Origin of the sequence: Pseudomonas sp. Rh2 (assembly GCF_040762985.1) — a bacterium.
GTDB lineage: Bacteria > Pseudomonadota > Gammaproteobacteria > Pseudomonadales > Pseudomonadaceae > Aquipseudomonas > Aquipseudomonas taiwanensis.
In genome coordinates, this window is record NZ_CP142890.1 from 2214453 (window position 1) to 2272123 (window position 57671).

49 protein-coding genes and 1 pseudogene (1 of these 50 only partly in view) are annotated in these 57671 nt (G+C 61.8%); 27 read left to right on the top strand and 23 right to left on the bottom strand.

All coding sequences use genetic code 11. The annotated features are described in order from the left end of the window. Positions 1–852, top strand: the 3' portion of a protein-coding gene (glp, locus tag VXM67_RS09990; protein ID WP_023379559.1) for a gephyrin-like molybdotransferase Glp. 375 nt of this gene lie to the left of the window's left edge; only the last 852 of its 1227 coding nucleotides appear in the window; its start codon lies off the left edge, out of view; its stop codon occupies positions 850–852. On the opposite strand, the gene VXM67_RS09995 is transcribed toward glp, so the two are convergent. Together VXM67_RS09995 and VXM67_RS10000 are read right to left on the bottom strand one after the other, a co-directional pair. Continuing rightward, entirely contained in the window at positions 841–2088 is a 1248-nt protein-coding gene (locus tag VXM67_RS09995) for a glycosyltransferase family 4 protein (RefSeq protein ID WP_023379560.1), read from the bottom strand. The genes glp and VXM67_RS09995 overlap by 12 nt on opposite strands. Before the next feature lie 52 nt (positions 2089–2140). Continuing rightward, a complete protein-coding gene (locus VXM67_RS10000; protein WP_027906764.1) occupies positions 2141–3595 on the bottom strand; it encodes a mannose-1-phosphate guanylyltransferase/mannose-6-phosphate isomerase in 1455 nt (484 codons plus the stop codon). Between the two features lie 305 nt (positions 3596–3900). On the opposite strand from VXM67_RS10000, the gene yegS reads away from it, so the two are divergent. Then, entirely contained in the window at positions 3901–4788 is an 888-nt protein-coding gene (gene yegS, locus VXM67_RS10005) for a lipid kinase YegS (protein WP_023379562.1), read from the top strand. On the opposite strand, the gene VXM67_RS10010 is transcribed toward yegS, so the two are convergent. The 3 genes from VXM67_RS10010 to VXM67_RS10020 all read right to left on the bottom strand — a co-directional run bounded on the left by VXM67_RS10010 (position 4772) and on the right by VXM67_RS10020 (position 7215). Then, on the bottom strand, positions 4772–5431 hold the full coding sequence (locus tag VXM67_RS10010) for a response regulator transcription factor (protein ID WP_023379563.1): 660 nt from the start codon (positions 5429–5431) through the stop codon (positions 4772–4774). The two genes, yegS and VXM67_RS10010, sit on opposite strands and share 17 nt — an antisense overlap. Continuing rightward, a complete protein-coding gene (locus VXM67_RS10015) occupies positions 5421–6317 on the bottom strand; it encodes a sensor histidine kinase (protein WP_027906765.1) in 897 nt (298 codons plus the stop codon). The genes VXM67_RS10010 and VXM67_RS10015 overlap by 11 nt, the downstream gene beginning before the upstream one ends. 400 nt (positions 6318–6717) lie before the next feature. Beyond that, entirely contained in the window at positions 6718–7215 is a 498-nt protein-coding gene (locus tag VXM67_RS10020; protein WP_148299906.1) for a histidine kinase, read from the bottom strand. 337 nt (positions 7216–7552) lie between these two features. Here VXM67_RS10020 and VXM67_RS10025 point away from each other — a divergent pair, with 337 nt between their 5' ends. Next, complete coding sequence (locus tag VXM67_RS10025; RefSeq protein WP_023379566.1) at positions 7553–8488, top strand: chemotaxis protein CheV; 936 nt, start codon at positions 7553–7555, stop codon at positions 8486–8488. 64 nt (positions 8489–8552) lie between these two features. Continuing rightward, on the top strand, positions 8553–9353 hold the full coding sequence (locus tag VXM67_RS10030) for an MOSC domain-containing protein (RefSeq protein ID WP_023379567.1): 801 nt from the start codon (positions 8553–8555) through the stop codon (positions 9351–9353). 91 nt (positions 9354–9444) lie between these two features. Here VXM67_RS10030 and VXM67_RS10035 read toward each other — a convergent pair whose 3' ends face one another. After that, on the bottom strand, positions 9445–11370 hold the full coding sequence (locus VXM67_RS10035) for a transglycosylase SLT domain-containing protein (RefSeq protein ID WP_023379568.1): 1926 nt from the start codon (positions 11368–11370) through the stop codon (positions 9445–9447). Between the two features lie 220 nt (positions 11371–11590). Between VXM67_RS10035 and VXM67_RS10040 the strand changes: the two genes are divergently transcribed. Beyond that, positions 11591–13519, top strand: a complete 1929-nt coding sequence (locus VXM67_RS10040; RefSeq protein ID WP_023379569.1) for an ATP-binding cassette domain-containing protein — start codon at positions 11591–11593, stop codon at positions 13517–13519. Positions 13520–13571: 52 nt separating this feature from the next. Here the strand turns inward: VXM67_RS10040 and VXM67_RS10045 are convergent, their stop codons facing one another. Next, positions 13572–14012, bottom strand: a complete 441-nt coding sequence (locus tag VXM67_RS10045) for a universal stress protein (protein ID WP_023379570.1) — start codon at positions 14010–14012, stop codon at positions 13572–13574. A 108-nt stretch (positions 14013–14120) separates the two neighbouring features. Between VXM67_RS10045 and VXM67_RS10050 the strand changes: the two genes are divergently transcribed. From VXM67_RS10050 to VXM67_RS10080, 7 genes are all read left to right on the top strand, one after another. After that, positions 14121–14558 (top strand): hypothetical protein, encoded by a 438-nt coding sequence (locus VXM67_RS10050; protein ID WP_023379571.1) that lies wholly within the window; start codon positions 14121–14123, stop codon positions 14556–14558. 692 nt (positions 14559–15250) lie between these two features. After that, complete coding sequence (fadB, locus tag VXM67_RS10055) at positions 15251–17398, top strand: fatty acid oxidation complex subunit alpha FadB (protein ID WP_023379572.1); 2148 nt, start codon at positions 15251–15253, stop codon at positions 17396–17398. 46 nt (positions 17399–17444) lie between these two features. Further along, complete coding sequence (gene fadA / locus VXM67_RS10060) at positions 17445–18620, top strand: acetyl-CoA C-acyltransferase FadA (protein ID WP_023379573.1); 1176 nt, start codon at positions 17445–17447, stop codon at positions 18618–18620. An 80-nt stretch (positions 18621–18700) separates the two neighbouring features. After that, a complete protein-coding gene (locus VXM67_RS10065) occupies positions 18701–18952 on the top strand; it encodes a DUF1653 domain-containing protein (RefSeq protein ID WP_023379574.1) in 252 nt (83 codons plus the stop codon). A gap of 100 nt (positions 18953–19052) precedes the next feature. After that, positions 19053–21662, top strand: coding sequence for a type I DNA topoisomerase (gene topA, locus VXM67_RS10070; RefSeq protein WP_027906767.1), 2610 nt, complete (start codon positions 19053–19055; stop codon positions 21660–21662). A gap of 89 nt (positions 21663–21751) precedes the next feature. Continuing rightward, positions 21752–22267, top strand: coding sequence for a DUF6586 family protein (locus VXM67_RS10075; protein WP_023379576.1), 516 nt, complete (start codon positions 21752–21754; stop codon positions 22265–22267). Positions 22268–22317: 50 nt separating this feature from the next. Then, positions 22318–22551, top strand: a complete 234-nt coding sequence (locus tag VXM67_RS10080) for a hypothetical protein (protein WP_004376430.1) — start codon at positions 22318–22320, stop codon at positions 22549–22551. A 40-nt stretch (positions 22552–22591) separates the two neighbouring features. On the opposite strand, the gene sulA is transcribed toward VXM67_RS10080, so the two are convergent. Next, positions 22592–23068, bottom strand: coding sequence for an SOS-induced cell division inhibitor SulA (sulA, locus tag VXM67_RS10085; protein ID WP_023379577.1), 477 nt, complete (start codon positions 23066–23068; stop codon positions 22592–22594). Between the two features lie 13 nt (positions 23069–23081). Beyond that, positions 23082–23690, bottom strand: coding sequence for a transcriptional repressor LexA (gene lexA / locus VXM67_RS10090; RefSeq protein ID WP_023379578.1), 609 nt, complete (start codon positions 23688–23690; stop codon positions 23082–23084). 243 nt (positions 23691–23933) lie between these two features. On the opposite strand from lexA, the gene VXM67_RS10095 reads away from it, so the two are divergent. The 3 genes from VXM67_RS10095 to nagZ are packed head-to-tail and all read left to right on the top strand — an operon-like array spanning position 23934 to position 26221. Beyond that, positions 23934–24635: a TetR/AcrR family transcriptional regulator gene (locus VXM67_RS10095; RefSeq protein WP_023379579.1), complete on the top strand. Its 702-nt coding sequence runs from the start codon at positions 23934–23936 to the stop codon at positions 24633–24635. Between the two features lie 40 nt (positions 24636–24675). Then, entirely contained in the window at positions 24676–25200 is a 525-nt protein-coding gene (locus tag VXM67_RS10100; protein WP_023379580.1) for a L,D-transpeptidase, read from the top strand. Positions 25201–25222: 22 nt separating this feature from the next. Beyond that, positions 25223–26221 carry a beta-N-acetylhexosaminidase gene (gene nagZ, locus VXM67_RS10105; RefSeq protein WP_177325262.1) on the top strand — a complete coding sequence of 333 codons (999 nt, stop codon included), beginning with the start codon at positions 25223–25225 and terminating at the stop codon, positions 26219–26221. Positions 26222–26308: 87 nt separating this feature from the next. Here nagZ and VXM67_RS10110 read toward each other — a convergent pair whose 3' ends face one another. The 3 genes from VXM67_RS10110 to mfd are packed head-to-tail and all read right to left on the bottom strand — an operon-like array spanning position 26309 to position 33668. After that, the gene (locus VXM67_RS10110) at positions 26309–29635 is read right to left on the bottom strand and encodes an SNF2-related protein (protein ID WP_367237648.1); all 3327 of its coding nucleotides are present in this window, start codon (positions 29633–29635) and stop codon (positions 26309–26311) included. Position 29636: 1 nt separating this feature from the next. After that, complete coding sequence (locus VXM67_RS10115; RefSeq protein ID WP_367237649.1) at positions 29637–30209, bottom strand: peptidoglycan binding protein CsiV; 573 nt, start codon at positions 30207–30209, stop codon at positions 29637–29639. A 9-nt stretch (positions 30210–30218) separates the two neighbouring features. Beyond that, positions 30219–33668, bottom strand: a complete 3450-nt coding sequence (mfd, locus tag VXM67_RS10120) for a transcription-repair coupling factor (protein ID WP_104881991.1) — start codon at positions 33666–33668, stop codon at positions 30219–30221. 167 nt (positions 33669–33835) lie between these two features. On the opposite strand from mfd, the gene VXM67_RS10125 reads away from it, so the two are divergent. From VXM67_RS10125 to sthA, 3 genes and pseudogenes are all read left to right on the top strand, one after another. Next, entirely contained in the window at positions 33836–35299 is a 1464-nt protein-coding gene (locus VXM67_RS10125) for a glyceraldehyde-3-phosphate dehydrogenase (protein WP_041925454.1), read from the top strand. A 137-nt stretch (positions 35300–35436) separates the two neighbouring features. After that, positions 35437–36435, top strand: coding sequence for an FAD:protein FMN transferase (locus tag VXM67_RS10130; RefSeq protein ID WP_027906771.1), 999 nt, complete (start codon positions 35437–35439; stop codon positions 36433–36435). 204 nt (positions 36436–36639) lie between these two features. Further along, a pseudogene (sthA, locus tag VXM67_RS10135) lies at positions 36640–38031 on the top strand (Si-specific NAD(P)(+) transhydrogenase); the annotation flags it as partial. A gap of 51 nt (positions 38032–38082) precedes the next feature. Here sthA and VXM67_RS10140 read toward each other — a convergent pair. After that, positions 38083–38799: a glycerophosphodiester phosphodiesterase family protein gene (locus tag VXM67_RS10140; protein ID WP_023379588.1), complete on the bottom strand. Its 717-nt coding sequence runs from the start codon at positions 38797–38799 to the stop codon at positions 38083–38085. 32 nt (positions 38800–38831) lie between these two features. Continuing rightward, a complete protein-coding gene (locus tag VXM67_RS10145) occupies positions 38832–39416 on the bottom strand; it encodes a PilZ domain-containing protein (RefSeq protein ID WP_023379589.1) in 585 nt (194 codons plus the stop codon). A 93-nt stretch (positions 39417–39509) separates the two neighbouring features. Here VXM67_RS10145 and VXM67_RS10150 point away from each other — a divergent pair, with 93 nt between their 5' ends. From VXM67_RS10150 to VXM67_RS10160, 3 genes are read left to right on the top strand one after another with little or no spacing between them, the layout of a single operon-like run. Then, a complete protein-coding gene (locus tag VXM67_RS10150) occupies positions 39510–40760 on the top strand; it encodes a lipoprotein-releasing ABC transporter permease subunit (RefSeq protein ID WP_023379590.1) in 1251 nt (416 codons plus the stop codon). Between the two features lie 7 nt (positions 40761–40767). Continuing rightward, positions 40768–41451, top strand: coding sequence for a lipoprotein-releasing ABC transporter ATP-binding protein LolD (gene lolD / locus VXM67_RS10155; protein WP_177325244.1), 684 nt, complete (start codon positions 40768–40770; stop codon positions 41449–41451). Positions 41452–41510: 59 nt separating this feature from the next. Continuing rightward, entirely contained in the window at positions 41511–42752 is a 1242-nt protein-coding gene (locus tag VXM67_RS10160; RefSeq protein WP_023379592.1) for a lipoprotein-releasing ABC transporter permease subunit, read from the top strand. Between the two features lie 62 nt (positions 42753–42814). On the opposite strand, the gene VXM67_RS10165 is transcribed toward VXM67_RS10160, so the two are convergent. Then, the gene (locus tag VXM67_RS10165) at positions 42815–44167 is read right to left on the bottom strand and encodes a heavy metal sensor histidine kinase (RefSeq protein WP_367237706.1); all 1353 of its coding nucleotides are present in this window, start codon (positions 44165–44167) and stop codon (positions 42815–42817) included. After that, positions 44164–44844 carry a heavy metal response regulator transcription factor gene (locus VXM67_RS10170; RefSeq protein WP_023379594.1) on the bottom strand — a complete coding sequence of 227 codons (681 nt, stop codon included), beginning with the start codon at positions 44842–44844 and terminating at the stop codon, positions 44164–44166. The genes VXM67_RS10165 and VXM67_RS10170 overlap by 4 nt, the downstream gene beginning before the upstream one ends. A 212-nt stretch (positions 44845–45056) precedes the next feature. Between VXM67_RS10170 and queF the strand changes: the two genes are divergently transcribed. Beyond that, positions 45057–45887 (top strand): NADPH-dependent 7-cyano-7-deazaguanine reductase QueF, encoded by an 831-nt coding sequence (queF, locus tag VXM67_RS10175; RefSeq protein ID WP_023379595.1) that lies wholly within the window; start codon positions 45057–45059, stop codon positions 45885–45887. A gap of 70 nt (positions 45888–45957) precedes the next feature. Here queF and VXM67_RS10180 read toward each other — a convergent pair whose 3' ends face one another. Together VXM67_RS10180 and VXM67_RS10185 are read right to left on the bottom strand one after the other, a co-directional pair. Then, complete coding sequence (locus VXM67_RS10180; protein ID WP_015269548.1) at positions 45958–46221, bottom strand: DUF4404 family protein; 264 nt, start codon at positions 46219–46221, stop codon at positions 45958–45960. A 123-nt stretch (positions 46222–46344) separates the two neighbouring features. Further along, positions 46345–46908 (bottom strand): hypothetical protein, encoded by a 564-nt coding sequence (locus tag VXM67_RS10185; protein WP_023379596.1) that lies wholly within the window; start codon positions 46906–46908, stop codon positions 46345–46347. Between the two features lie 190 nt (positions 46909–47098). On the opposite strand from VXM67_RS10185, the gene VXM67_RS10190 reads away from it, so the two are divergent. Continuing rightward, positions 47099–47806 carry a VacJ family lipoprotein gene (locus tag VXM67_RS10190; RefSeq protein WP_027906774.1) on the top strand — a complete coding sequence of 236 codons (708 nt, stop codon included), beginning with the start codon at positions 47099–47101 and terminating at the stop codon, positions 47804–47806. Between the two features lie 58 nt (positions 47807–47864). Here the strand turns inward: VXM67_RS10190 and VXM67_RS10195 are convergent, their stop codons facing one another. Then, entirely contained in the window at positions 47865–48164 is a 300-nt protein-coding gene (locus VXM67_RS10195; RefSeq protein WP_023379598.1) for a PilZ domain-containing protein, read from the bottom strand. Between the two features lie 270 nt (positions 48165–48434). Between VXM67_RS10195 and rssB the strand changes: the two genes are divergently transcribed. After that, complete coding sequence (gene rssB, locus VXM67_RS10200; RefSeq protein ID WP_023379599.1) at positions 48435–49616, top strand: two-component system response regulator RssB; 1182 nt, start codon at positions 48435–48437, stop codon at positions 49614–49616. Then, complete coding sequence (gene rssC, locus VXM67_RS10205; protein ID WP_023379600.1) at positions 49613–50095, top strand: anti-sigma factor antagonist RssC; 483 nt, start codon at positions 49613–49615, stop codon at positions 50093–50095. The genes rssB and rssC overlap by 4 nt, the downstream gene beginning before the upstream one ends. A 66-nt stretch (positions 50096–50161) precedes the next feature. Here the strand turns inward: rssC and VXM67_RS10210 are convergent, their stop codons facing one another. The 4 genes from VXM67_RS10210 to VXM67_RS10225 form a co-directional block, all read right to left on the bottom strand. After that, on the bottom strand, positions 50162–52033 hold the full coding sequence (locus tag VXM67_RS10210) for an alkaline phosphatase D family protein (protein WP_367237650.1): 1872 nt from the start codon (positions 52031–52033) through the stop codon (positions 50162–50164). Between the two features lie 118 nt (positions 52034–52151). Continuing rightward, positions 52152–53078 carry a transaldolase gene (tal, locus tag VXM67_RS10215; protein WP_027906776.1) on the bottom strand — a complete coding sequence of 309 codons (927 nt, stop codon included), beginning with the start codon at positions 53076–53078 and terminating at the stop codon, positions 52152–52154. 219 nt (positions 53079–53297) lie between these two features. After that, complete coding sequence (dusA, locus tag VXM67_RS10220; protein ID WP_367237651.1) at positions 53298–54308, bottom strand: tRNA dihydrouridine(20/20a) synthase DusA; 1011 nt, start codon at positions 54306–54308, stop codon at positions 53298–53300. Positions 54309–54634: 326 nt separating this feature from the next. Next, positions 54635–55570: a LysR family transcriptional regulator gene (locus VXM67_RS10225; protein ID WP_186598784.1), complete on the bottom strand. Its 936-nt coding sequence runs from the start codon at positions 55568–55570 to the stop codon at positions 54635–54637. 129 nt (positions 55571–55699) lie between these two features. Here VXM67_RS10225 and VXM67_RS10230 point away from each other — a divergent pair, with 129 nt between their 5' ends. Next, a complete protein-coding gene (locus tag VXM67_RS10230) occupies positions 55700–56242 on the top strand; it encodes a hypothetical protein (RefSeq protein ID WP_158664649.1) in 543 nt (180 codons plus the stop codon). A gap of 5 nt (positions 56243–56247) precedes the next feature. Further along, positions 56248–57642, top strand: coding sequence for an MFS transporter (locus VXM67_RS10235; protein ID WP_367237707.1), 1395 nt, complete (start codon positions 56248–56250; stop codon positions 57640–57642). The last annotated feature ends 29 nt before the right edge of the window (positions 57643–57671 follow it).

Here is a 57671-nt window from a genome sequence, read left to right on the forward strand (position 1 = left end):
CTGGACGATGGCCGGGTGCGTTTCCTCGAGCCCATGAAGCTCGAGCAGAATGTGCGACCACAGGGCCAGGAGACCCGCCAGGGCGAACAGGTGATGGCTGCCGGTACGCGTCTCGGGCCGATTCAGTTGGGCTTGGCGGCGACACTTGGCTTCGCCACCTTGGAGGTGGTGCGAAAGATTCGAGTGGCAGTGCTCAGCACCGGCGATGAATTGGTGGAGCCTGGCCTGCCGCTAGGGCCTGGGCAGATCTACAACAGCAATCGCCGTCTGCTGGTGAGCTGGTTGCAGCGCCTGGGTTGCGAGGTTCGCGATGTGGGCATCCTGGCTGATGACCTGGCCCGCACGCGCGAATGCCTGGCCGGGTTGGGCGATGTCGACCTGATCCTTTCCACGGGCGGTGTTTCCGTCGGTGAAGCTGACTACCTTGGTGCAGTCCTGCGCGAGGCCGGTGAGCTGGCGTTGTGGAAACTTGCGATCAAGCCGGGCAAGCCCCTCACGTTCGGACATTTCCGTGGTGTGCCGGTGATCGGCTTGCCAGGCAACCCAGCGTCCACGCTCGTCACCTTCGGGTTGCTGACCCGCCCCTACCTGTTACGCCGTCAAGGCGTGACCGAGGTGACGCCCTTGCGTTTCGATATGCCTGCCGGTTTCGAATGGACCAAGGCAGGAACCCGCCGCGAATACCTGCGTGCGCGTATCGAGCAAGGCCAGGTGCGGATCTACAAGAACCAGAGTTCTGGTGTGCTGCGCAGCGCGGCATGGGCCGAAGGTCTGGTGGAGGTACGCGAAGGCACCCTGCCCAAGCCGGGCGACAGCGTGCCGTTCATTCCCTTCAGCGAGCTACTTGACTGAACGCCCGAGCCAGGCAGCATCGTTTTGCCTGGCGTCGGCCGGCGTGGCTTGAGTCAGGCGCATATGCACATTCTCCAACTGCTGGGCGCTGACGCTCCAGTCGTGGCGTTGTCGGGCAAACTGGCGGCCGGCCTCGCTGAGCTGGCACATGCGCCATGGTTGGTTGAGTAGTTGCGTGATGAACAGCGCCAACTGGTCGCCGTCGTCACTGCCCAAGTAGTGCTCGCCGTTGTTCACGGCCAAGCCTGAAACGCCCTTGGCAGTGGTGATGACGGGCAAGCCTGCGGCCATTGCCTCAAGAATTTTCACTTTGGAGCCGCCGGCATAGCGCAGGGGCGCGAAAAACAGCGCGGAACGTTGTTGCAGTTCGCGCAGGTCAGGGCGGTAGCCGAGCCATTCGATGCGCGGATCGTTCCAGTGCAGTTTCCAGCTGGCGGGCATGGCGTGCCCGGCGATAGCCAGGCGCACGGCGGGGTTGCTCATCCAGACTTGGGGCAGGATCTCCTCCAGCGCCCATTCGATGGCTTCGAGGTTGGCGCCATACTCGAAATTGCCCACGAACAGCAGACGCTGGCTATGAAATGCCGGGCGCACGTTCTGGTAGTGATCGCAGTCGACACCGTTGACCACCACGTTTACCGGACGCCCGCTGACCTGGCTGATGAGGTCGGCGTCATGGGTACTCACCGCCACCACTTCGGTGGGTTGGCGCAACACGCGTTGCTCCCAGCGCCGGTAGCGCCAGCGGTCGAAGGCATTGAGCGGTCGCAGCCACAGGGGCAGTTGGTCATGGCAGGCGGCGCCCATCACCGATTCGACCGTGTGCTCGGTCAGCATGTACGGTAAGCCGCGGGCCTGCAGGGCTTTTTCGAAAGGCTGGAAGCTGTAGCTGTGCTCGATCTGGATCACATCCCAGGGTTCATCCAGCAATTGTTCGAAGCGGTGTCGAAGGCAGGGGGCCAGGCCGTTGATGATGGCCCGCATCGGGTAGTCGATGATGGGGGATGCCAACAGGTTCAGTGGGCTGTGAAGCGGGCGCCTGGGCAGCACTATCAGGCGCTCGACCAATGGTTCCAGAGCATCGCGGGCGGCATCGCTGAGCGGTATCTTCGACTGCACCAGCAAGGTGATCCGGTGACCGTGCTGCGCGAGGGCGCGCAGCAGGTGGTATTGCCGGGTCTTGCTGCCGCTGGTGGTGGGCCAGGGCAGGTAGGGCAGTGTCCAGAGAATGCGCATGACCCGGAATCCTCGCTAAAGGTCGCGGATAACAAGACGCGCCCGCTGACAATCAGCCAGCAGCTGCTGTCGGGGCGCGTCCATAGATATCAGTAAAGCGTACGATGTCGTCTTCGCCCAGGTATTCGCCGCTCTGTACTTCGATCATCACCAGGTCGATGACGCCAGGGTTGGTCAGGCGGTGGGTGCGGCCTGGTTTGATGAAGGTGGACTCGTTGGTATCGAGCAGGAATTCTTCTTCACCATTGGTCACGCAGGCCATGCCGCTGACCACGATCCAATGTTCGCTGCGGTGATGGTGCATCTGCAGTGACAGGGACTCGCCAGGGCGCACCATGATGCGCTTGATCTTGAACCGCGGGCCTTCCTCCAGCACCGTGTACATCCCCCAGGGACGAGTGACGGTGCGGTGCAGGCGATAGGTTTCGTGGCCCTGGTGCTTGAGCTGCTGGGCGATGACCTTGACCTCCTGGCTGCGCGAGGCATCGGCGATCAGCAGGGCGTCGGGGGTGTCGATGACGATCAGGTTGTCCAGGCCCACGGCGCCAACCAGGCGCTTGGGTGAGTCGATGTAGCAGTTGCGTACATCGTGCAGCACCGCTTCACCGTTGCAGTGGTTGCCGGCGTCGTCGGTCTGGCGCAGCTCACGCACCGCTTCCCAGCTACCGATGTCGCTCCAGCCCAGCTCGCAGGGCACCACGGCGACCTTATCGGAGCGCTCCATCAGGGCGTAGTCGATGGAGATGTCCTCGGCCAGGGCGAAGCTGTCCGCGTCCAACTCCACCTGTAGCGCCTTGTCGCCTTGCTTGATGGCACTGCGCTGCAGGCAGGTGGCGACGCTGCCGAGCACTTCGGGGGCGTGAGCCTGCAGTTCCTCAAGCACACTGCTGGCGCGCAGGCAGAACATGCCGGCGTTCCACAGGTGGCGTCCACCGTCGAGGTATTCCTGGGCGGTAGGCGTGTCGGGCTTTTCAACGAAACGAGCCACCTGATAGGCGTGCTCGTTCAGCGCTTTGCCACGTTCGATGTAGCCGAACCCGGTCTCGGCGCGGTCGGGCACCAGGCCAAAGGTGGTCAGCCAGCCGTTTTCGGCCAGCTGGCGTGCATGAGCGACCGCTTGGGCGAAGGCTTCGAAATCTTGTATCAGGTGGTCGGCGGGCAGGATCAGCAGCAGGCTGTCCTCACCATATTGCGTGGCACAGTGGAGTGCGGCGGCGGCTATCGCCGGAGCCGTATTGCGTCCACTTGGCTCCAGAATGAAGTCCAAGGGCAGCTTGCCTGGATTGACCTGGCCATACTCATCCTGGGTGCGAAAGAATACTTCTCGGTTGGTCACGGTCAGCAAGCGCTCGACCCCCGGTAGGGCGCTGGCACGCGCGAAGGTTTTCTGCAGCAGGCTCTCGCCATCCGGTAAGCGCATGAAGGGCTTGGGCATGGCTTCCCTGGAAACCGGCCAAAGACGGGTACCGGCACCGCCAGCAATGATACAGGGGATCAGAACGCTCATTTCACGACCTCGACTCAGGGCGCCGTCAGTGGCGCCATTGAAGGGGAACGATGCGACCTGTCAGGGTTATGGCGGCAAAAAGTCAAAAAACCGACTTTTCTAGGCATCATCTTCCATGAAGGCCAAATATTTGTCGATCATGCTCCCTGTGAGCGAAGCTTTCAATGATGAATGTGTGAACTTGGTTGTTTTTCGTACGATGGCTTGCGCAGGAGGCCCTCGTCAGTCGAGCAGGGCCATGCAGCATTCTGCGAGAGGCGATGGTCGACATCTGGAGAAGACTGTCTTCACTGGGGAGAAAAACGATGCAAGGGCGCAAGGCGGTGTTGATCCTGCACGGCAAGCAGGCGATGAATGACGAAGTGCGTGAAGCCGTGCGCGGTATGCGCGAGCGTGGTTGGACGTTGGATGTGCGCGTCACCTGGGAAGCCGGGGATGCCCAACGCTTTGTCGATGAGGCGGTGGCGGCCGGTTACACCCATGTGGTCGCAGGTGGCGGCGATGGCACTTTGCGCGATGTAGCCGAAGCCGTGGGGCTGGCGGCCACGGACGCCAGCCTGGCGCTGCTACCGCTGGGCACCGCCAATGATTTCGCCAAGGCTGCTGGAATACCGCTGGAACCTGCGGCGGCGTTGGCGCTGCTGGAGCAGCCCGCAAAACCGATCGACCTGGGGCAGGTGGGCGAGCAACTGTTTCTCAATATGGCCACTGGTGGTTTCGGTAGCCAGGTGACGGCCAACACCTCGGAGGATCTGAAAAAAGTGCTGGGGGCGGCGGCTTACCTGTTCACTGGGCTGTCGCGTTTCAGTGAGCTGCAAGCCGCCAAGGTGGCGTTGCAAGGGCCGGGGTTCGATTGGCAGGGCGAGTTGCTGGCCCTGGGGATCGGCAATGGACGCCAGGCTGGCGGCGGTCAGGTGCTGTGCCCGGAGGCGGTGGCCGACGATGGCCTGCTGGACATCGCCATCCTCCCTGCGCCTCAGGAAATGTTAGGGGCGCTGCGTGACCTCTTCGCCGGCGAGGGCTTGTTCGTCCGCGCCAGGTTGCCGTGGGTGGAGGTCAAGTGCTCCCAGGGGCTGGACATCAACCTTGACGGCGAACCGTTGCAAGCCGAAAGCCTGCGCTTCGAGGCGAAACCTGCGGCCCTGCGCTTGCACCTGCCGGAGGGCTCGCCGCTGCTCAGTCGTCCAGGCTGATGATTTTTTCGCGTACGGCGAACAGCACCAGGCCGGCCACGTCATAGATCTGCAGACGTTTCATGATCTGCGAGCGGTGGGTTTCAACGGTCTTGATCGACAGGCCAAGGCCGGCGGCGATCTCGCGGGTCGATTTGCCGCGCACGATCAGACGCAGGATCTCCAGCTGGCGGGCGGTCAGGTTGTGACGCTCACTGACGGCGTGCTTGCCATGCTGTGCATGCATGAGTGCCTGATTGATCACGGTGTGGGCGATGGCCGGGCTGAGATAGCGCTCGCCATTGCGCAGGGCGGCCAGGGCCTGTTCCAGCTCGGTAGCGGTGGTGTCCTTGAGCAGGTAGCCATGGGCGCCGCTTTCCAGGGCGCGCATGATCAGCTCCGGGTCGGTGTGCATCGACAGGATCAGCACCTTGCTGGTATTGCCGCTGGCGCGCAGTTGGGTGAGCGCATCCAGCCCGCTGGTGGAACGCATGGAAATGTCCAGCAGGATGATGTCCGGCGCCAACGCATGCACCTGTTCGAGCAGCTGGTTGCCGTCGTCGGCTTCGCCGATCACGGTGTAGCCAGGAATGTCGGAAACCAGGGCTCGGACCCCGGCACGGATCAGCGAGTGGTCGTCCACCAACAGCAATCTACAGGTCATGGGAAGCGGGGGTCCTGGCACGTTCATGGGTGCGTGGCGGCCATGGGAAAATGACATCGATCCGGGTGCCCAGGCCAAGCTGACTGGTGATGGTCAGGTTGCCCTTCAGGGCCACCACCCGTTCCTGCATACCGGCCATGCCGCGTTGGCCGGCCTCGGCCGGGTTGCTCGTGGGAGTGAAGCCGCGACCGTCGTCCTGGATGGTCAGGGCCAGGCCTTCGGGGCTGCGTTGCAGCTTGATGGTCAGGTTGCGTGCCTGGGCATGGCGCAGCATGTTGGTAACGGCTTCCTGGGTGATGCGAAAGACGGCCATGGACACTTCCTCGCCAATCCCCCCCAGGCGTTGGTGGCATTCCAGGCTCCAGTGCACGTCGCTGCTTGCCAGTGTGCGAACCAGGTGAGCACGCAGGCTGGCTTCCAGGCCCAGGCTGGCCAGTTGCCTTGGGTTGAGAATGGCCGAGACATCGCGCACGTTGCTCAAGGTGTCTTCCAGGGTGTCGCGCAGGGTGCTGCACTGTGGCTGCAGGTCGGCTGGCATCCGCCGTTGCAGCCAGTCCAGTTGCAGCTTGGCAGCGGTCAGCAGTTGGCCGATGTCATCATGCAGTTCGCGGCTCAGGCGTTGGCGCTCGCTCTCCTGGACCTTGAGCATGCGGTCGGCCAGTTCCGCCGGCTGCAGGTTGATCGACCTAGCGCCGCGGCTCAAGTGCCAGGCCACACCCAGCGTGGCGATCAGTTGCAATACCAGCAGGCCACCCGGCAGGGGTTGGTTGGCCATGAACAGCACGAGATTGGCGACCAGCGAAGCCACGCACAGCAACGCCGTCATCCAGCGCAGCAGGGCAGTGCGAGAACAGCAACGCAGAGGGATCTTCAAGCGTGGGAGCATAAATAGGGAAGCCACTGAAGTATTGCTGATGGAGGGCCTTGCACAGGTATTACCAGAGGCTTTGGCGTAGTGCTTTCAATCAATCGTCCAGCGCACGTCGAAAGGATCTGCAGGGGTGCCGAGAGCGTTTTCGTGTGCGCATATTAACACTTTGGGATGATTTGGTCGCGGGCAGCCAGAGCATCGAATCCTTAGGATTTGCGGGGGTATCCGGAGGTTTTTTCATCTCCGGACGAGGCAAAATGCCATTGTTTGACCAAGTTGTGTGCTTTTCCGGCGCAACTCGCTTGAATCGTACTCAAGTGCAAACGCCAAACTTTGGCCAAACTTCACTAGTTCGACCATGGTGGGCCTTGAACAATACGCTTAGTTGCTCTTCGGAAGGGGCGTTCGCGCCGCTCTAAAGGGGGGATGAGCGCTGCGCTGGCGCGGCCGAATGAGGATGGGCGCCCGACTGTTCGCGCTCATTGCAGGAGGCACACGTTTGCGGAGCAGGTTGGCCCAATATCCGGGCCAGCTCACCCAGCAGCGTGGTCTGTTCGCAGGTGTCCAGGCTCAGGCGGCCGGTGCGCGGGTCGACCAGCTCCAGTTGCCAGGCCAGCAGTGTCAGGCAGGCATCCACGGCCGGTAGGGCTTCACCCTTTAGGTGTCGTTCGTGGCAAGCAGGGGCCAGCATCCGTTGCAAGGCTTCGGCGTAGAGGGCGACTTCGATCAGGCCCAGGTCGTTGGCGCGACGGGCAAGAGTATCGAGGGTGTTGTTCAGGCAATTGCAGGCATCCGGGTCGTTGTCGATCAGTTCCAGGTGCTGTAGGCATTCCTGGGACTGGGTTAACAAGATCTGCGCATCCAGCAGAAATTCCTGCAGGGCGATGCTGTTCGAGGAGGCGTGGTCCATCATGTCACTCCGGCGGCTTTAGCTGGAGCGGGGGTTGGCAACGCCAAGACGATTGCTAGCAAAAGCCTGACTCCATTCATGCAATGAGAATGGCGTCACATTAATGGCTAAAGGATATTGCGAACATCAGGTTGCACCCGATTGCTGCTAAGGGTTTCCCTGATACTGGGTAGGGGTGGCGACGAAGAAGGTGGGGTTGCGATGATCGCAGTAAAGCATGATGGTAAAGTGATATCAATCGCTGGCAAGGCTTTTTCCTGCGGGGGTCAAGCTGCGCATAAAAATGCCGATACAGGATGGATCAACTCACTTTTCCCACACGAGCCTGGGGGCTTTTCCAATGGCTGGCATTCTCGACACGGTAGACCAACGAACGCAATTGGTGGGTGAAAACCGCCTGGAAATTCTGATGTTCCGCCTGGCAGGTCGCCAGCTGTTCGCGATCAACGTGTTCAAGGTGCAGGAAGTGCTGCAGCTGCCCAAGCTGACCTTGATGCCGCAGCGTCATGCATTCGTCTGCGGCGTGGTGAACCTGCGCGGGCAGACCCTGCCAGTGATCGACCTGTCCCAGGCGATCGGCATGCGCCCGCTGCAGCCGGGCCCGGACAGCACCATCATCGTCACCGAGTACAATCGCTCGGTGCAAGCCTTCCTGGTGGGCGGAGTCGATCGCATCGTCAACATGAACTGGGAAGCCATCATGCCGCCGCCTTCCAGCGCTGGCCGTCAGCATTACCTGACCGCCATTACCAAGGTCGATGACAAGTTGGTGGAAGTGATCGACGTGGAAAAGGTCCTGGCCGAGATCGTTCCCTACAACGCCAGGGTTTCCGGCGACAAGCTCGCCGACCCGGTGCTGTCGCGTGCTCGCGGGCGAGAAGTGTTGCTGGTGGATGACTCCAGCGTAGCCCTGGCGCAGTTGCGCGACACCCTGTCCCAGCTTGGCGTCAAGCTGCATGTGGCCAGCGACGGCCTCAAAGCACTGCGCATGCTCAAGGGGTGGGCCGATGCTGGCGAAGATGTCTGCGAGAAATTGCTGATGGTGTTCACTGACGCCGAGATGCCGGAAATGGATGGTTACCGGCTGACCACCGAGATTCGCGGCGATGCGCGCCTGCGCAAGCTCTATGTGGTGCTGCACACGTCGCTGTCGGGCAGCTTCAACGAGTCCATGGTCAAGAAGGTCGGTTGCGACAATTTCCTCTCCAAGTTCCAGCCTGATCGTCTGGTCGATGTGGTGAAGCAGCGTCTGTTGCTGGATACCGCCAGCGCCTGATACCTGCGCTGACCGTGCGCCGGGTATAAGCTAGGCGTTTTCGGAGAGTGCGAGGCTGGCAGGGATGTTTCTAAGTGAGTTGTATCGATATCCGGTGAAGTCGGGGCAGGCGCAACGCTTGCAGGCTTCGCCGGTGGATCACCTGGGTGTGCTCGGTGATCGTCGCTGGATGGTGGTCGAGGAGGAAAACGGCCGCTTTTTGACCCAGCGCGCCTGGCCGCAACTGAGCCAGCTCAAGGCAAGCCATGTTGAAACGGGGCTGCTCTTGGAAACCCCAGGGCAGCCGTCGCTGCAGGTGAAGATGCCGGAGGCTGACGATGATTTGCGCGGGGTGACGATCTGGCGCGATACCTTGCGGGTGCCCGATGCGGGCGACGAGGCGGCTGCCTGGTTGTCGCAGATGCTCGCAAAGCCTGTACGTCTGGTGTATTGCCCGCCACAGCGTGCTCGCTACCTGCCCAGCGGTTATGGCTTGAACAGCGACCGGGCGGCGTTCCCGGATGGCTTTCCATTCCTGCTGATTGGCCAAGGGTCGTTGGATGAACTCAACCGGCGCATTGGCCGGCCCATGGAAATGCTCCGCTTCCGACCGAATCTGGTGGTGCAGGGCAGTGAGCCGTTCGCCGAGGATAACTGGAAGCGCATTCGCATCGGCGAGTTGGAGTTTCGCCTGCTCAAGCCCAGCGTGCGCTGCATCTTCACCACGCTCGACCCGGTGACCGGAGAGCGCAGCCCGGACCGTGAGCCGTTGACCACGCTCAAGACATTCCGTGAAAAGGAAGGGGATGTGTTGTTCGGGCAGAACCTGGCGGTGGATGGCCGAGGGGTGCTTGAAGTGGGGATGAGGGTCGAGGTGGTGGAATAGCGGGAGTGCTTGCCGGCCTCATCGCCGGCAAGCCGGCTCTTGCAGGGAGCCTGGCCGTGTACCCCCTGACAACCGACAGGGGGAGCATGGCTTACATATCGTCGAAGTACCGCTCATGCCAATCCACCAGCGGTTGCGGCGAATTGAGCTTCTGTCCGTAGATCACCGAATACGACAGCACGTTCTGCACGTACTGGCGAGTTTCATCGAACGGGATCGATTCCACCCACACATCGAAGCTCAGGTGCTTGGCGCCCTTGAGCCACTGCCGTACCCGTCCGGGCCCGGCGTTGTAGGCCGCCGAGGCCAACACCCGGTTGCCGTTGAACTGGCTGTGTACCTGGCTCAGGTAGGCTGCGCCCAGCTGGATGTTCTTGTCCGGGTTGAACACTTGCGACGGCGACGCCAGCGGGATGCTGAACTTGCGTGCGGTTTCCTTGGCCGTTGCCGGCATCAGCTGCATCAGGCCACTGGCACCCACGCTGGAGCGGGCATCTTCCATGAAGGCGCTTTCCTGGCGGGTTATGGCGAACACCCAGCTCGAATGCAGGCCGCGTACCTTGGCCTCGCGCACCAGGGTGTCGCGGTGGGCCATGGGGAAACGGACGTCCAGGTCGTCCCAGTATTGAGCCTGGCTGATGGTGCGAATGGCCGGGAAATACCAGCGCAAGTCATAGGCCAGGCGCGCCTGGGCCACCATCTCGTCACGTGTGAAGTGGCGGCTGACGTGGTACCACTCGCGGCGCCCTTCGACGATCTGGCCGCGGGCGTGGAATTCCAGGGCGCGTTTGATCCCGGGCGTATTACGCACCTTGTTGACCAGTTGCGGGCTCAGCACCAGGGGGCGGTTGTTCAGCTGGTAGGGCGTTTGAGCGCGGTCGGCGGCGAGGAAACCATAGAAATCCCGCTCGCGTGCCACATTCTTGTAAAGCAAGGGGATCTGCGGGTTGTTCGGCTGGGCCAGTTCCAGCGTGCGGGCTTGCCAGTACTTCCAGCGGCTGCTGCTGGCCAGGTCCTGGGGCAGGCGCTTGGTCAGCTCGTAGGCATCTTCCCAGCGGCCCAGACGCAACAGCAGACGCAGGCGCCATTCACTGACGGTGTTGTCGCGCAGTTCCGGGTCGAAACGGGTCATCAGGTCCAGGGCGCGCGGATCATAGCGACGGGCCAGGGTCAGGCCGATTTCCCGGGCGATGGCGACTTTTTCGTCGCGGGAGAAATGCATGCGCTGGGCGTAATCGTCGAGCAGCGCCATGGCGCGCTCTGGGTCCTGCCTGGCGAGGCGGCGCAAGCCGAGGCTGACCACGTCGGACATGGCTTCGTTGACCGGGGTGAAGCGCGAAGGTTGGTTCAGCAGTTCGGGTTTCTGTGCCACGTCGACCAGCAGGCGGCCCTGCGGGGCGAGGGTGGTCAGGGTCTTGACCAGGTTGTTGGCCAGCCCATAGTTGCGGGCTTGGGCGGCAAGCTTGGTGCGATTCCAGCGCTTGGCCTCGGTCAGCTGGCCTTCGGCTGCCCACATGCCGAACAGGGTGTCGCAGGCCGCAGGTTGCGACTTGCCGACATTCCACAGTTTTTCGGCGCTGGCGAAACCTTCGGCACGCATGCCATGGCTCAGTTGGTACTGACCGTTGAGGCAGTCCAGTTCAGTGAAATTGAGCTTGGGGTCGTAGTACTTGGCGAAGGTATTCCATTCGCCACGTTCGGCTAGCCAACGCAGCCAGCGCAGTTTCATCCAGTTGGCTTGTGGCAGGTCGCCATGCTTGGCCAGGAACCCCTCGATTTCTTCATTGCTGGCGCTTTTCAGGCGAGCGGTGAGCTCGTCATAGGCCAGGTAAGGCGTCAGCGGGTAGTCGCGCAGGGCCTGGGCGTAACGCAGGTACGGGCCTTTGTCGCCCTTGGCCAAGGCACGTTTGGCCTCGTCGTAGTACTGGCGTTGCAGGGAGAGGTCGGTGGCCTGCACCGCTGTGGCGGCAGCGGTGAGCAGCAGGCAGGATGCAATGTGTAACAGGCGGCTGCGCATGATACGTCCGGGCAGTTGAACCATGGGAAAGTGACGGCGATGCCAGCACTGTTGGAATCTATTGCTTAGCTTAGCCGTTTGCCCGCGACGGGTGAAAGCGCTGTGCTTGTATCAAGGCGTAAAGTTCGACCGGATGTCGCCAGGCCCTGGCAGGATGGCCAACTTAATGCCGGAAGGGGCCAAGTCAGGTAGAATGCGCGCCCGCTTTCTGGAGACGAACATGACCCTGCTCAAATTCAGCGATGTGTCCCTCGCATTCGGCGCCATGCCGCTGCTGGACAAAGTGTCCTGGCAGATCGCCCGTGGCGAGCGGGTGTGCATCATCGGCCGCAACGGCACCGGCAAGTCGAGCATGCTGCGCCTGGTAAAGGGTGAGCAGAAGGGCGATGACGGCGAAATCTGGCGTGCCCCCGGCCTGAAGATTGGTGAGCTGCCTCAGGAGCTGCCCGTAGCCGACGAGCGCAGCGTGTTCGACGTGGTGGCCGAAGGCCTTGATGGCGTGGGCGCGTTGCTGGCCGAATATCATCACCTGAGCCAGAACATTCAGGGTGATGAAGATCTGGAAAAACTCATGCATGTCCAGCACGAACTGGAGGCGCGCGATGGCTGGCGCCTCCAGCAGGTGGTGGAAAGCACCCTGAGCCGCCTGCAATTGCCGGCCGACAAGACCCTGGCCGAGCTGTCAGGCGGCTGGCGCCGTCGTGTGCTGCTGGCCCAGGCGTTGGTGTCCGAGCCCGACCTGCTGTTGCTGGACGAGCCTACCAACCACCTGGACATCGGCGCCATCGCCTGGCTCGAAGAAGCCCTGAGCGGCTTCAACGGTGCCGTGTTGTTCATTACCCACGACCGTTCGTTCCTGCAGAACCTGGCGACGCGCATCCTCGAGCTCGACCGTGGCGGCCTGATTGACTGGAATGGCGATTACGCCAGCTTCCTGGTGCACAAAGAAGCGGCCCTGGCCGCGGAAGAGACCGCCAACGCGCTGTTCGACAAGCGTCTGGCCCAGGAAGAGGTATGGATTCGCCAGGGCATCAAGGCCCGTCGTACCCGCAACGAAGGCCGTGTGCGTGCGCTCAAGGCATTGCGTGTGGAACGTAGTGAGCGCCGCGAGCGTCAGGGCAAGGCCAACATCCAGATCGAGGCGGCGGAGAAGTCCGGCAAGCAGGTCATGGTGCTGGAGAATGTCAGCTTCGCACACCCTGAGGGGCCGATGCTGGTGAAGGACTTCTCCATGGTCCTGCAGCGCGAAGACCGTATTGGCCTGTTGGGCGCCAACGGTACAGGCAAGACCACGCTGCTGAAGCTGATGCTCGGCGATCTTGAGCCGACCTCCGGCAAGGTAGAGCGTGGTACCAAGCTCGAAGTGGCCTATTTCGACCAGATGCGCCACCAGCTCGACCTGGAAAAGACCGTGATCGACAACCTGGCCGAAGGCCGGGACTTCATCGACATCGACGGGCAGAGCCGCCATGTGCTGAGCTACCTGGGCGACTTCCTGTTCAGCCCGCAGCGCGCGCGTACCCCGGTCAAGGCGCTGTCCGGCGGCGAGCGTGCGCGACTGCTGCTGGCCAAGCTGTTCAGCAAGCCTGCCAACCTGTTGGTCCTCGACGAGCCGACCAACGACCTGGATGTCGAGACGCTGGAGCTGCTGGAGGAAGTACTGTCCAACTACAAGGGCACGGTACTGATGGTCAGCCACGACCGGGCTTTCCTCGACAACGTGGTGACCAGCACCCTGGTGTTCGAGGGGGAGGGCAAGGTCCGCGAGTACGTCGGTGGCTATGAAGACTGGATTCGACAGGGTGGCTCGCCGAAGTTGCTGGGTGTGACCGAAAGCAAGGGCGGCAAGTCGGAGCTCAACAGCGCGGTGGTGGAAAAGCCTGTCGTCGAGGCGGCGCCGGCCCCTGCAGCCGCGGCCGTTGATGCGTCGAAGAAAAAGCTCAGCTACAAGTTGCAGCGCGAGCTGGAGGCGTTGCCGGGGCAGATCGACGAGCTGGAGCAGCGCATGGCGGTGGTTCAGGAAGAGGTCAATGCACCTGGCTTCTACCAGCGCCCTATCGGTGAAACCTCGGCTGTGCTGGCGAAGCTGGAGAAGCTGCAGGCTGAGCTGGATACCTTGGTAGAGCGCTGGGCCGAGCTGGAAGGTTGATCCGACGGGCCCTATCGCCGGCACGCCGACGATAGGGCCCGTGCGGGTTGGATCATTCCTTCTTCTGCAACCGCACCGCCAAGACATCGCAAGGGGCGCCATGCAACACGTCATTGGCGGTAGAGCCCAGCAGCAATGCCAGCCCGTGGCGGCCATGGCTGCCGACCACGATCAGGTCGCAATGTTGTTCCTTGGCCAACTGGTGGATTTCCTGGCGCGGCTGGCCGTAGGTCAGGTGCGAATCGCCACGATTGATGTCCGGGTACTTGTTGAACAGTCGGTCCATGCGCTCCTTGGCTTGGTCGAACTGCTGCTGCTGCAGCTGAGACAGGTCCATGGGCACATCACCGCCGAATGCCATGGCCATCGGCTCGACGATATGCACCAGAGAGACCTTGGCGCCTGTAGGCTCTGCGAGCTTCATGGCGCGCTTGATCACCGGGTCGCATTCTTCGGTCAGGTCGACGGCAACCAGAAGATGTTCGTAGGACATGAGCTGTACTCCTGACAATCGCGATATTGGAAGTATGGTCGCTTTGGGGCAGGTCTTCCGTGAAACTTGAGTAACCCGCTCATTTGCAACGCTTTATGGAATCTAGATATGACGGTATGGCTGGTGGTGTCAATCCTTGCCCTGATTCTCAGTCCGCTTTCCTGGCTGCGTCTTTCACGCAAGCAGGGAGAACAGATGAGTCTGCGCCTGGAGGCTCGGCGCATGGGGCTGGCCATGCAGTTGGCGCCGCAGCAGTGGCCGCACTGGCTGGAAAAAGAGCCGCCTAGCCCGTGTCCTCAGTACCATCGGGCCCGCCGCAAAGGGCACGAAGATAGCTGGTGCTACTGGCAGGTCAGTCCCGGCGTATGGTGGAACCAGTGGCGTGAAGTGTGCGAGGAACCCCGCCTGAACGAGGTGTTCGCGCGTCTGCCTGGGACCGTCTACAAGGTCGAGGCTGACAAACGCATGATTGCGCTGTACTGGAGCGAGCGCGGTGATAAATCTGTGTTGCAGGATATTGCTCACGCCTTTGAAACCCTCGCTTGAACACGCGTTAACGACAAAGCGGCAACATGGCAACGCCCCAGGAGGGTAGGTGCCAGGTTGCCGCTTTGTCGTTTCTGCAGTGCAGAAAAGGCCAGGCAGGCCGGGAATTTCTTGGAGCCACTGGCAGTGTAGAGGGTTATTGAGAGAATGCCTGGATTTTTTTGTGGGATGTGCGCAGGGGCGCGGTAGGTGGCTGGCGATGATTATTCGGGGCCTGTTCGATCGCCCGCAGCCCTCGCGGCGCATCGCGAGCAAGGCTCGCTCCTACAGATCATCGATTTCCTACCCACAGGAATAACTAGCCCGAAACAGACGTGGGGGCGAGCCTTGCTCGCGATCTACGCTTCACCGAACATCTCAAGGCCAACACCTTCGCCCCCCCTGAATGGTCAATCGCTGACATGAATGATCAGCGATCACTGTCATCATGTATCGAACCCTGCCGTTGCAAAATGACTGGAAAGTCGCGTTTTCATGGTCTTCGCGAGCATTTGACAACGCCGATCTTTTCGGAGAATGTGTGCATACCCAAATCAAACGGGCGTATGAATTGAGCGTTTGTATGTCACAACGCTCACTCAGAACCCCGACTCGCGCGCTAACGGGTGTGCCTGGGGCAAGGGCAGCATGGCCAGCTCTGCCGCCAGCGTTCGGTGCGTACAGTTCAGCTTCCATATCGTGGAGATCAGTTGATGATTTACGAAGGTAAAGCCATCACGGTTAAGGCTCTTGAAAGCGGCATCGTCGAACTGAAGTTCGACCTCAAGGGTGAGTCCGTCAACAAGTTCAATCGCCTGACCCTGGACGAGCTGCGCCAGGCCGTCGACGCCATCAAGGCCGACGCCTCGGTGAAAGGCGTGATCGTCAGCAGTGGCAAGGACGTGTTCATCGTCGGCGCCGACATCACCGAATTCGTCGAGAACTTCAAGCTGCCCGAGGCCGAACTGGTTGCCGGCAACCTGGAAGCCAACCGCATCTTCAATGCCTTCGAAGACCTCGAAGTACCGACGGTCGCGGCCATCAACGGCATCGCCCTGGGTGGCGGCCTGGAAATGTGCCTGGCGGCCGATTACCGCATCATGTCCTCCAGCGCCAAGATCGGTCTGCCAGAGGTCAAGCTGGGTATCTATCCTGGCTTCGGTGGTACCGTGCGCCTGCCGCGCCTGATCGGCTCCGACAACGCCATCGAGTGGATTGCCTCGGGCAAGGAAAACCGTGCCGATGACGCGCTGAAAGTCGGTGCGGTCGATGCCGTGGTCGCCCCTGAACTGCTGCAGGCCGGGGCCCTGGACCTGATCAAGCGCGCCATCAGCGGCGAGCTGGACTACAAGGCCAAGCGCCAACCGAAGCTCGAGAAGCTCAAGCTCAATGCCATCGAGCAGATGATGGCCTTCGAAACCGCCAAAGGCTTCGTGGCCGGGCAGGCCGGCCCGAACTATCCGGCTCCGGTCGAAGCCATCAAGACCATCCAGAAAGCCGCCAACTTCGGCCGCGACAAAGCGCTGGAAGTCGAGGCCGCAGGTTTCGCCAAGCTGGCCCGTACCTCGGTCGCCGAAAGCCTGGTCGGCCTGTTCTTGAACGATCAGGAGCTCAAGCGCAAGGCCAAGGCCCATGATGAAATCGCCCACGACGTGAAGCAGGCTGCCGTGCTCGGCGCCGGCATCATGGGGGGTGGTATCGCTTATCAGTCGGCGGTCAAAGGTACCCCGATCCTGATGAAGGATATTCGCGAGGAAGCCATCCAGCTGGGCCTGAACGAGGCTTCCAAGCTGCTCGGCAAGCGTGTCGAGAAAGGCCGCCTGACCCCGGCGAAAATGGCGGAGGCGCTCAACGCCATTCGTCCGACGCTGTCCTACGGCGACTTCGCCAACGTCGACATCGTGGTCGAAGCCGTTGTCGAGAACCCGAAGGTCAAGCAGGCTGTATTGGCCGAAGTCGAAAGCCAGGTGAAGGAAGATGCGATCCTCGCCTCCAACACCTCGACCATCTCCATCAACTTATTGGCCAAGGCCCTCAAGCGTCCAGAGAACTTCGTCGGCATGCACTTTTTCAACCCGGTGCACATGATGCCGCTGGTGGAAGTGATTCGTGGCGAGAAATCCAGCGATGTAGCGGTCGCCACCACCGTGGCGTACGCCAAGAAGATGGGCAAGAACCCGATCGTGGTCAACGACTGCCCCGGCTTCCTGGTCAATCGCGTGCTGTTCCCGTATTTCGGCGGCTTCGCCAAGCTGGTCAGCGCCGGTGTCGACTTCGTGCGCATCGACAAGGTTATGGAGAAGTTCGGCTGGCCCATGGGGCCGGCGTACCTGATGGACGTCGTCGGCATCGACACCGGCCACCACGGCCGTGACGTAATGGCCGAAGGCTTCCCGGACCGCATGAAAGATGACCGTCGCTCGGCCGTCGATGCGCTCTACGAGGCCAACCGTCTCGGCCAGAAGAACGGCAAGGGCTTCTACGCCTACGAAACCGACAAGCGCGGCAAACCGAAGAAAGTGGCCGACAGCAGCGTGCTCGACGTCCTCAAGCCGATCGTGTTCGAAGCGCGTGAAGTCAGCGACGAAGACATCATCAACTGGATGATGATCCCGCTGTGCCTCGAAACCGTGCGCTGCCTGGAAGATGGCATCGTCGAAACCGCCGCCGAAGCCGACATGGGCCTGGTCTATGGCATTGGCTTCCCTCCCTTCCGTGGTGGTGCGCTGCGTTACATCGATTCGATCGGGGTGGCCGAGTTCGTTGCCCTGGCTGACCAATATGCCGACCTCGGACCGCTGTACCACCCGACCGCGAAGCTGCGCGAGATGGCCAAGAATGGCCAGCGCTTCTTCAACTGAGCGGCCCCACAGCGCCTGAGAGCAAGAGTAGAGCGAGAGTATTGATATGAGCCTCAATCCAAGAGACGTGGTGATTGTCGACTTCGGTCGCACCCCGATGGGCCGCTCCAAGGGTGGCATGCACCGCAACACCCGTGCCGAAGACATGTCTGCGCACCTGATCAGCAAGCTGCTGGAGCGTAATGACAAGGTCGACCCGAAAGAAGTCGAGGACGTGATCTGGGGCTGCGTCAACCAGACCCTGGAGCAGGGCTGGAACATCGCCCGCATGGCGTCGCTGATGACCCAGATCCCGCACACTTCCGCAGCCCAGACCGTCAGCCGGCTGTGCGGTTCGTCGATGAGCGCACTGCACACCGCCGCCCAGGCGATCATGACCGGCAACGGTGACGTGTTCGTGGTCGGTGGCGTCGAGCACATGGGCCACGTCAGCATGATGCACGGCGTCGACCCGAACCCGCACATGTCGCTGTATGCCGCCAAGGCTTCAGGCATGATGGGCCTGACCGCTGAAATGCTCGGCAAGATGCACGGCATCAGCCGTGAGCAACAGGACCTGTTTGGCCTGCGCTCGCACCAGCTCGCCCACAAGGCGACGGTCGAGGGCAAGTTCAAGGATGAGATCATCCCGATGCAGGGCTATGACGAGAACGGCTTCCTGAAGGTCTTCGACTTCGACGAGACCATCCGCCCGGAAACCACCCTCGAAGGCCTGGCGTCGCTCAAGCCGGCGTTCAACCCCAAAGGGGGTACCGTCACCGCCGGTACGTCGTCGCAGATCACCGATGGTGCCTCGTGCATGATCGTCATGTCTGGCCAGCGTGCCATGGACCTGGGCATCCAGCCATTGGCGGTCATCCGCTCCATGGCGGTGGCCGGTGTCGACCCAGCGATCATGGGCTACGGTCCGGTGCCGTCGACCCAGAAAGCCCTCAAGCGTGCTGGCCTGACCATGGCCGACATCGACTTCATCGAGCTCAACGAAGCCTTCGCCGCACAGGCCCTGCCAGTGCTGAAAGATTTGAAAGTGCTCGACAAGATGGATGAGAAGGTTAACCTGCACGGCGGCGCCATCGCTTTGGGCCACCCGTTCGGTTGCTCTGGGGCGCGAATTTCCGGCACCCTGCTCAACGTCATGAAGCAGAATGGCGGTACCCTCGGTGTAGCCACCATGTGCGTCGGCCTGGGTCAAGGCATCACCACTGTCTTCGAGCGCGTCTGATCGCGTTGCAAGTCAGCAGCCGGGGCCCAGTGCCCCGGTTTTTGTTTTTTTACAGATTTTGTTTCAAGAGGGTGAGTGACATGCAGATACAACCAGGCGTGTATCGTCATTACAAAGGGCCTGAGTACCGTGTCTTCGCCGCTGCCCAGCACTCCGAGACCGAAGAATGGGTGGTGTTCTACCAGGCGCTGTACGGCGAATTCGGGCTGTGGGTACGGCCACTTTCGATGTTCCTCGAATCAGTCGAGGTTGACGGCGAGCAGGTGCCACGCTTTGCTTTGGTCAAGGCCGAAGAGGGGCTGTCCGGGCACTTGGCCGGGCCAGGCGAGTGATCGACCGCGCTTGACCTCACTCTTTTGCCACTATATATAGCGGTGCCGCGTCTGGCACCTGACGCGTTTTTAATCTTCAGATTCAGGAATACTCCGATCCATGGGCAAATCGCTGGTCATTGTGGAATCCCCGGCCAAGGCCAAGACCATCAACAAGTACCTGGGCAACCAGTACGTGGTGAAGTCGAGTATCGGCCATATCCGAGACCTCCCCACCAGCGGTTCGGCCAGCGCCAGCAAAGAGCCGGCCGCCAAGCGCGGCAAGACTGCGGGTGAGGCTCCGGCCCTGTCGCCCAAGGAAAAGGCGCGGCGCCAGCTGGTGGCACGCATGGGCGTCGACCCTGAACACGGCTGGAAGGCCAAGTACGAGATCCTGCCTGGCAAGGAGAAGGTGATCGACGAACTGCGCCGCCTGGCCAAGGATGCCGACACCATCTATCTCGCAACCGACTTGGATCGCGAAGGGGAGGCCATTGCCTGGCATCTGCGCGAAGCCATTGGTGGGGACGACAGCCGCTACAAGCGCGTGGTGTTCAACGAAATCACCAAGAAGGCCATCCAGGATGCCTTCTCCCAGCCGGGCGAACTCGACATCGACCGCGTCAATGCCCAGCAGGCGCGGCGCTTCCTCGACCGGGTGGTTGGCTACATGGTTTCGCCATTGCTGTGGGCCAAGATCGCCCGCGGCCTGTCCGCTGGACGGGTGCAGTCGGTGGCGGTGAAGCTGGTGGTCGAGCGCGAGCGCGAAATCCGGGCTTTCATCCCCGAGGAATACTGGGAAGTCCACGCTGACCTGGGCACCGCCAAGAACGCCAAGGTGCGCTTCGAAGTGGCTCGCGAGAACGGCGAAGCCTTCAAGCCGCTCAATGAAGCCCAGGCCATGGCCGCACTGGAGAAGCTCAAGGCTTCCAGCTACAGCGTGGTCAAGCGCGAAGACCGGCCGACCAGTAGCAAGCCGTCGGCACCGTTCATTACCTCCACCTTGCAGCAGGCTGCGAGCAATCGCCTGGGCTTCGGGGTGAAGAAGACCATGATGATGGCCCAGCGTCTGTACGAAGCGGGTTACATCACCTACATGCGTACCGACTCGACCAACCTGTCGGCCGACGCCCTGGACATGGCGCGCAGCTACATCGAGCGTGAGTTCGGCAAGCAGTACCTGCCGGAAGCTGCGCTGGTGTACGGCAGCAAGGAGGGCGCTCAGGAAGCGCACGAAGCGATTCGTCCTTCTGACGTCAATACCCATCCGACCAAGCTCAGCGGCATGGAACGCGATGCCGAGCGCTTGTACGAGCTGATCTGGCGTCAGTTCCTGGCCTGCCAGATGCCGCCGGCGCAATACCTGTCCACCAGCGTCACGGTCGCTGCTGGCGACTTCGAGCTGCGTGCCAAGGGCCGTATCCTGAAGTTCGACGGTTATACCCGTGTGCTGCCACAGCAGAGCAAGCCAGGCGAAGACGATGTGCTGCCGGAAATGGCCCAGGGTGAGGCGTTGAAGCTGATCCAACTCGACCCGAGCCAGCATTTCACCAAGCCACCGGCGCGCTTCACCGAGGCCAGCCTGGTCAAGGAAATGGAAAAACGTGGGATCGGTCGTCCGTCCACCTATGCGGCGATCATCTCCACCATCCAGGACCGTGGCTATGTGACCCTGCACAACCGCCGCTTCTATTCCGAGAAGATGGGTGACATCGTCACCGAACGCCTCTCCGAGAGTTTCTCCAATCTGATGGATTACGGCTTCACCGCCGACATGGAAGAGAACCTCGACGACGTGGCCCAGGGCGAGCGTGACTGGAAGAACGTGCTGGACGAGTTCTACGGCGACTTCAGCAAGAAACTGCTGACGGCCGAGTCGGCAGAGAACGGCATGCGTGCCAACCAGCCGACCATGACCAACATTCCGTGCAAGGAATGCGGGCGGCCGATGATGATCCGTACCGCTTCGACCGGCGTGTTCCTGGGTTGCTCGGGATACAGCCTGCCGCCCAAAGAGCGCTGCAAGGCCACCGTGAACCTGGTGCCGGGTGACGAGATTGCTGCAGACGACGAGGGCGAGTCGGAATCCCGCGTGCTGCGTGGCAAGCACCGTTGCCCGATCTGCGCGACGGCGATGGATGCCTACCTGCTGGACGAAAAGCACAAGCTGCATATCTGCGGTAACAACCCGGACTGTGCGGGCTACGAGATCGAGGAAGGCAACTACCGGATCAAGGGCTACGAAGGGCCGAGCCTGGAGTGCGACAAGTGCGGTAGCGAGATGCAGCTCAAGACAGGCCGTTTCGGCAAGTTCTTCGGTTGCACCAATCCTTCGTGCAAGAACACCCGCAAGCTGCTCAAGAGCGGCGAAGCGGCGCCACCGAAGATGGATAAGGTGGACATGCCGGAGCTCAAGTGCGAGAAGGTCGACGATACCTACGTGCTGCGCGACGGCGCTTCTGGGCTGTTCCTGGCCGCCAGCCAGTTCCCCAAGAACCGCGAAACCCGGGCCCCGCTGGTGATGGAGATCGTTCCACACAAGCACGAGATCGACCCTAAGTACCACTTCCTCTGCGATGCGCCGCAGAAGGACCCTGAAGGCCGTCCAGCGGTGATTCGCTACAGCCGCAAGACCAAGGAGCAATACGTGCAGTCCGAGGTCGATGGCAAGCCGACCGGCTGGAAGGCGTTTTACGACGGGAGTACCTGGAAAGTCGAAGACAAGCGCTGATTCCTCGGTGCTGTAATTGGGGCCGCTTTGCGGCCCTAATCATTTATGATGCAGTAATATGCCTTGCAGCCTATGGGAGGGCACTCGAAATGGCCCAGGAACTCTACACCCGCACCAACCAGAAACTGTTCTTCGCCGGCCTCGCCCTCGAATCGATGGCCAAGGCCGAACAGAGCCAGGCCATGAATGCCCAGGGCCTGGTCCAGGCTGAACGCGAGGCAGCGTTGTTTCACCTCAATGGCGCGCTGCTGGGACTGTGTCACGAGATCGGCGGCTTCTACCGGCTGCCGGTAGTGGCTTCGGTCGAGCAGGCGCTCGCCGACGATGCGCTGAACGACATCGCCATCCCTGAAGTGGCTGAAATGCTCGAACTGGTGCGCCAGCGGGAAACCTGGCTGGCGCAACTGGTCAGTGCTTATGCCGATTTGTTCCGACCGCCGGTCGCGAAGAAAACCCCTAAAACCGACGTCACCCAACCGCTGATCCAGGCTGTCAATCTCGACGAACCCGAGCAACCTGCGCTGTCGAGAGCAACCCTGGAAAGCTGGAGGAACAACCTTAAGGACTTGGTGAGACGGTTCCGTGACGCGTTGAGTGAGTGCTGATCACTGATTCGACTGGTACAATGCTGGCCTTTCGAGGAGAACAGCCCTATATGTCAACGTCCTTTCTAGAAATTGTCGAGTTGCCTGATGGCCGGATCGAACTGCGTCGTGCCGAGGACGAAGGCTCTCTGGTAACCCTGGATTTCTCGGAGGACGCCAAGGCGTTCTTGCAGGGGCAGCACGTCGAAGTCGCCAAGGCAATGCTGAGCGTCGGCGTGCAAATGGCAGGTCGTCTCATGGATGGCGAACTCGAACGCGACGAAGGACCGCGCGTACTGCACTAAACGAAGAGTGTGGTGTGAGGTAACAGGCAAAGCCTGAACATCAGCCGAGGCGGATGTTCAGGCTTTGTGCGTTTCCGGCGTTGGCTGCGCGCACCAGTTGCTGGCGTGCGCTGGCGTTGATGTTCCCTAGCCAGCTCACTACGGTGTGGCTAAGGCCAAGGCGCAGGGCTTCACAGGCCAGTTGCAGCGGGCTCTGGTTGCCGCGAGGGTGCAGCAGCAGAATGCGTTCGCGGTTGAGGCCTGCATCCCGCAGCCAGGCTTGGGTCAGGTTAGAGGGTGGGGCGATCAGGGTCAGCCAGCGGGCGTCGTCTTCTTCGCTCAGCTCGCGTAGCACAGGCGCCAGCAGGTTTTGGCAGTGTCCAACTGCGCCGCGCAGTGACAGTTCGCTAAACAGCTCGGGTTGGCTGTGCTTGCGCGCCGGCTCTTGTGCCTTCAAGCCAGGCAATACCGGCTGGGCGAGGAAAGCCTCGAACAGCGGGAGCTGAACTTGCTGGGGTGCATGGATGGACTGCTGCATGACGCCTCCTGGATCAGCGGCGAATGACGCCGACACTCAAGCCCTCGATAACCAGTTCCTGTTCTTTCAGGTCGACTTCGATGGGGGCGAATTCGGGGTTCTCGGCAATAAGCCAGACTTTGCTGCCTTCACGCTTGAAGCGCTTGACCGTTACTTCGTCACCGATGCGGGCGACGACGATCTGGCCGTTTCGGGCTTCACGGCAGGTATGGACGGCGAGCAGGTCGCCATCGAAAATGCCGATGTCCTTCATGCTCATGCCATGTACGCGCAGCAGGTAGTCGGCGCGTGGATGGAAGAAGGCAGGGTTGATGTTGCAGGATTGCTCGATATGCTGCTCGGCGAGAATCGGTGCGCCGGCCGCGACCCGGCCAATGATTGGCAGGCCGTTTTCTTCTGCCTTGGCTTCGAACCCAGGGACACGAATGCCGCGGGAGGCCCCAGGGGTCATTTCGATCGCGCCTTTACGGGCGAGGGCCTTGAGGTGTTCCTCGGCGGCGTTGGGCGACTTGAAGCCCAGCTCTTGAGCGATCTCCGCGCGCGTCGGCGGGAAGCCGTTGTCTTCGAGGCAACGTTTGATGAAGGCCAGAATTTCGGCTTGGCGTGACGTCAGTTTCAACATGGCGAGCGCTCTGTCTTTTTATACAGTGACTGGGATTATATACAGTGGCTGGCCCACTGCAAGCGTTGTGCACGCGGAAAAGGCTGGCAATGTGCTGCATGAGGCGCTGGGCGTGGCGGGCAGCGTGGCCTTCAGCGTGTAGGGCGAAGCTGTGTTTTAATGGCGACCGCACGGTCAGCGAGCCTTGACATAAACAGGCCTGAAACGTATGTTTCAAACACCTGTTTGTCTGGCGGAGTAGTCATGGCCCAATCGGAAACCGTTGAACGCATTCTCGATGCTGCCGAGCAGCTGTTCGCAGAGAGGGGATTCGCCGAAACCTCGCTGCGGCTGATCACCAGCAAGGCTGGCGTCAACCTGGCCGCGGTCAACTACCACTTCGGTTCCAAGAAGGCCCTGATCCAGGCGGTGTTCTCGCGCTTCCTGGGCCCGTTCTGCGCCAGCCTCGAGCGCGAGCTGGAGCGTCGCCAGGCCCGGCCTGAACAGAAACCCTCGCTCGAAGAACTGCTGGAGATGCTGGTGGAGCAGGCGCTTGCCGTGCAGCCGCGCAGCAACAACGACCTCTCTATCTTCATGCGCCTGCTGGGCCTGGCCTTCAGCCAGAGCCAGGGGCACCTGCGCCGCTACCTCGAGGACATGTATGGCAAGGTGTTCCGCCGCTACATGCTGCTGGTCAACGAGGCTGCACCGCGCATCCCGCCGCTGGAGCTATTCTGGCGTGTGCATTTCATGCTCGGTGCCGCGGCCTTCAGCATGTCGGGTATCAAGGCACTGCGGGCCATTGCCGAAACCGATTTCGGCATCAATACCTCGATCGAACAAGTCATGCGCCTGATGGTGCCGTTCCTGGCGGCCGGCATGCGTGCCGACAGTGGCGTCACCGACGAGGCCATGGCCAGCGCTCAGCTGCGTCCACGCAGCAAGAACGCCACCGCCAAGGCCTGAACACTGGGCGGGGCAGGGCGCTTCGGCTAAGCTAGCGCCCATGCCTGACCTCGACTTTCTGCACATTTCCCTGACCGACCAGCGCCTCTACGGCTTCGTCCGTGGGCAATTGCGGGTTCGTCTCGATGTTTCCACGGCACGTAACGGCGCGGGTGAGCGCAATGGCTCCGGCTGTACGCCGCGTGGCCTGCATCAAGTGCGTGCGAAGATCGGTGCGGGTTTGCCGCTCAATGCGGTGTTGAGCGGGCGACGCTGGACCGGTGAGGTCTGGACGCCAGCGCTGCACGAGCAGTGTCCTGGGCGTGACTGGATCCTGACCCGCATCTTGTGGCTCAGTGGATGCGAGCCTGGCTTCAACCGCCGGGGCGGTGTCGACACGTTTCGTCGCTACATTTACCTGCACGGGACGCCGGACATCGAACCCTTGCGCGTACCGTTGTCACATGGCTGCATACGCCTGCGCAACACGGATTTGCTTGACCTGTTCGACCGAGTGCCGGCCCATTGCCCGGTGCGTATCGAAGAGGCTGCCTGCCCCCAGTGGGCTTCTCTCAGTCTTCAATGAAGGATTCCTTATGACCGTCAGCCTGCAAGGCTCTCTGATGGTGGATATTGCCGGTAAATGGCTGACCGCCGAGGACCGACATCTCCTGCGCCAGCCCGAAGTGGCTGGCTTGATCATCTTTGCGCGCAATGTCGAAAACCCCCGTCAGGTGCGTGAATTGTGTGCGTCGATCCGCGCCATTCGTCCCGACCTGATCCTGGCGGTCGATCAGGAGGGCGGTCGCGTTCAACGCCTGCGTCAGGGGTTCGTGCGCTTGCCGGCCATGCGTGCGATTGCCGATAACGCCAATGCCGAGTACCTGGCCGAACAGTGCGGGTGGCTGATGGCCACCGAGGTCCTGTCGGTTGGCCTGGACCTCAGTTTCGCGCCGGTGCTCGACCTGGATCACCAGCGCAGCGCAGTGGTCGGCAGCCGCGCCTTCGAAGGTGACCCGCAACGCGCCACGCAATTGGCTGGTGCCTTCATCCGTGGCATGAATGCCGCAGGCATGGCGGCCTGTGGCAAGCACTTCCCTGGGCACGGCTGGGCCGAGGCCGACTCCCATGTGGCTATCCCCACCGACGAGCGTAGCCTCGAGCAATTGCGCCAGGCTGACTTGCTGCCATTCACCCGCTTGGGCAGCCAGCTTGCCGCCGTGATGCCTGCCCATGTGATCTACCCGCAGGTGGATAACCAGCCGGCCGGCTTCTCGCGCCGCTGGTTGCAAGACATCCTGCGCGGCGAGCTGGGCTTCCAGGGTGTGATCTTCAGTGACGACCTGTCCATGGCCGGCGCGCATGTGGTCGGGGATGCCGCCAACCGCATCGAAGCGGCACTGAGCGCCGGTTGCGACATGGGTCTGGTGTGCAATGACCGCGCGTCGGCTGAACTGGCGTTGTGTGCGGCGCAGCGGCTCAAGGTGAAGCCATCGCCACGCATCGCGCGGATGCGTGGGCAGGGCTTTGCCCGGACCGATTACCGCCAGCAGCCCCGTTGGCTGGAGGCACTCGGCGCACTGAAAGAGGCGCAGCTGGTCGACTGAGGCGTCGCTTGCGACATCCCACGGTTTGCGCTATCGCTGTGGGAGCGGCCTCGTGTCGCGAAGGGGCTGCGTAGCGGCCCCAGAAGCTTAGCGCCCGCGTTTGCCTGGCAACGGTGCGAACAGCGCCTCGATCTCGTCATCCCCCAGGCGCCACTGCCCGGCCTGGCCGCCGTCGAGCAAGCCGGACGCAAGCGCCGCCTTCTCCTGCTGCAGTTGCTGGATCTTCTCTTCCACGGTACCCCGGGTGATCAGCTTGAATACGAACACCGGTTTGTCCTGGCCAATGCGGTAGGCGCGGTCGGTGGCCTGGTTCTCGCTGGCGGGGTTCCACCAAGGGTCATAGTGAATCACCGTGTCTGCGGCAGTTAGGTTAAGCCCTGTACCGCCGGCCTTCAGGCTGATCAGGAATACGTCGCTGTCACCGTCCTGGAACTGCTTGACCGGAGCGCGGCGATCTCGGGTGTCGCCGGTCAGCAGGCTGTAGCGGATATCGCGTTTCGCAAGCTCCTGCTCGATCAGCGCCAGCATCGAGGTGAACTGCGAGAACAGCAGCACACGACGGCCTTCGCTCAGCAGTTCTTCGAGCATTTCCATCAAGGCGCCGAGTTTGCCTTTGTCGGCCTGGTTGGCCTTGGCCTCCACACCTTTGACCAGGCGCAAGTCACAGCACACCTGGCGCAGCTTGAGCAAGGCATCGAGGATCACGATCTGGCTGCGCGCCGCGCCGCTGCGGGCGATTTCCTCGCGGACCTTCTTGTCCATCGCCACCCGCACGGCTTCATAGGTGTCGCGCTGGGCGTCGCTGAGCTCGACCCAGTGGACCATCTCGGTCTTGGCGGGCAGCTCGGTGGCTACCTGCTCCTTGGTCCGGCGCAGCAGGAACGGGCGAACACGATTGGCCAGGTGGGTCATGCGCTCGCTGTCGCCCTGACGCTCGATCGGGGTGCGGTAGTCCTGGTTGAAACGCTTGAGGTCGCCCAGCCAGCCGGGCATCAAGAAGTGGAATAGCGACCATAGCTCGCCCAGGTTGTTTTCCATGGGCGTACCGGTCAGGCACAGGCGCTGGCTGGCTTGCAGCTCGCACACCGACTGGGCGGCCTTGCTGGTGCTGCTCTTGATGTTCTGTGCTTCGTCGAGCACCAGGACCGCCCAAGGTTGCCCGCGCAGGTGTTCCAGGTCGCGCGGCACCAGGGCGTAAGTGGTCAATACCAAGTCGTATTCATGCAGAGAGGCGAAGTGCTTGCTGCGTCCGGGGCCGTGAAGGGCCAGTACCCGCAGGCTGGGGGCGAAGCGCTGGGCCTCGTCGAGCCAGTTGGGCACCAGGCTGGTCGGCATCACCGCCAGGGCGGGGGAGGTCAGGCGCCCGGACTGTTTTTCCAGCAGCAGGTGGGCCAGGGTCTGTAGCGTCTTGCCCAGGCCCATGTCGTCACCCAGGATCCCGCCGGTACCCATCTCGCGCAGGGCCTGCATCCAGTTCAGGCCCTGCTGCTGATAAGGACGCAAGGTGGCGTTGAGCTCGCGGGGCGGCGCGACTTGCAGGTCACGGGCATCGCGCAGGCGCCGGCCCAGGTCACGTACGTGTTCGCCGCCTTCCCAGTGCAGTGGCAGATCGGCGATGTCGTTCAGGCGTGCAGCGTCGGCGCGGTCCAGGCGCAGTGCCGGGCCGGCGGTGTCCTCGTGCAGGTACAGCTCACCCAAGGTGCCCATCACGGCCTTGATCCTGCCGTAGGGCAGGGCGACGCGCAGCGCCGGGCTGTCCAGCCGCCCTCGGTTGAGGTCGATCAGCAGGTGCTCGTCGTCGCTGCGGCGGGCCAGTTCGGCTGGGCGCAGCAGCTCAGGATTGCTGCGCAGCAGTTGCAGCACGATCGGCAACAGGCTGTGGCGCTGACCATCGACCACGATCCCCAGCTCCAGGTCGAACCACTCATGGCCTGGGGCTTCGTCGATGGTGGCGTACCAGTCGTCCACCTCGTGCAGGCTGAAGGCGAAATCGCGGTGGATGTCGATTTCCCAGCCCGCCTCGCGAAGGCGCGGCAGGCCATCGCGGGCAAAGCGCAGCCAGGCTTCGTCGTCCGGCAATTGCAGCATCTCGCCGGCACTGTCGGGCAGGGCTTTGCTCTGCCGGGTGGCGGCCTTGAAACCGAGGTCCCGCACGGTCTTGCGCAGGGCTTGCTCAGCTTGGGGCTGGCGGCGGATGCGTTGGCTGGTGGCGTCCACCAGGCGAGTCAGAGGCTTTTCGTCGCTGCCGCTGGCGCGCAGGCCGTCATAGTCGAACGACAGGGCTGCGCGGTGTTGCATCTGGCGCTGCATGCGACCGGTCTTGGGCATGTAGGCGCTGAATTCGAGGCTGCCGAGGGTCAGTCGACCGCGTGGTGAAATATCTTCGATCTGTTCGCTGCTGACAGCGGTGGGTGTTGGAACCTGGCGGTTCAGGGCATTCAGGCGATGGCTCAAGGGCACGACGAGGTGTTCGGGGACCGTGGGTGCACGGGCGAGCTGGCTGGCAATGAAGGGGTCAAGGTCGTGGTCGAGTATGCCGCAGCGGTGCGACTGCCGGTCCACGTAATACAGTGGCTCGATCGGAATTGCCTGAAGTTGCAGGTGATCATCGTGGTACCAGGCGCCCCGGTAACTGCCGTTTTCCAGCCTTACCCAGCGAAATTCAGCGTGCAGCTTCGGGCCGCCAAGCAGTGGCGATGGGTCCTGCTCGTAAAGTAGGCGCCCAGTCGCCAGGGCGTAGCCGAACAGCTCTGCGCCCTGCTTGCCTTCCAGCTCGACCACCGGCGTCACGGACTGCGTGCGTGCATCGATCAGGCGCAACAAGCGGCCGTCGTCCTCGGTCACGTAGCGGGGGGTATAGTAGATCAGTTCAGGCAGCGACGTGATTCGGGCCAGCTTGAGCGTGTCGTCTGCCTGGCGGGTGCCTTTGAGCACTTCCATTCGGCATTGTTCGCGGTCTTTGTAGACCCGGTAATAGATGGCCGGCCCCTTGCGCGCCGGTGCCGGAGCACTCACCGGTTTGGCGGGGGTCTCCAGTGCCTGCACCCACTGGTTGAGATCAGGGGGCAGCGAGAGTGCGGCTTGTTCGCGGGTCATGGAGGGGGCGAGACCGCTGGCGCCGTCCTGTACGAGCAGCAAGGCGGCGACGCAGTGCTTGCAGTTCAGGCGCACCGGGCAACTGCAGCTGCCGAGAATACGCAGCTCTCCGGCATGCGCGAACAGCTTGATTATCTGGGTGTACGTTTGCCCTGACGAGCCTTTGCAGGTCGACTCGATGGACGTGGCATCCTGCGACAGAATGCGGGTTCGCTCCTGCGCGGCATATGCGCGACCGCGGCTCAGCGCGCCGGGATCGAAGTGATCGACCCAGTGCGGATAGGCCCTGAGCAATTCTTCTGCGTCACCCGCGTTCACATCACTGCTCCATCATCTCCGGGTCCATGACCGGCATCTTCGGTGTGCCCGGAGGCGTGACCTTCAGCAGCACTGCCAGGTGGCCGCCATCGAGGAAGGTCAGTTGGCCGCCTTTCACATTGCTGTTGCTCTGCTTGAATTGTTCGCTCTGCAGCACGTTGCCGTTGCCATCGAGCTGGTTGACCCAGAAGTTGGCCTCGACAGTGATGAAGCGGCCTTCGGTGATGCTCAGGTTGCCTTCGATGGGGAAGTGGCCGAACTGCTCTTTGCCCGTGCCCAGCGCGATACGGCTGGGCTCGCCGCCCACCTGCTGTTGCCACGCCTTGTGCAACAGCACGGTGTAGTTCGGGGTGGCTTCGAGCCGGGTCACCTCATCGTCCAGGGCGACCCGACGCTCGTCGTCCTTTTCCAGGCGCGGGGCGCCAGCGCTCCAGTCTTCCGGGGCGAACGGGCTGGTGAAGGCGGGCACGTTGTTCTGCCGCACCAGAATCATTTCCACCTGATACAGGCCTTCGGCGAAGGCGGCCGGCGTGAACAGCGTCAGCAGCAAGGTCAGGCAACGGATGGCACGCATGGATATTCCTTAAGCAGGCTGTGGTGTCAGGCGCTCGAACAGCGCCTCCAGGGTGTTGAAGCGTTCGTCGGGGCGTTCCATCGGAACCAGGAAGCGGAACTGGGTCGCGCCTTCGAACTTATAGCGTTTGGGCTGGCCTTGAATCAGCTTGATCAGGGTCAGTGGGTCGACAGGGGTCTCGGCCTCGAACTCGAGTTTGCCGCCGTTGGGGCCGGCATCGACTTTCTTGATGCCCAGCTTCTCGGCATGCAGCTTGAGCTGAGTCAGGCGCATGAGGTTCTTGGTCGGCTCCGGCAGCAGGCCGAAGCGGTCGATCATTTCCACTTGCAGGTCCTTCAGACCCTCCTCGTCAGCGGCCGAAGCGATGCGCTTGTAGAGGATCAGGCGGGCATGTACGTCGGGCAGGTAGTCTTCGGGTATCAACGCCGGCAGGCGCAGGTTGATCTCCGGACCACCGCCCAATGGCTGCTCCAGGTTCGGTTGGGTGCCCTTGCGAATGGCCTTGACCGCCCGTTCGAGCATTTCCATGTACAGGGTGAAGCCGACTGCCTGGATCTGACCGCTCTGACCTTCGCCCAGCAGTTCGCCGGCACCGCGAATCTCCAGGTCGTTGGTGGCCAGCACGAAGCCGGCGCCCAGGTCCTGGGTATTGGCAATGGCTTCCAGGCGCTTCTCGGCATCGGCGCTGATCTGCTGGCGTGGTGGCGTCAGCAGGTAGGCATAGGCTTGGTGGTGACTACGACCAACCCGGCCGCGCAACTGATGCAACTGGGCCAGGCCGAACTTGTCGGCGCGTTCGATGACGATGGTGTTGGCGCTGGGCACGTCGATGCCGGTCTCGATGATGGTCGAGGCGATCAGCACGTTGAAGCGCTTGTGGTAGAAGTCGCTCATCACCTGTTCGAGTTCGCGTTCGCGCATTTGCCCGTGGCCGATGCCGATCCGTGCCTCGGGCACCAGTTCGGCCAGGTCGGCGGCGCATTTCTCGATGGTTTTCACATCGTTGTGCAGGTAGTAGACCTGGCCGCCGCGCAGCAGCTCGCGCAGCAGTGCCTCCTTCACCGTGCTCTTGTTCTGCTCCATGACGAAGGTGCGCACCGACAACCGGCGGGCCGGCGGGGTGGCGATGATCGACAGGTCGCGCATGCCGGACACCGCCATGTTCAACGTGCGCGGAATTGGCGTGGCGGTCAGGGTGAGAATGTCCACCTCGCTACGCAGGGCCTTGAGCTGTTCTTTCTGGCGAACGCCGAAACGGTGTTCTTCATCGATGATGGCCAGGCCCAGGTCCTTGAAGCGCACATCGTCCTGGAGCAGTTTGTGCGTGCCGATCAGGATGTCGATCTTGCCTTCGGCCAGATCAGCCGCCGCTGCCGCCACTTCCTTGGCCGACTTGAAGCGGCTCATGACCTCCACGGTTACCGGCCAGTCGGCGAAGCGGTCGCGGAAGCTGTTGTAGTGCTGCTGGGCGAGCAGGGTAGTGGGCACCAACACTGCCACCTGGCGACCACTGTGCACCGCGATGAAGGCTGCGCGCATGGCCACTTCGGTCTTGCCGAAGCCGACGTCGCCGCACACCAGGCGATCCATGGGCTTGGCGGCCAGCATGTCGGCGCGTACGGCTTCGATGGCGGCTTGCTGGTCGGGGGTTTCCTCGAACGGGAAGCCGGCGCTGAAGGTGGCGTAGTCGGCGGCCGGGTCGGCGAACGCATAGCCTTTGCGCGCGGCGCGGCGGGCATAGATGTCGAGCAGTTCGGCCGCCACGTCGCGCACCTGTTCGGCAGCTTTGCGCTTGGCTTTCTGCCAGGCTTCGGAGCCGAGTCGGTGCAACGGTGCCAGGGCATCATCGCTGCCGGTGTAACGGGCGATCAGGTGCAGGTTGGCCACCGGCACATAGAGCTTGGCGCCCTCGGCGTATTCCAGGGTCAGGAATTCGGCCGCCTGGCCGTCGATTTCCAGGGTTGCCAGGCCCAGGTAGCGACCCACGCCGTGGTCGATATGCACCACTGGCGCACCTTCGCGCAGCTCGGTGAGGTTCTTGATGACTGCATCGTTGGCCGCCTCGCCGCGTTTCTCGCGACGCCGGCGCTGCATGACGCGCTGGCCGAACAGCGGGCTCTCGGCAATCAGCGCCACGGCAGGGTCGTCCAGCAGCAGGCCGTCATCGAGCGGGGCGATGGTGATCGCCAGGCGCTCGCTGCCGGTGATGAATTCGGCCCAGCTTTCGACCGTCTCCGGGCGCAGCTTCAGGCGCTCAAGCAGTTCCAGCAGGACTTCACGGCGGCCTGCCGATTCAGCGGTGAACAGGACCCGGCCAGGGAACTGGTCCAGGAAGTTGGCCAGTTCGGCCAGCGGTTGGTTGGCCTTGGCTTCGATGGCCAGGTTGGGCAAGGCGCGGGCGGGGAAACGCTCACGGCCGGCGCCTGGTTCTACATCGTCGGTACTTGCCACGACGCGCGGCCACTGCTTGAGGCGGGCGAAGCAGTCCTCGACCGGCAGGAACAGTTCGGCTGGCGGCAGCAGCGGGCGGGTCAGGTCGCCACGGCGTTCTTCATAACGGCCGCGGACATCGTTCCAGAAGTGTTCGGCGGCCTGCTCGACCCCCGGCAGCGAGAACACTTGAGTGTCGTCCGGCAGGTAGTCGAAAAGGGTGGAGGTTTCTTCGAAGAACAGCGGCAGGTAATACTCGATACCCGCGGGGATGATGCCGCTGGTGAGGTCCTGGAAGATCGCGCTGCGGCGAAAATCGACGTCGAAACGCTCGCGGAAGCGGGCCTTGAAACGGGTCACTTCGTCCTTTTGCATCGGGAACTCGCGGGCCGGCAGCAGGCGAATCGAGTCCACCTTGTCGATCGAGCGCTGGGTTTCCGGGTCGAAGGTGCGCAGGGTTTCGATTTCATCGTCGAACAGGTCGATGCGATAGGGCAGTTTGCTGCCCATCGGGAACAGGTCGATCAAGGCACCCCGCACGGCGAACTCGCCGTGCTCGTAGACGGTGTCGACGCAGCGGTAGCCGGTGGCTTCCAGGCGCGTGCGCATCTGCTCGACATCCACTTTCTGGCCGATGTCCAGCACCAGGCTGCTGCCCAGCAGGAAGCGGGTCGGCGCCAGGCGGTGCAGGGCCGTGGTGATCGGCACCACGAGAATGCCGTGGTCCAGTTCAGGCAACTGGTAGAGGCTGGCGATACGCTGGGAAATGATGTCCTGGTGCGGCGAGAACAGGTCGTACGGCAGGGTTTCCCAGTCAGGGAAAGGCAGCACTGGCAAGTCCGGCGCGAAGAAACGCAGCTCTTGCTCCAGACGGTCGGCGGCCTGGCTGTCGGCCGTCAGCAAAAGGGTGAAGCGACCAGCGTTGCTGGCGGCTTCGGCAATGGCAAGGCTGAGGGCGGCACCGGGCAAGTTGCCCCAGGTTTGTTTGCCGGCCGTGGCCGACATTTGCGGTAGGCGCAGAACTGACACGGGAGATTGCACTCCAAGCGTTGCGGCAAAGAGATCAATTGTACCGGTGCCGGTGCGTGCTGTCAGGCTCGAAAGGCCATGAACACTCGCTCTGGCGTCGGCGACAGGCGCTCATTGCCCGATACGCGTTGGGGCGTCATAATGTAGCCCCTTTTTTCTGTCCCTACATGTGGAAGGTTCCCGTGACTCAGAAGCCCGACCAGTGTCTTGGTGAGTGGATCGATCGTGAAGCTCTTGCTGAAGCGATGATCCCGCTTATCGGTCAGCTCTACCGCAACAACAACGTGGTGAGCTCGATCTATGGCCGTAGCCTGATCAACCGTTCGGTTATCTCGATCCTCAAAGCCCACCGCTTTGCGCGTCACCGTCAAACCGACGAGACCGAACTGTCCGTCCACGAGACATTCCCCCTGCTCAAGGCCATGAGCGAGCTGAAACTGGGCGCCGCTTCGGTCGACCTGGGCAAGCTGGCCAACAAGTTCAAGCAGGAAGGCAACGGCCGCAGCGCCGAGCAGTTCGTGCGTGAAGAGCTGGCTGAAGTGGTTGGCCAGCAGAACGCTTCGGCGCGTAAGGGCACCGACGTCGTGCTGTACGGCTTCGGCCGCATCGGCCGCCTGCTGGCGCGCATCCTGATCGAGAAAACCGGTGGCGGCGACGGCCTGCGCCTGCGCGCCATCGTCGTGCGCAAAGGCGCCGAGAACGATCTGGTCAAGCGTGCCAGCCTGTTGCGTCGTGACTCGGTGCACGGCCCGTTCGATGGCACCATCACCATCGATGAAGCCAACAACACCATCACTGCCAACGGCAACCTGATCCAGGTGATCTACTCCAACGATCCGGCCTCGATCGACTACACCCAGTACGGTATCGAAAACGCCCTGCTGGTCGACAACACCGGTAAATGGCGTGACGCCGAAGGTCTGGGCCAGCACCTGCAGTGCAAAGGCATCGAGCGCGTGATCCTCACCGCACCTGGCAAGGGCGCGCTGAAGAACATCGTTCACGGCATCAACCATGGCGACATCGCCGCCGATGACAAGATCATCTCGGCTGCCTCCTGCACCACCAACGCCATCGTGCCGGTGCTCAAGGCTGTCAACGACCAGTACGGTATCGTCAACGGTCACGTCGAAACCGTTCACTCGTTCACCAACGACCAGAACCTGATCGACAACTTCCACAAGGGCAGCCGTCGTGGCCGCGCCGCGCCGCTGAACATGGTCATCACCGAGACCGGTGCCGCCACTGCCGCCGCCAAGGCCCTGCCAGTGCTCAAGGGCAAGCTGACCGGCAACGCCATTCGCGTGCCGACGCCGAACGTCTCGATGGCCATCCTGAACCTGAACCTGGAAAAGGCCACCAGCCGCGACGAAATCAACGAGTACCTGCGCCAGACCGCCATGCACTCGGAACTGCACAAGCAGATCGACTACGTCAGCTCCCAGGAAGTGGTTTCGACCGACTTCGTGGGTTCGCGCCACGCCGGTGTGGTCGATGCCGAAGCCACCATTTGCAACGACAACCGTGTTGTCCTGTACGTCTGGTACGACAACGAGTTCGGTTACAGCTGCCAGGTGGTTCGCGTGATGGAAGAGATGGCCGGTGTGAACCCGCCAGCGTTTCCGCGCTGATCCGCTTGTAAGGCAATGAAAAAACGGGAACCTTCGGGTTCCCGTTTTTTTGGCCTGCATTTATTGTGTTTGTACCGGTCTTATCGTCAGTCAGCTGGCTGACGATAAGGTCGGTGCAGGCAATCGAGAACCCAACCTTGCGTACAGCCCTTTTGTTCATCCTGATGCTCCTCACCGCCTGCGACCAGGGGCCGACCCTGGAGCGCCTGAGCGGCCCGACCATGGGCAGCAGCTACAGCATCCAGTACGTTCGCGAACCCGGCGGCCCGGCGCCTGCGCAGGTGCAGGCAGCGGTCGAGACCCTTTTGCAGGGCGTCGACCAGCACTACTCGACCTACCGGGGCGACTCCACCGTCAGCCGCTTCAACCAGCTCCCGGCCAACCAGTGCTTGGCACTGCCGCCTGACATGCTGGAGTTGGTCGCCCTCGGTCAGCGCCTCGCCGAACAGAGCGCGGGAGCCTTCGACCTTACGGTCGAGCCGCTGCTCGACCTCTGGGGCTTCGGCCCGCAGGCCCGGGCCGAGCAGGTGCCGGACCCGCAGGCTCTGGCCCAGGCTCGCCAGCGTGTGGGTTATCGCCACCTGCACATCGATGGCCAGGCCCTGTGCAAGGATGCCCCGGTGCAAGTGGACTTCAACAGCATCGCCGCTGGCCATGCGGTCGACCTGATCGCCGAGCGCCTGCGCGCCATGGGTATCGGCAACTTCATCGCCGAGGCCACCGGGGAGCTCAAGGCGGTGGGCCACAAGCCCGATGGCAGTGCCTGGCGCATCGCCCTCGAACTGCCCCGTGAAGATCGCCAGATTGCCCGCCAGATCATTCCCGTCAACGGCCTTGCCGTGTCGACCTCGGGTGACTATCGCCACTATTTCGAGCAGAATGGCCGCCGCTATTCGCACACCTTCGATGCGCGTCTCGGGCGCCCGGTCGATCACAGTCTCGCGGCAGTCACCGTGCTCGATGCCTCGGCCCTGCAAGCGGACGGTTATTCGACCCTGCTGTTGATTCTTGGGCCTGAGCGCGGTTGGGACTTCGCCGTGGCTCATGAGTTGGCGGCGGTATTGGTGACTCGGGCAGAGGGTGGCTTCGTCTCCCGAGCTACGCCTGCGTTCGAACGTGCGGTGAAAGGCGAGTGAAAGCACAAGGACGGATGATCGGCGCCACGGAGTCGGTGAACGACATGTAGTGCAGGCAAAAATAGCCTACGACGCGACCAAGGGTTAATGTTCGCGGCGTTCACGCTTGATTAGACTGCACCCGAATTTTTTCATGGCGCCTCGGCGGCATGATCGAGCCCCGCGAGCCACCGTGACCCGCGGGCCAGTTCTGAAGGAGTACGCATGGCTGTCTACAACTACGACGTAGTGGTGCTGGGTTCCGGCCCGGCCGGAGAAGGCGCGGCAATGAATGCCGCCAAAGCAGGGCGCAAGGTGGCAATGGTCGACAGCCGTCGTCAGGTCGGCGGCAACTGCACCCACCTGGGCACCATCCCGTCCAAGGCACTGCGTCACTCGGTGCGGCAGATCATGCAGTTCAACACCAATCCGATGTTCCGCGCCATCGGTGAGCCACGTTGGTTCTCCTTCCCGGACGTGCTCAAGAGCGCCGAGAAAGTGATTTCCAAGCAGGTCGCGTCGCGTACCGGCTACTACGCCCGCAACCGTGTCGATGTCTTCGTCGGCACCGGCAGCTTCGCCGACGAGCAGACCGTCGAGGTGGTTTGCCCCAACGGCGTAGTCGAGAAACTGGTGGCCAAGCACATCATCATCGCCACCGGCTCGCGCCCGTACCGCCCAGCCGACATCGACTTCCACCACCCACGCGTCTACGACAGCGACACCATCCTCAGCCTGAGCCACACCCCACGCAAGCTGATCGTCTACGGTGCCGGTGTCATCGGTTGCGAATACGCCTCGATCTTCAGCGGTCTTGGCGTACTGGTTGAGCTGGTCGACAACCGTGGCCAGCTACTGAGCTTCCTGGACTCGGAAATTTCCCAGGCGCTGAGCTATCACTTCAGCAACAACAACATCACCGTGCGCCACAATGAGGAGTACGAGCGGGTCGAGGGCCTGGACAACGGTGTGATCCTGCACCTGAAGTCGGGCAAGAAGATCAAGGCCGACGCCTTGCTGTGGTGTAACGGCCGTACCGGCAACACCGACAAGCTGGGCCTGGAAAACATTGGCATCAAGGTCAACAGCCGTGGCCAGATCGAGGTCGACGAGGCCTACCGCACCAGCGTACCTAACATCTACGGTGCCGGTGACGTGATCGGCTGGCCGAGCCTGGCCAGTGCCGCCCACGACCAGGGCCGTTCGGCGGCCGGCAGCATCGTCGACAACGGCAGCTGGCGCTTCGTCGATGACGTGCCGACCGGTATCTACACCATTCCGGAGATCAGCTCGATCGGCAAGAACGAGCAGGAACTGACCCAGGCCAAGGTGCCGTACGAAGTGGGCAAGGCCTTCTTCAAGAGCATGGCCCGTGCGCAGATCGCCGGTGAGCCGCAGGGCATGTTGAAGATCCTGTTCCACCGTGAAACCCTGGAGATCCTGGGTGTGCACTGCTTCGGCTACCAGGCTTCGGAGATCGTTCACATCGGTCAGGCGATCATGAACCAGCCAGGTGAGCAGAACAATCTGAAGTACTTCGTCAACACCACGTTCAACTACCCGACCATGGCCGAAGCCTATCGGGTAGCTGCCTACGACGGCCTGAACCGGCTTTTTTCAGCGGCTCCGGCCGGTGGCCTGAGCCGGTCGGGGAGACCGATTTCAGCCCTACCCGAGGGTGGTCTTGGCCAAACCGGGAAAGTCTGTAATCAGGCTGTCCACGCCAAAGTCAGCGAGCCGGCGCATCAGTGCCGGCTCGTTGACCGTCCACACCGATACGTGCAAGCCCTGGTTCTGCGCTTTGATCAGACGCTCAGGGGTGCACAGCGTCCAGTTGAGCGCCAGCATTTCGCAGCCGTAGTTCTGCGCGACCTTCAGCGGGTCGAGCCAGGCGTACTCGGCGACCAGGCCGCGCTTCACGTCCGGGACCAGTTCCTGTGCGGCGCCCAGTACTTCGCGTGAACTCGAGGTGATGGTTACCTTGTCCAGCATGCCGTATTGCTGGGCCAGCTCGCGAATGGCCAGCACGGTGGTGGCGGCGCGGGTGCGCGATGCGCTTTTCACTTCCAGTTGCCAGTGCTCGAAGGCGCATTTCTCGAACAGCTCTTCCAGGCGCGGGATAGGGCAGGGCTGCACATGGCCAGGGCCACCTTTACGGGCATCGTAGGTAACCAGTTCGTCAGCGGTGTGTTCCACCACTTTGCCCCGTCGTCCGGTCGTGCGCTTGAGGGTGGGGTCGTGGATGACCATCAACTCGTTGTCGGCGGACAGGTGCAGGTCCAGTTCGCAGCGGGTGACGCCGTGGGACAGGCACTGGCGGAAGCTGGTCAGGGTGTTCTCGGGTGCTTCGCCCTTGGCGCCGCGGTGGCCATAGATCAGGGTCACGTTCGTTCCTTCAGTTCAAAAGAGTGTCAGGCTCAGGAGGAGGGTGGGTTCTGTTCCAGCTGCTGGCGCCGTTGCTGCTGCTGGCGCTGCAGGATGTAGCGGGCCAGCAACTGGCGCTGGGCGTCGGTCATGTCGGTGAATTCGGTGCCAACCTCGTAGGTGCCGTCCGGTCGAGGATCGCAATGGGTCACCCGGCCTCGCAGCAACAGGCCATGGGCGCGGGGCATGAGCACCATCTTTACCTTCACTCGCGTGCCAGGGGCGATGTGCTTGGCCTGGGCGAATTCGATGCCCCCTTCGGAGATGACCACTGCCTGAGGCTTGCCGATTTCACCGATCAGGGTCTGCGCAACCACGGCGCTGAGCAGGTCCAGGCGTTTGTTTTGGGCGCGCAGGAAGGCGGCCAGGGTGCGGTCCTTCTCGCTCAGCTGGCGCAGCAGGTGCTGGGACTCGAAGTCGGACAGGTGCAGTTCGCTGAGCAGGTTGAACAGCGGGGACTCATCTTGCAACAGTTCTGTCTCAAGGGCTTCGGCCGCGCTCAAGGGACTGATTTCCAGTGCGATCCGGTCTTCGATGCGGTAGTATTCGCGGCGATCTTCTTCGTCTAATGTCGTCATGGCGAACCCATGGTAGCGGCGGTGGTCCGAGTGTAAAGCCGCCGTAGGCGCCTCGCCACAAGGACGTTCCCTTTCATCCGAACAAGCCCCGACATGTTCAGACCTCTTTTCGCATTCATCGGTACGCGTTACACCCGTGCCAAGCGCCGCAATCACTTCGTCTCGTTCATTTCCCTGACCTCGATGATCGGCCTCGCCCTGGGCGTGGTGGTCATGATCGTGGTGCTTTCGGTCATGAACGGTTTCGACCACGAGATGCGTACCCGCGTGCTGGGCATGATTCCCCACGCCACGCTCGAAAGCGGCCAGCCCGTCAACGACTGGCCAGCCCTTGCCAAACAAGTAAAGCAGAATCCGCAGGTGGTGGCAGTTGCGCCCTACACCCAGATGCAGGGCCTGCTGACTCACGATGGCAAGGTGCAGAAGGTTTTGCTCAATGGCATAGACCCTGCGCGCGAGCGTGAGGTGTCGATCATCGACAACTTCATCCTGCAAGGGCGCCTGGAGCAACTGGCGCCGGGCGAGTGGGGCATCATGATCGGCGACAAGGCTGCGGCAAAGCTGGGGGTGGCCATCGGCGACAAACTCACCTTCGTCGCCCCCGAAGTCAGCGTCACGCCGGCCGGCATGTTCCCGCGCATGAAGCGCTTCACCGTGGTCGGCACCTTCCACGTCGGCGCCGGCGAGATCGATGGCTACCTGGGCCTGACCAATATCGCCGACCTGTCGCGCCTGCACCGCTGGAAGGCCGACCAGGTGCAGGGCCTGCGCCTCAAGTTCGACGACCTGTTCCAGGCCCCGCGCGTGGCCTGGGAGATCGCCCAGCGCCTGGGTGACCAGGAATTCTACAGCCGCGACTGGACCCGCACCCACGGCAACCTGTACCAGGCCATTCGCATGGAAAAAGCCATGATCGGCCTGCTGTTGCTGCTGATCGTGGCCGTGGCGGCATTCAACATCATTTCGACCCTGGTGATGGTGGTCAACGACAAGCGCGGCGATATCGCCATCCTGCGTACCCTCGGTGCCACGCCGGGGCAGATCATGGCCATCTTCATGGTCCAGGGCACGGTGATCGGGGTGATCGGCACCTTGATCGGCGCCGTGGTCGGGATTATCGCCGCGCTCAATGTCAGCGCGGTGATCGCCGGCATCGAGAAGCTGATCGGGCACAAGTTCCTCAACGCCGATGTGTATTTCATCGATTACCTGCCGTCGCAGATCCAGGCCAATGACGTGTACATGGTCTGCGGTGCGGCGCTGGTCCTGAGTTTCTTCGCCACCCTGTACCCGGCCTGGCGTGCGGCCCGCACCCAGCCTGCAGAGGCGCTACGTTATGAGTGAGTCGCGCATGAGTGATAAAGCCGTTCTGAGTTGCCGCAACCTGGGCAAGTCCTACGAGGAGGGCCCGGAGTCGGTGCAGGTGTTGTCCGGGTTGAACCTCGAACTGCATGCCGGTGAGCGAGTGGCCATCGTCGGCAGTTCCGGCTCGGGCAAGAGTACCTTGCTCAACCTGCTGGGCGGGCTCGACCGGCCCACCCAAGGCAGTGTCTGGCTGGCCGGCGAAGAACTGTCGGCGCTGGGCGAGCGTGCCCGTGGCCTGCTGCGTAACCGTGAACTGGGCTTCGTCTACCAGTTCCACCACCTGTTGCCCGAGTTCACCGCCATGGAGAACGTGTGCATGCCGTTGCTGATCGGCCGCACGCCCATACCCGAGGCCCGCGAGCGCGCCGAGGCTTTGCTCAAGCGCGTTGGCCTGAGCCATCGTCTGCATCACAAGCCGGCCGAGCTGTCCGGCGGCGAGCGTCAGCGCGTGGCGATCGCCCGAGCCCTGGTCAATCGCCCGGGCCTGGTGATGCTCGACGAGCCGACCGGCAACCTCGATCACCACACCGCCCAGGGCATCCAGGAGCTGATGCAGGAATTGTCCAGTGCATCCAAGACGGCGTTCCTGGTAGTGACCCACGACCTCAATCTGGCGCGTCAGATGGACCGCGTGCTGAAGCTCGACGATGGCCACCTGGTAGCGATCTGATCAGCGTGCCTGGGGCGGCCTGAGCCGCCCCGCAACTTATTCATTGGGTGTTTTCGTACATGTTCAGACCCTTGCCCTTGTTCATCGGTGCTCGCTACACCCGTGCCAAGCGCCGCAACCATTTCATCTCGTTCATCTCCATGACCTCGATGATCGGCCTGTCCCTGGGCGTGCTGGCGATGATCGTGGTGTTGTCGGTGATGAATGGCTTTCAGCGCGAGATGAGCTCGCGCATTCTCGGTTTGGTACCCCATGCGGCGATCCTTGGCGTGCAGCCGCTGGACGACTGGCGCAAGGCGGCCGATGCCGCGCTGAGCAATCCTGCGGTGATGGCCGCTGCGCCTATCACGGAAATGGAAGGCATGCTGTCGTACAAGGGCGCCATGCAGCCGATCCAGGTCAGCGGTATCGACCCCGCCGAGGAGGGCAAGGTGTCCATCGTCGGCCAGCACATCGTCCAGGGGCGTTTGCAGGACCTTGAGCCAGGAGAATACGGGGTGGTGATCGGTGAGCTGACCGCGCGTCGCTTCCGTCTCAATACCGGCGACAAGCTGACCCTGATCGTCCCGGAAATCAGCAAGGAACCGGGCGGTATCACCCCGCGCATGCAGCGGTTGACCGTGGTCGGTATCTTCAAGGTCGGTGCCGAGCTCGATGGCTCGCAGGCCTACATGCATGTCGCCGATGCCGGCGAAATGCAGCACTGGGCCGCGGGCCAGGTCCAAGGGGTGCGCCTCAAGCTGCATGACCTGTATGCCGCGCCCCAGGTGTCCAAGGCCATCGCCGCCAGCCTGGGCGATGCCTACCGCGCCGACGACTGGTCGCACACCCAGGGCAGCCTGTTCAGCGCCATGAAGATGGAAAAGACCATGATCGGCCTGTTGTTGCTGATGATCATCGCAGTGGCGGCGTTCAACATCATCGCCACACTGGTGATGGTGGTGAACGACAAGGGGCCGGACATCGCCATTCTGCGTACCCTGGGCGCCACGCCCGCGCAGATCATGGGCACCTTCATGGTTCAGGGCAGCCTGATCGGTATCGTCGGAACGCTGATCGGCGGTGTGCTCGGGGTGATTGCCGCAATCAACGTCAGTCAGATCGTCGGTTGGTTGGAGCGGGTCAGCGGGCAGCACATCTTCACCTCGGATGTGTACTTCGTCAGCAGCCTGCCGTCCGAGTTGCAGTGGGGGGATGTGGCGATCATCTGCACGGCGGGGTTGGTGATGAGTTTCCTGGCGACCATCTACCCAGCGTATCGGGCGTCGCAGGTGCAGCCGGCTATTGGGCTCGCTGTCTGAAATCGGGTTGGTGCTAGGGGGCGTTTTGCGCCCCTTTCGTTACGCAAGGCCGCTCCCGGGATTCACTGCCGGGCGCTGAATTCGATCACGAACCGCGTCCACCCATCCGTACACTCCGCCCGAATGGTCCCGCCATGGGCCTGTACGATCGACCGGGTAATCGCCAATCCCAGCCCGGCATGTTCGTTATTGCCTTCCCGCCGTGCCGGGTCCGCGCGGTAGAACCGATCGAACAGCCGAGGCAACACCGCCGCCTCTATCGGCGTTCCCGTGTTGGCGACGCAAAGGCGTAGCCCTGGCTCCAACGTCACTTGTATCTGCCCACCGGCGTGTGTGAAGCGCAAGGCATTGTCCAGCAGGTTGGACAGCGCCCGCCGCAACATATGGCGGTCGCCCTGCAGCATCGCTTCACCGTCGCGCTGCATCCGCACCTCGACGTCCTCGGCCAGCGGTGCGTAATACTCCAGCAGGGCATCCACTTCGTCATGCAAGGCCAGCGGCGTAAGGCCGGGTACCAACAAGCCATGGTCGGCTTTGGCCAGGAACAGCATGTCGTTGACCATCTGCGCCATCCTTTGCAGCTCTTCCAGGTTGCCATGTAGCGCCTCCCGGTAGTCTTCTAGGCTGCGCGGGCGGGTGAGGGTGACCTGGGTGTGGGTCAGCAGGTTGGACAGCGGTGTACGCAGTTCGTGGGCGATATCGGCGGAAAACGCCGACAGCCGCTGAAAGGCGTCGTCCAGGCGCTGCAACATGGCGTTCACGGTGCTGGCCAGCTCTGCCAACTCATCTGGCATCTGCTCGGCGGGCAAACGGGTAGTCAGCGAGCGTGCCGACACACTGGCTGCGACCTGGCCCATTTGGCGCAAGGGCCGCAGTCCACGGCGCGCAGCCCAGGCGCCGAGCAGCGCGGTGGCCAGCGCCGAAAGACCGACAGTGAGCCATATCAGGCGCTGCATGCCTTGTAGAAAATGCTGGTGGTGGGTGATATCGAGGAACAGCGTCAGGCGCGCAGCGTGCCGGTCGCCTGCGCTCAAGGGGGCTGTGAGGCTGCGGTAATCCATACCGTTGGCATGCAAGGTGGCCAACCCGGAAGGCAAGGGTGTTTCGGGCAACGCCGACTGGCTGTCGAACCACAGCGTACCATCCTGGCCCTCTACGCGCAGGGCGAGGTCCGACTGGTGGCTGAGTTCGTTGCGCAAAGCAGGCTCGCGTGCGCGCAGATCGCGAGCGTCGTTCACGCCGGCCAGTTGGGTGCGAAACAGCGACAGGCGCGACTCCAGCAACTGCTGGTCCAGTTCGATGAAGTGCTGCCGGCTGGCGTGGCTGAACAGCAAGCCTGCGCCCAGGGAAACCGCTGCGGTACAGGCGGCGAAAAGGAGTGCCAGGCGGCTGCTCAGTGAAACCGGGCGCATCAGTCGTGGCGCTCTTCGAGTACATAGCCCATGCCGCGCACGGTATGGATCAACTTATTGCCATGCGGGTCGTCGATCTTCAGGCGCAGGCGGCGGATCGCGACTTCGATGATGTTGGTATCGCTGTCGAAATTCATGTCCCAGACTTGCGAGGCGATCAATGACTTGGGCAGCACCTCGCCCTGTCGGCGCAGCAGCAATTCCAGCAGCGCAAACTCCTTGGCGGTCAAGTCGATGCGCTGGCCGGCGCGTTCTGCACGGCGGCGGATCAGGTCCAGGCGCAGGTCGGCCAGGCTCAGTGAGGTGTCCTGGGCGGGGTTGGCGCCCCGGCGAAGCAAGGTGCGCACCCGGGCCAGCAGCTCGGAGAAGGCGAAGGGCTTGACCAGGTAATCGTCGGCGCCCAGCTCCAGGCCGTGGACCCGATCCTCGATGGCGTCGCGTGCGGTGAGGAACAGCACCGGTGTGTCCAGGCCGGCTTGGCGTACGGCCTGCAGAATTTGCCAGCCATCGCGTCCTGGCAGCATCACATCGAGAATCAGCAGGTCATGGTCGCCAGTCAGCGCCATGTGCTGACCGGTGTCGCCATCGGCGGCCAGTTCGGTGGCGAAGCCTGCTTCGCTGAGGCCCTGGCACAGGTACTGACCGGTGCGGGCCTGGTCTTCGACGATCAGCAGTTTCATGCATTGTCCGTGTTGGCTGAAGGGGGCCTGTAAATGATACGTGACGATGTGTCCGCTCGGCCAAGCTGACGAAGTTGTAATCTTCCCGTCAGCCAACCGCCAGTCATTGCTTCCTGTTCCCGTCAGGTCGTCGGCCATCGAGTGACAAGAGCCCCAAGGCGAGGCGCAAAAACGGTAGACTAGGGGCATTTCGAACCTTCAGGTCAGTTTCCATGCATCCCGCCGCCGAACATTCCCCGCTGGGCAAGTCCAGCGAATACATTGCCACCTATACCCCTTCGCTGCTGTTTCCGATTCCGCGTACCGCCAAGTGGGCCGAGTTGGGCGTAACCGCCCAGACGCTGCCATGGCAAGGTGTGGATTTCTGGAACTGCTTCGAGCTGTCCTGGCTGCTGCCGTCGGGCAAGCCGGTGGTAGCGATTGGCGAGTTCGCCATTGCGGCCGATTCACCGAACATCATCGAGTCCAAGTCGTTCAAGTTGTACCTCAACTCGTTGAACCAGACGGTATTCGAGTCGATTGCCCAGTTGCAGGCGTGCCTGGTGAAAGACCTCTCCGCTGCCGCCGGCAAACCGGTGGGTGTGCAGGTGCGCACCTTGGCCGAAGTCGAGGCGCAAGGCGTGGTGGCGTTGCCTGGGCAGTGCATCGATGCGCTGGATGTCGCTATCCACAACTACGAGCAGCCCCAGCCGGAACTGTTGCATTGTGACCCTGACCGGGTGGTGGAGGAGACGCTACACAGTCATTTGCTCAAATCCAACTGCCCGGTGACCGGCCAGCCTGACTGGGGCAGCGTGGTGGTCGAATACAAGGGCAAGGCGCTGGATCATGCCAGCCTGCTCACTTATCTGATCAGCTTCCGCCAGCATGCTGACTTCCACGAGCAGTGTGTGGAGCGGATCTACCTTGACCTGAAGCATCTGCTCGAGCCTGAGCATCTGACGGTCTATGCGCGCTATGTGCGCCGGGGCGGGCTGGACATCAACCCGTATCGCAGCACGGGTCCGGTCAGTCCGCAGAACCTGCGGTTGGTGCGTCAGTAAGTCTAGGACTGCTTTACGCCCTGGTGGAGCCGGTTTGCCGACGATGGGCCGCGCAGCGGCCCTCGCTTCTTCAGATACCCATACTGTGCAGCGAGTTGGCGATACTGCGCAGGGTCGCGGTCAGATCCGGGTGATCGGCCTCGAAACGCTCGATCGCCAGGTTCACCCCATCCACCAGGTTGTGGTCTGGTGTCGCTTCCTCAAGCTTCAACTGCGCCTCGATCTGTCGCGCCTCTTCATGCAGGGCGGCCAGTTCCTCATCCGAAAGCGGCACGTTTCGATCCAGTTGCTCGCGCAGGCTGTTCAGTCGCTCTTGCAATTCGCGGGCAGGCATTGGTTGTTCTCCATCAATGGCTTGGCAAGGCATGGACCTCGGCGACGGGGCAAAGGTTCTCGCCTGTCTTCAAGCGTAATCCACTTGCCCACGCTTTGCATGACCCGCATCAACGGTGCTGTATCAGGGTTTTTCGCCTTTGCGTCGGCGCTGGGCGATGTCGACCAGGCAGGTGTCCAGCGCTTCGAGGTGGTCGATGACCGAGTGCACGCCAAGGTCGAACAATGCCAGGGTCGCCCTACCGCGGGCCAGTTCCTGCTCGTGCGGGCTCATGGCTTGCCAATCGCTGGAGGCAAGGTCGCAGGATGGGCTGCAAGCAGCCAGGCCGACGGTCCACAGGCCGGCGCTGAGGCCTGATTGCAGCAGCCGGGGTTCCCCGCTGACCAGTACGCAGCCTTCCAGGCGCGGGCTACCCAGGCACATCAGCGCCTGCCAGCAGGCATTCGGCGCAGGCCATTGGGCGCCATTGGCCCCATGGCCAGGCAGCCATTGCGGAAGCACACTGGCCAGGTGCTTGCTCTGGGCTACGCTCTGCTCATCGAGCCAGATGCATGGCACTTGCCGGCGCCGCAAGCCGGCCAGGGCATCGAGCGCGCCAGGGGCGGGCAGGGGGCTGCCGTTTCGAGCCTGTACCAAGCAATTGCGCAGGCCGAACAGCACAGCGGTGAAGGCAGGTGCATCATGCATGGCAACGTCCCTGAAATAGTCCGCAGGCTAGGGCGCGAATGTTACGGCCCAATGACCAGCAACAGATGTTCACAAAATATTGAGCAAAAATGTGTAAAGCTGTTTCTCAACCCGCAAGCCTTTATACTGGCGCCTTATTTGCAGCGCACTGAGCGTGGCTGCGGCCGAGAAAATCGATGGAGAAACATCTATGCGTAGGATCGGTGCCGGTGTGATCGAGCGGGTCACCCAGGCTTGTGTCTGCGCCAGCTTGCTGCTGGCGCCCGTGGCAGCTACCCAGGCAGCCACCGAGGAGGACCCTTGGGAGGCGGTCAACCGTCCGATCTTCAGGTTCAACGACACCGTCGACACGTATGCACTCAAGCCCTTGGCCAAGGGCTACCAGGCCATTACCCCGCAGTTCCTCGAAGATGGTATCCACAATGTCTTCCAGAACCTGGGCGATGTGACCAACCTGGTCAACGATGTGCTTCAACTCAAGCCCCGTGCTGCCGGCATCGACACCGCGCGCTTGATCGTCAACACCACCTTCGGCCTTGGTGGCTTCTTCGATGTGGGCACCAAGATGGGCCTGCAGCGCAACGATGAAGACTTCGGCCAGACCCTGGGCTACTGGGGCGTGAGCAGCGGTCCGTATGTGGTGATCCCGCTGCTGGGCCCCAGCACGGTACGTGACGGCCTGTCCAAGTACCCGGACACCTACACCAAGCCCTACCGCTACATGGACCATGTACCGACCCGCAACTCGATCTTCGCTTTGGACGTGATCGATACCCGCGCTAATCTGCTGTCGGCGGAAAAGCTGATTCAGGGTGACAAGTACATCTTCATTCGCAATGCCTACCTGCAGAACCGCGAGTTCAAGGTCAAGGATGGCGAAGTCGAAGACGACTTCTGATTCACATTGGTGCGAAAAAGGCGACCTCAGGGTCGCCTTTTTCGTATGCCATGCGTGTTCAATGCATGGCCAGGATACGCAGGCCAAGTTTCTGCTGCCCAGTGGGCTGGTCGGCGATCCACACGACCTCGGTGCTGGCGTGCAATCCCCTGAGTGCCGGATGGTCGGAGTCGATGCGCACTTCGAGTCGATCGCCCACCTTGAAGTGCTGCGCGGCTTGTACCTGCATGCCACCGCTGGACAGGTCGAGGCATACCGCCGCGATCACCTGGCCGGCATGTAGCAGGCTGACCTCGGTATCGATGCGCATGCGGATGAAATCACGTTTTTCGCTGTGGCTGGTGGGCGTCTGGGGCATGCTGCATCCTTCCCATCGGGTTGCACGGGTCGGCTTTCTTATAACTCCCGGTGATTTGCCCTGTAAAGAGCAGGGGCGTCGACCTAGCTGTGCTTGAAACGCCTGGCGGATGGGAGTACCGTCTGCGCCTTACGAGGTACCTCCGCCAGTTGCTGGGTCAGTTTTCTTGTCCTACAACTCAAAGAGAGTGTTACCACCGAGTATCCCTGTAGTCGGCTGTCAGTCTTGATGACACCGCTTCACCAACCCAAACCGGCGCCGTTCGCCCACATGCAGAAAACCAGTGCAACGCTGCTGATCATCGATGACGACGACGTGGTCCGTGCGAGCCTCGCCGCCTATCTGGAAGACAGTGGCTTCAGCGTCCTTCAGGCCAGCAATGGCCAGCAGGGGCTCCAGGTCTTCGAAGAACACCAGCCCGACCTCGTGATCTGCGATCTGCGCATGCCGCAGATGGGCGGCCTCGAACTGATCCGCCAGGTCAGCGAGCGCGCGCCGCAGTTGCCGGTCATCGTGGTGTCCGGAGCCGGGGTGATGAGCGATGCCGTCGAGGCCCTGCGCCTGGGTGCGGCCGATTACCTGATAAAGCCGCTGGAAGATCTGGCGGTGCTCGAGCACTCGGTACGCCGAGCGCTCGATCGTTCGCGGCTGGTGCTGGAAAACCAGCGTTACCGCGAGAAGCTCGAAGCGGCCAACCGTGAGCTCGAGGCCAGCCTGCACTTGTTGCAGGAAGACCAGACCGCCGGCCGTCAGGTGCAGATGAACATGCTGCCGGAAAGCCCCTGGGGCGCCGGCGAGTTCGTGTTCGAACACCAGATCATCCCGTCGCTGTACCTGTCTGGCGATTTCGCCGACTACTTCCGCGTGGATGACCGACGCATTGCCTTCTACCTGGCCGATGTCTCCGGACACGGTGCGTCGTCGGCCTTCGTCACCGTGTTGCTCAAGTTCATGACCACACGGCTGCTGTTCGAGCTAAAACGCAACAGGAATCGTGAGTTCAAGCCTTCGGAAGTGCTCAGCCACATCAATCGTGGGCTGATCAACTGTAAGCTGGGCAAGCATGTCACAATGGTGGGCGGGGTGATCGACGAGGAAACCGGCCTGCTGACCTACGCCGTTGGTGGTCACCTGCCGCTACCGGTGTTGTATACCCCGGGCCAGGCGCGTTACTTGGAAGGCCGTGGTTTGCCGGTGGGCCTGTTCGACGAGGCCACCTATCAGGACCAGGTGATCGAGCTGCCGCCGCAGTTCAGCCTGAGCCTGATGTCCGATGGCATTCTGGACCTTTTGCCGGGAGACACGCTCAAAGATAAAGAAGCTGCCTTGCCGGACATCGTCAAGACAGCGGGTGGTAGCCTGGATGGGCTGCGCCAACGATTTGGATTGGCTACGCTTGGGGAGATGCCGGATGATATCGCCCTATTGGTGTTGAGCAGGAACCTTCAATGAGTACCGGTAGAATCCAGTTCGCCGAGCAAAGCGGTACCTTTGTACTGAAATTTGTCGGTGAAGTGCGCCTGACCCTGTGTTCGGCGCTGGATGCGACGATCGAGAAGATCTTCACCGCGCTGAACTTCTCGGCCATCGTCATCGACCTGACCGAGACCGAAAGCATCGACAGCACTACCTTGGGCCTGTTGGCCAAGTTGTCGATTCTGTCGCGGCAGAAGGTTGGCCTGTTGCCGACCGTGGTCACCACCAACCCGGACATTTCGCGTCTTTTGCAGTCGATGGGTTTCGATCAGGTGTTCAACATCGTCGATCGTCCGGTGCCGTGCCCGGAATGCCTGACCGACTTGCCATCCCAGGACCAGAGCGAGGACGTGGTGCGCTCCAAGGTGCTGGAGGCGCACAAAATCCTGATGGGGTTGAACGACTCCAATCGCGAAGCCTTCCACGACCTGGTAAATGCGCTGGAGCGGACCTGATCCCACCTCTGCATCGCTGCCTTCGCGGGTTCACCCGCGAAGGCGCCAGTGAATCCAAGCCAAAGCTCACGCCCGTCGCATGAACTCCGTCGCCGTTCCACCGGCGGCATTCAACTGGAACACCCGCGCTGGCCGCCCCTGTTCATCGAAGAATACCTGTCCGAGCCCCGCGCTGTTCCATAGCCGTTCGCCTGCATCGGCATGGCTGGGCGTGCGCGGTATCACTTCCATCTCCCGACGCTTGGTGAACCAGTTGAGCGGCGAGCGTGGCGCGTACAGCCAGCGGTTCAGCCGGTCGAGCACCGCCAGCAGGCGTCTGGGGAATTCGTTCTTGATGCCGCTGCTGGTGATCTGCCACAGGTGCGGGCTGCGCTGACGATGGCGAATCAGAACTTCGTAGACGAACGAATAGTGCACATCCCCCGACAGGATCACGTAATGCCCCGGTGTGCGCGAGTGGCGGAAGATGTTCAGGATCACCTGCGCTGCACCCCGGTGGGCCATCCAGTTTTCGGCATCTACCAGCAGCGGGTAGCCCAGCCAACTGAACACCCTCTGCACGGTCTCGATCAGCTTCACCCCGAAAATCGGTGCAGGTGACACGATGACGGCGGAAGGATGGTCGAGCAGCGCCTGCTGCAGCTCGCACAGTGCTTCCCAATCCAACAGGCCGGAGGGCTTGGCCAGGTTGCTTTCGCTGCGCCAGCGTCGGGTGCGGGTGTCCAGCACCAGCAGAGGCGGGTTGGTGGGGAGGTTGAATTGCCAGCCCTGAAAGCGCAGTAGCTCGCCGATCAGTTCATCCTGCACCTGGCTACCCGACGCGGTTTCGGCCAGCGCGCCGACTTGCCCGACCAGCGCTTTGCAGCCATCGGGGTCATTGCCCCAGGCCTGGCACAGCAGGTAGCCCAATAGCGCATTGCCGATGATCCGCCGCGAGAAGGGGTGGCCGTAGGCGGTTTCTTCCCATTGTGCCGACAGGTTCCAGTCATCGGTGATGTCGTGGTCGTCGAAGATCATCAAGCACGGCAGGTGCGCCATCACCCGGGCCACCGGAGCCAGGTTGACGGCAAAGGCCTCGATCAGCGGCAACTCTTTGTGGTACCGACCCTGGCGTTGGGTGTTCAGCCCTTGCGGCATGGTCAGGTCGACCAGTTGCCAGGGCGTGGGCGACCATACCAGCAGGTACATGGCCATGACCTCGGCGAAGGTCACCAGGTGATTGTCGGCATTGCTGGAGGAGAAGATCGGCTTGCGTTTGCCACCGAAGAAACGCTCGCGCAGGGTTTCGTTGCGCTCCTGCGCCGGCAGCAAGTCCGCACGGTGGTAGTAGCAGGCGGGGTGCTTGTAGAGTGCGGCGCTGTCGCTGACCAGGGCGCCGTCGAAGGTTTCATCGAGCAGGCCCAGGCGTGCGATCAGTGCATGGATGGCCCGCAGCATCGGGCCGGCCACATCGTCGGCATAGACCTGATCGCCAGTCATCAACAGCAGCGCCGGACGTTGTTCAGGCCGTTGGCATTGCTGCAGCAGGCGATCGGCACATAACAGGCCATCGGTGGCGGGGTGATGCGGTTTGCGGCAAGAGCCGTGTAGTAGCTGGTCAAGGCGTTCGCGCAGCACGAAGTTGGGGCGCCGCTGGCCGGGGTAAAGCAGGTGCTCGGCCCAGTCGGCAATGCCTCGGCCGCCGAGAAGCACATCGTATTGAAGCTCGACGTTGCAGGGCAGGGGCTGCGCGAAATGGATGTCCAGCAGGTGCAGGTAGGCGTGTTTGCCCACTGGGATGACCTGGCAATCGGTCCTTGGCGTGATGCCAGGGCAGTCTAGGGTGAATTCGGGTTGCAGCGGTTGCGTGCAGGCGAGCCAGATGGCCAGGCGCTGGGGCTCCAGGCGGCGCAATACTGGGCCTGCGAGAACGAGCGGCAAAGAGGAGGAGGGTGTCATTGACAGCTCTGGTGGCTAAAAGGCCCTACGCTGGCAAGCCAGCGTCTAACGGACGGTGCAAAATAAAACGGGCGGAAAATGTGAACACTTCCCGCCCGTCAGGCAAACCCGGTATGTATCAGGCTTTTTCAGCCATCAGTTTTTCCAGTTTCTCCTGATCCCGCGCGAACTGACGGATGCCTTCGGCGAGTTTCTCGGTGCCCATGGCATCTTCGTTCATCGCCCAGCGGAATTGGCTTTCGTTCAGTACCTGCTTAGCCTCACCGGCATTACCCGGCTTGAGTATGCGTGGCAATTGCCCTTGATCATCGCTCAACTGCTGCAGAAGTTCAGGGCTGATGGTCAGGCGGTCACACCCTGCCAACTGCTCGATCTGGCCGATGTTGCGGAAGCTGGCGCCCATGACCACGGTGTTGTAGCCATTGGTCTTGTAGTAGTTGTAGATGCGGGTGACCGACTGCACGCCCGGGTCCTCGGCGCCGACATATTCCTGGCCGGTACTCTTCTTGTACCAGTCGTAGATACGGCCTACGAAAGGCGAGATCAGGAACACCCCGGCATCGGCGCAGGCCTGGGCCTGGGCGAAGGAGAACAGCAAGGTCAGGTTGGTCTGGATGCCTTCCTTTTCCAGCTTCTCGGCGGCGCGGATACCCTCCCACGTGGAGGCTAGCTTGATCAGCACGCGGTCTTTGCTCACACCGGCGGCTTCGTAAAGGGCGATCAGTTGGCGAGCTTTGTTCAGCAGCGCCGGTTCATCGAACGACAGACGGGCATCCACTTCGGTGGAGATGCGCCCAGGGATGACCTTGAGAATGCCCGCGCCCACGGCCACGGCGAACTTGTCGCACGCCAGGTCGACATTACCCTTGGCGTCGGCTTTCACCTGCTTGAGCAGGTCGGCATAACCAGGGATGGCGGCTGCCTTGAGCAGCAGCGACGGGTTGGTGGTGGCATCGACTGGCTTGAGGCGAGTGATGGCATCCAGGTCCCCGGTGTCGGCGACCACGGTGGTGAACTGCTTGAGTTGTTCCAGCTTGGAGGTCATGGGCGTGCTCTGTCCTGTGCATTTACTCGACATTACCCGAGCCCCGGCAGCTGCTCAAGGCCTGCCGACGCTGCTCGGGCGAACACCGCGAATCCCTGTGGGCGCGGGCTTTAAAGGTGAGCATTCGAGTCGCAACCGAGCCAGAGGTTCCTTGGCGTCGCTTTGCAATCCCGTCCCCGTAAAAGACGGCTTGTCGGCAGCAAGGCGCTGACTGGCGTGTCACCGCCCCTGCAGCAACTCCGCCGCCTGGTCGAACACCACCAACGGTTCAGGCGCTTTATGAATATCCGTCGACAGCAACTGCCGGAACCGCCGCGCCCCCGGGAAGCCCTGGCCAAGCCCGAGGATATGCCGGGTGATGTGATGCATTGCGCCCCCGCTTTGCAGATGCGCAACGATGTACGGTCGCAGCGTCTCTAGTGCCTGGCTACGGCTTACCGCCGGCGCTTCGCTGCCGAACAGGCGTTGGTCCACCTCGGCCAGCAGGTACGGATTGTGATACGCCTCGCGCCCCAGCATCACGCCATCGAAGGTCTCAAGGTGCGTCTGGCACTCGTCCAGGGTCTTGATGCCTCCGTTGAGCACGATTTCCAGGTCGGGGAAGTCCGCTTTCAACTGCGCGGCAACGTCGTAGCGCAGCGGCGGGATTTCGCGGTTTTCCTTGGGCGACAACCCTTCGAGGATGGCGATACGCGCATGCACGGTAAAGCTACGGCAACCGGCCTCGCGTACCTGCCCGACGAAATCGCACAGTTCGGCATAACTGTCGCGGCCATTGATGCCGATGCGATGCTTGACCGTGACCGGAGTCGATACGGCATCTCGCATGGCCTTGACGCAATCGGCCACCAGCGCGGGATGTGCCATCAGGCAGGCACCGATCATGTTGTTCTGCACCCGGTCGCTCGGGCAGCCGACGTTCAGATTGACCTCGTCGTAACCAGCCTCCTCGGCCAGTTTCGCGCAGGCGGCCAGGTCGGCCGGGACGCTACCGCCCAGTTGCAGTGCCAGCGGGTGCTCGGAAACGTCGTGGCGCAGGAAGCGGTGGGCGTCGTTGTGAAGGAGCGCACCGGTGGTGACCATTTCGGTGTAGAGCAGGGTGTGCTTGGACAGCAGGCGCAGGAAGAACCGGCAGTGGCGGTCGGTCCAATCCATCATCGGTGCAACGCTGAAGCGGCGGGAGGGCTCAGGGCGCGTGGTTTGAGGCTTTGAGGCTGATTCTAGGGGCATTCTGGGTCTACGCAGTGTGTACCGTCCTGGAGGCTGCTGAGAGCGACAGGGTAGGGCGTACCCATACCGAGATCGTGCTTGTGCCAACGCAGAACATGTCAATGTCCAAGCAAGCGGGGAGCTGACGGGGCGGTCGACTGCACCGTTCAGGCCCGCCTGAAGAGAAAGTGCCCTAGTTTACCAAGAGTGCCGCACATTCGCCTGTGTGCAGGTCGCATGGGTTTACACCCGATCTTTGCGGTTGCCGGTAGTTCTGGGTGGAACCGAGTTTTTGCTCTGCCATCGAGCGCGAAAAAGCGTCACTGCGCAGGGAGCGGCATTATTGTTCAGGAGTTTGAGTGCACGCCTGAGGCCGATATCGGATCGGTCTGCATGTCCAAACAGACTTCTCTCAACAGCGTGCGTAACCACTGATGCGCGGGATCGGCCGCGAAGCGAGGATGCCAAAGCAACGACAACGTAAAAGCTTCGGTTGGGACCGGCAACGGAAAACTGTACATGCCTTCACGCAGGCTTGTGGTGTGCCGTGCAGGGACGCTAGCGATTAGGTCTGACACGCGAGCCAGTCCCACTGCGGTTGAAAAGCCAGCAACCATCGTAACCACATTGCGCGATAACCCCTGAGATACAAGCGCGTCGTCAATGGGGCCTCTGTCAGCACCAGTCCGCGACACCAGGATGTGCTTGCCTGCCGCGTACCGCTCTGCTGTAACCACGCCTTGAGCCAAAGGATGTGATAAGCACACTACCCCAACATAATTGTCTCGAAATAGCGCCTGGGAGTAGAGCTCTGGTGCCGTAGAGGTCTCTATCACACCTGTTTCGAGATCAACGGCACCTTCGCGCAATGCCTTGCTGTCTTTGTCAGGCTTCTGCATGAAACATAAACGCACATGTGGGGCTTGGTCGGCAACACGGGCAATGAGTTCTGGCCCGAAACATTCTACAAATCCCTCGCTCGTCCTGAGTCTGAACGTGCGCTCCAGCCTCTGCAGGTCGAGTTTTTTCGAAGGACGCAGAACTGACTGTGCTTCGCTCACTAACTGGCTCACCCTGTCACGAAGCTCTATTGCCCTGGGTGTGGGGACAAGGCCACGACCCGCTCTCACCAATAACGGATCGCCCGTCGTCTCCCGCAAACGCGCAAGCGCACGACTCATCGCCGAAGGGCTGAGGCGCAGACGCTTCGCAGCTCGAGCCACACTGCCCTCTGCCAATACGGCTTCGAGGGTGATGAGCAGATTCAAATCGGGAGCAGTCATGTGGAAGTCGCTCGTTCAAGGGAGGTATGGCGTCGTATGCACTATTAGAATGCAGGTATGGCGTCTTCCGCAAACCAACGGTGCTCCCTAGAGTGGAATGGCGAGCAGAAACCGATTGGGAGAGTCTGTATGAGTACGCTTGAAAGATTCGTCAGCAACGTAAGATCTTCATGGGGGCCGATGAGTACCGAGCTTGTCGCGGCCTGCCAGCAACAATTGGACGACCTGGTCAACGCTGACTGCTCTGAGCAATGGCTCGCTTTGCTTCACTTGGAAGCGGCAGTTCAAAAAGAGCTTTATCGGGACCCGGAACATGGGTTCATTCTGCTGGCCTATACGGAGCCGGCTGGACTTTACCGTCAGCCTCATGACCATGGCAGGGGCTGGGCCATCTATGCCGTGCAGCATGGCGCGGTAGAGGTGGGTACATATGCCAGGATCGAAGACCAAAATGGTGATGTAAAGCTCATCAAACGTGGCTCGACAGTGATCCATGCCGGAGAGAGTCAAGTGTACTTGCCCGGAGATATCCACGATACGCGCTGTCTAGGAAGCCAAGCATTGATATTCCGCTTGACCGATCGCGATCTTAAGAAAGAAGACAAGGAGGCGCGACGGATGACTCGGTATGTAGAGCAAGCTGGAAATTGGGTCCCAGAGACGCGGCAGTGAAGAAGATGTCAGGCTCATACGACTTGATGCCGCCTGTGGCCGGACCACACAACACGCCGCCACCATCATCGAAAATAGCGGTCGGCGCCGTACTGGCCGGAATGATGTTGGTGGTTATGAACACCGCGATGGCTACAGTAGCGCTCCCGGCAATGGCCTTGGAACTGCGGGTATCTCCCGCTGATGCCACCTGGATATTGACGGCCTATCAAGCAGGTTTGCTGATAGCGATGTTGCCCTGTGCGGCGCTCGGAGAAAAATTCGGTTATCGCGGTGTGTTCACGTGGGGCCTGGGTTTGTTTGCCGCCAGTAGCTTGGCATGTGCACTAGCGCCTACGCTTGGCTGGCTGGTTGCTGCCCGTTTGCTGCAGGGCATTGGCGGAGCCGCCATAATGGCATTGGGGATGGCACTGTTGCGCAGCATTGTGAGTCATCAGAGACTTGGAGCCGCCATAGGCTGGAATGCATCAGTTGTTGCATTTTCATCGGCCGCGGGTCCTTTCATCGGCACTGCCATAATTTCAGTCGCCCAGTGGTCTTGGCTCTTCAGCGTCACACTTCCAGTGGTGGCAGTGGTGTTGCTTGCAACCGTCTGTCTACCGCCTTCCACGAAGAAAGATGATCCGCTTGATCTGTTCAGTATGTTGTTGAGTGTCGGAGTCTTTGCAGCCCTCATCGCTGCGCTAGGTGTGTTGGCGAGCAGGCCGATAGCGGGTGCTCTGTTGCTTGTGTTTTCTGTTGTGCAGATGTGGATGCTGGTTAGAAGGGAACGGGCGAATGCCGCGCCATTAGTTCCGATAGACTTGCTTAAGCATTACCGCTTGCGTGTGTCGGTTATGTCTTCGATATTTTGCTTTTCGGGGCAGACTGTCGGGATGGTCGCCCTGCCATTCTTGCTTCAAAAGAGCCTTGGTCTGAGTAATTGGGTGGTGAGCGGATTGATGGCGGCATGGCCGCTGAGCGTCGCCGTCATGGCTCCATTTTCCGGAGCACTTGCAGATAGAGTCTCCACGGCAAAACTGTGTCTGTTCGGTGGAATGGGGCTTGCTGCTGGGCTTTTCATTATGTCTTTAGTTGACCGTGGCGTAACCTGGTTGCTAATACTCTGCGTAGTTTCATGTGGGTTCGGATTCAGCGTGTTAAATGTTGCGAACAATCGCAATATGTTCTTGGGCGCGCCAGTGCAGAGGAGCGGTGCAATGGGCGGGCTGCAAGGTACTGCGCGATTGGTTGGTCAGACGAGCGGGGCGGTGATAATGGGTATGTTGTTTAACCTAGAGACTATCGAACAGGCCTCTAGGACGGGTATTGCGATTGGCGCCATCTTGGTGCTGATGTCGGCCTTGCTGAGCTTGCTACACCTCAAGGCGGCACCCGAGATATTTGATGAGGTCGGATAGTTAAATTTCGTGCGGCGTTCACTCAACTA

Coding starts and splice junctions, on each gene's coding strand:
- VXM67_RS10035 (WP_023379568.1), bottom strand. CDS start 11,370: ATGCGCAGCCGCCTGTTACACATTGCATCCTGCCTGCTGCTCACCGCT.
- lexA (WP_023379578.1), bottom strand. CDS start 23,690: ATGTTGAAACTGACGTCACGCCAAGCCGAAATTCTGGCCTTCATCAAA.
- tal (WP_027906776.1), bottom strand. CDS start 53,078: ATGACCTCCAAGCTGGAACAACTCAAGCAGTTCACCACCGTGGTCGCC.
- VXM67_RS10080 (WP_004376430.1), top strand. CDS start 22,318: ATGTCAACGTCCTTTCTAGAAATTGTCGAGTTGCCTGATGGCCGGATC.
- VXM67_RS10185 (WP_023379596.1), bottom strand. CDS start 46,908: ATGCATGATGCACCTGCCTTCACCGCTGTGCTGTTCGGCCTGCGCAAT.
- topA (WP_027906767.1), top strand. CDS start 19,053: ATGGGCAAATCGCTGGTCATTGTGGAATCCCCGGCCAAGGCCAAGACC.
- VXM67_RS10235 (WP_367237707.1), top strand. CDS start 56,248: ATGTCAGGCTCATACGACTTGATGCCGCCTGTGGCCGGACCACACAAC.
- VXM67_RS10020 (WP_148299906.1), bottom strand. CDS start 7,215: ATGATGGACCACGCCTCCTCGAACAGCATCGCCCTGCAGGAATTTCTG.
- VXM67_RS10170 (WP_023379594.1), bottom strand. CDS start 44,844: ATGAAACTGCTGATCGTCGAAGACCAGGCCCGCACCGGTCAGTACCTG.
- VXM67_RS10210 (WP_367237650.1), bottom strand. CDS start 52,033: ATGACACCCTCCTCCTCTTTGCCGCTCGTTCTCGCAGGCCCAGTATTG.
- VXM67_RS10000 (WP_027906764.1), bottom strand. CDS start 3,595: ATGAGCGTTCTGATCCCCTGTATCATTGCTGGCGGTGCCGGTACCCGT.
- rssC (WP_023379600.1), top strand. CDS start 49,613: ATGAGTACCGGTAGAATCCAGTTCGCCGAGCAAAGCGGTACCTTTGTA.
- VXM67_RS10075 (WP_023379576.1), top strand. CDS start 21,752: ATGGCCCAGGAACTCTACACCCGCACCAACCAGAAACTGTTCTTCGCC.
- VXM67_RS10225 (WP_186598784.1), bottom strand. CDS start 55,570: ATGACTGCTCCCGATTTGAATCTGCTCATCACCCTCGAAGCCGTATTG.
- VXM67_RS10160 (WP_023379592.1), top strand. CDS start 41,511: ATGTTCAGACCCTTGCCCTTGTTCATCGGTGCTCGCTACACCCGTGCC.
- sulA (WP_023379577.1), bottom strand. CDS start 23,068: ATGCAGCAGTCCATCCATGCACCCCAGCAAGTTCAGCTCCCGCTGTTC.
- VXM67_RS10050 (WP_023379571.1), top strand. CDS start 14,121: ATGACGGTATGGCTGGTGGTGTCAATCCTTGCCCTGATTCTCAGTCCG.
- rssB (WP_023379599.1), top strand. CDS start 48,435: ATGCAGAAAACCAGTGCAACGCTGCTGATCATCGATGACGACGACGTG.
- VXM67_RS09995 (WP_023379560.1), bottom strand. CDS start 2,088: ATGCGCATTCTCTGGACACTGCCCTACCTGCCCTGGCCCACCACCAGC.
- dusA (WP_367237651.1), bottom strand. CDS start 54,308: ATGCCCCTAGAATCAGCCTCAAAGCCTCAAACCACGCGCCCTGAGCCC.
- VXM67_RS10025 (WP_023379566.1), top strand. CDS start 7,553: ATGGCTGGCATTCTCGACACGGTAGACCAACGAACGCAATTGGTGGGT.
- queF (WP_023379595.1), top strand. CDS start 45,057: ATGCATCCCGCCGCCGAACATTCCCCGCTGGGCAAGTCCAGCGAATAC.
- VXM67_RS10045 (WP_023379570.1), bottom strand. CDS start 14,012: ATGTCCTACGAACATCTTCTGGTTGCCGTCGACCTGACCGAAGAATGC.
- VXM67_RS10145 (WP_023379589.1), bottom strand. CDS start 39,416: ATGACGACATTAGACGAAGAAGATCGCCGCGAATACTACCGCATCGAA.
- lolD (WP_177325244.1), top strand. CDS start 40,768: ATGAGTGATAAAGCCGTTCTGAGTTGCCGCAACCTGGGCAAGTCCTAC.
- VXM67_RS10010 (WP_023379563.1), bottom strand. CDS start 5,431: ATGACCTGTAGATTGCTGTTGGTGGACGACCACTCGCTGATCCGTGCC.
- VXM67_RS10180 (WP_015269548.1), bottom strand. CDS start 46,221: ATGCCTGCCCGCGAATTGCAAGAGCGACTGAACAGCCTGCGCGAGCAA.
- VXM67_RS10015 (WP_027906765.1), bottom strand. CDS start 6,317: ATGCTCCCACGCTTGAAGATCCCTCTGCGTTGCTGTTCTCGCACTGCC.
- VXM67_RS10125 (WP_041925454.1), top strand. CDS start 33,836: ATGTGGAAGGTTCCCGTGACTCAGAAGCCCGACCAGTGTCTTGGTGAG.
- VXM67_RS10040 (WP_023379569.1), top strand. CDS start 11,591: ATGACCCTGCTCAAATTCAGCGATGTGTCCCTCGCATTCGGCGCCATG.
- VXM67_RS10230 (WP_158664649.1), top strand. CDS start 55,700: ATGAGTACGCTTGAAAGATTCGTCAGCAACGTAAGATCTTCATGGGGG.
- VXM67_RS10065 (WP_023379574.1), top strand. CDS start 18,701: ATGCAGATACAACCAGGCGTGTATCGTCATTACAAAGGGCCTGAGTAC.
- VXM67_RS10115 (WP_367237649.1), bottom strand. CDS start 30,209: ATGCGTGCCATCCGTTGCCTGACCTTGCTGCTGACGCTGTTCACGCCG.
- fadA (WP_023379573.1), top strand. CDS start 17,445: ATGAGCCTCAATCCAAGAGACGTGGTGATTGTCGACTTCGGTCGCACC.
- VXM67_RS10195 (WP_023379598.1), bottom strand. CDS start 48,164: ATGCCCCAGACGCCCACCAGCCACAGCGAAAAACGTGATTTCATCCGC.
- VXM67_RS10095 (WP_023379579.1), top strand. CDS start 23,934: ATGGCCCAATCGGAAACCGTTGAACGCATTCTCGATGCTGCCGAGCAG.
- VXM67_RS10150 (WP_023379590.1), top strand. CDS start 39,510: ATGTTCAGACCTCTTTTCGCATTCATCGGTACGCGTTACACCCGTGCC.
- fadB (WP_023379572.1), top strand. CDS start 15,251: ATGATTTACGAAGGTAAAGCCATCACGGTTAAGGCTCTTGAAAGCGGC.
- VXM67_RS10190 (WP_027906774.1), top strand. CDS start 47,099: ATGCGTAGGATCGGTGCCGGTGTGATCGAGCGGGTCACCCAGGCTTGT.
- yegS (WP_023379562.1), top strand. CDS start 3,901: ATGCAAGGGCGCAAGGCGGTGTTGATCCTGCACGGCAAGCAGGCGATG.
- VXM67_RS10030 (WP_023379567.1), top strand. CDS start 8,553: ATGTTTCTAAGTGAGTTGTATCGATATCCGGTGAAGTCGGGGCAGGCG.
- VXM67_RS10100 (WP_023379580.1), top strand. CDS start 24,676: ATGCCTGACCTCGACTTTCTGCACATTTCCCTGACCGACCAGCGCCTC.